The sequence below is a fragment of the Paenibacillus illinoisensis NBRC 15959 genome, assembly GCF_004000925.1.
GTDB lineage: Bacteria > Bacillota > Bacilli > Paenibacillales > Paenibacillaceae > Paenibacillus > Paenibacillus illinoisensis.
Genome location: NZ_BIME01000006.1, coordinates 115,343 through 173,013 on the forward strand (window position 1 = coordinate 115,343; position 57,671 = coordinate 173,013).

At 48.2% G+C, this 57,671-nt stretch carries 54 protein-coding genes and 1 riboswitch (2 of these 55 running past the window's edge); of the genes, 31 read left to right on the forward strand and 23 right to left on the reverse strand.

What is annotated here, in order from left to right; genetic code table 11:
- Positions 1 to 1,284, reverse strand: the 5' portion of a protein-coding gene (locus PIL01S_RS16165; RefSeq protein WP_127538385.1) for a transglutaminase domain-containing protein. Its footprint begins 1,182 nt before the window's first position; 1,284 of the gene's 2,466 nt are visible here — the first part of the coding sequence; it begins with the start codon at positions 1,282 to 1,284; the stop codon falls past the left edge of the window.
- A 289-nt stretch (positions 1,285 to 1,573) separates the two neighbouring features.
- On the opposite strand from PIL01S_RS16165, the gene PIL01S_RS16170 reads away from it, so the two are divergent.
- From PIL01S_RS16170 to PIL01S_RS16180, 3 genes are all read left to right on the forward strand, one after another.
- Positions 1,574 to 1,993 carry an ester cyclase gene (locus PIL01S_RS16170; protein WP_127538386.1) on the forward strand — a complete coding sequence of 140 codons (420 nt, stop codon included), beginning with the start codon at positions 1,574 to 1,576 and terminating at the stop codon, positions 1,991 to 1,993.
- Positions 1,994 to 2,217: 224 nt separating this feature from the next.
- Positions 2,218 to 4,599 (forward strand): GH36-type glycosyl hydrolase domain-containing protein, encoded by a 2,382-nt coding sequence (locus PIL01S_RS16175; RefSeq protein WP_127538387.1) that lies wholly within the window; start codon positions 2,218 to 2,220, stop codon positions 4,597 to 4,599.
- Between the two features lie 229 nt (positions 4,600 to 4,828).
- A complete protein-coding gene (locus tag PIL01S_RS16180; RefSeq protein ID WP_164764253.1) occupies positions 4,829 to 5,386 on the forward strand; it encodes a 2'-5' RNA ligase family protein in 558 nt (185 codons plus the stop codon).
- A gap of 94 nt (positions 5,387 to 5,480) precedes the next feature.
- Here the strand turns inward: PIL01S_RS16180 and PIL01S_RS16185 are convergent, their stop codons facing one another.
- Complete coding sequence (locus PIL01S_RS16185) at positions 5,481 to 6,248, reverse strand: GNAT family N-acetyltransferase (RefSeq protein WP_127538389.1); 768 nt, start codon at positions 6,246 to 6,248, stop codon at positions 5,481 to 5,483.
- 172 nt (positions 6,249 to 6,420) lie between these two features.
- Between PIL01S_RS16185 and PIL01S_RS16190 the strand changes: the two genes are divergently transcribed.
- The 4 genes from PIL01S_RS16190 (at position 6,421) to PIL01S_RS16205 (ending at position 9,864) form a co-directional block, all read left to right on the forward strand.
- Positions 6,421 to 7,083, forward strand: coding sequence for a M48 family metallopeptidase (locus PIL01S_RS16190; protein ID WP_127538390.1), 663 nt, complete (start codon positions 6,421 to 6,423; stop codon positions 7,081 to 7,083).
- A gap of 52 nt (positions 7,084 to 7,135) precedes the next feature.
- Complete coding sequence (locus tag PIL01S_RS16195; RefSeq protein ID WP_127538391.1) at positions 7,136 to 7,522, forward strand: iron chaperone; 387 nt, start codon at positions 7,136 to 7,138, stop codon at positions 7,520 to 7,522.
- A gap of 172 nt (positions 7,523 to 7,694) precedes the next feature.
- A complete protein-coding gene (locus PIL01S_RS16200) occupies positions 7,695 to 9,278 on the forward strand; it encodes a glycosyltransferase family 39 protein (protein WP_127538392.1) in 1,584 nt (527 codons plus the stop codon).
- Positions 9,279 to 9,282: 4 nt separating this feature from the next.
- Positions 9,283 to 9,864: a hypothetical protein gene (locus PIL01S_RS16205; protein WP_127538393.1), complete on the forward strand. Its 582-nt coding sequence runs from the start codon at positions 9,283 to 9,285 to the stop codon at positions 9,862 to 9,864.
- Between the two features lie 124 nt (positions 9,865 to 9,988).
- On the opposite strand, the gene PIL01S_RS16210 is transcribed toward PIL01S_RS16205, so the two are convergent.
- The gene (locus tag PIL01S_RS16210; RefSeq protein ID WP_127538394.1) at positions 9,989 to 10,591 is read right to left on the reverse strand and encodes a hypothetical protein; all 603 of its coding nucleotides are present in this window, start codon (positions 10,589 to 10,591) and stop codon (positions 9,989 to 9,991) included.
- 151 nt (positions 10,592 to 10,742) lie between these two features.
- Between PIL01S_RS16210 and PIL01S_RS16215 the strand changes: the two genes are divergently transcribed.
- Genes PIL01S_RS16215 through PIL01S_RS16225 form a run of 3 tightly spaced genes read left to right on the forward strand, consistent with a single transcriptional unit; the run spans position 10,743 to position 12,325 of the window.
- Positions 10,743 to 11,402 (forward strand): Imm41 family immunity protein, encoded by a 660-nt coding sequence (locus PIL01S_RS16215; RefSeq protein ID WP_127538395.1) that lies wholly within the window; start codon positions 10,743 to 10,745, stop codon positions 11,400 to 11,402.
- 30 nt (positions 11,403 to 11,432) lie between these two features.
- A complete protein-coding gene (locus PIL01S_RS16220) occupies positions 11,433 to 11,882 on the forward strand; it encodes an SMI1/KNR4 family protein (protein WP_127538396.1) in 450 nt (149 codons plus the stop codon).
- Positions 11,879 to 12,325, forward strand: coding sequence for a hypothetical protein (locus tag PIL01S_RS16225; protein WP_127538397.1), 447 nt, complete (start codon positions 11,879 to 11,881; stop codon positions 12,323 to 12,325). The genes PIL01S_RS16220 and PIL01S_RS16225 overlap by 4 nt, the downstream gene beginning before the upstream one ends.
- Before the next feature lie 126 nt (positions 12,326 to 12,451).
- On the opposite strand, the gene PIL01S_RS16230 is transcribed toward PIL01S_RS16225, so the two are convergent.
- The 5 genes from PIL01S_RS16230 to PIL01S_RS16250 all read right to left on the reverse strand — a co-directional run bounded on the left by PIL01S_RS16230 (position 12,452) and on the right by PIL01S_RS16250 (position 19,428).
- Positions 12,452 to 13,663 (reverse strand): alginate O-acetyltransferase AlgX-related protein, encoded by a 1,212-nt coding sequence (locus PIL01S_RS16230; protein ID WP_127538398.1) that lies wholly within the window; start codon positions 13,661 to 13,663, stop codon positions 12,452 to 12,454.
- A 16-nt stretch (positions 13,664 to 13,679) separates the two neighbouring features.
- Positions 13,680 to 15,101, reverse strand: coding sequence for an MBOAT family O-acyltransferase (locus tag PIL01S_RS16235; RefSeq protein WP_127538399.1), 1,422 nt, complete (start codon positions 15,099 to 15,101; stop codon positions 13,680 to 13,682).
- A gap of 106 nt (positions 15,102 to 15,207) precedes the next feature.
- The gene (locus PIL01S_RS16240; protein ID WP_127538400.1) at positions 15,208 to 16,365 is read right to left on the reverse strand and encodes a hypothetical protein; all 1,158 of its coding nucleotides are present in this window, start codon (positions 16,363 to 16,365) and stop codon (positions 15,208 to 15,210) included.
- An 18-nt stretch (positions 16,366 to 16,383) separates the two neighbouring features.
- Positions 16,384 to 18,660 carry a glycosyltransferase gene (locus PIL01S_RS16245; RefSeq protein WP_218029831.1) on the reverse strand — a complete coding sequence of 759 codons (2,277 nt, stop codon included), beginning with the start codon at positions 18,658 to 18,660 and terminating at the stop codon, positions 16,384 to 16,386.
- A 363-nt stretch (positions 18,661 to 19,023) separates the two neighbouring features.
- Positions 19,024 to 19,428: a CBS domain-containing protein gene (locus tag PIL01S_RS16250; protein WP_095288594.1), complete on the reverse strand. Its 405-nt coding sequence runs from the start codon at positions 19,426 to 19,428 to the stop codon at positions 19,024 to 19,026.
- Positions 19,429 to 19,576: 148 nt separating this feature from the next.
- On the opposite strand from PIL01S_RS16250, the gene pbp4 reads away from it, so the two are divergent.
- The 9 genes from pbp4 to PIL01S_RS16290 all read left to right on the forward strand — a co-directional run bounded on the left by pbp4 (position 19,577) and on the right by PIL01S_RS16290 (position 27,695).
- The gene (gene pbp4, locus PIL01S_RS16255) at positions 19,577 to 21,694 is read left to right on the forward strand and encodes a penicillin-binding protein PBP4(5) (RefSeq protein WP_127538401.1); all 2,118 of its coding nucleotides are present in this window, start codon (positions 19,577 to 19,579) and stop codon (positions 21,692 to 21,694) included.
- Between the two features lie 77 nt (positions 21,695 to 21,771).
- Complete coding sequence (locus PIL01S_RS16260; protein ID WP_127538594.1) at positions 21,772 to 22,191, forward strand: VOC family protein; 420 nt, start codon at positions 21,772 to 21,774, stop codon at positions 22,189 to 22,191.
- A gap of 152 nt (positions 22,192 to 22,343) precedes the next feature.
- Positions 22,344 to 22,520 carry a hypothetical protein gene (locus PIL01S_RS29525; RefSeq protein ID WP_164764254.1) on the forward strand — a complete coding sequence of 59 codons (177 nt, stop codon included), beginning with the start codon at positions 22,344 to 22,346 and terminating at the stop codon, positions 22,518 to 22,520.
- Between the two features lie 81 nt (positions 22,521 to 22,601).
- Positions 22,602 to 22,784 carry a hypothetical protein gene (locus PIL01S_RS16265; protein WP_095361005.1) on the forward strand — a complete coding sequence of 61 codons (183 nt, stop codon included), beginning with the start codon at positions 22,602 to 22,604 and terminating at the stop codon, positions 22,782 to 22,784.
- A 168-nt stretch (positions 22,785 to 22,952) separates the two neighbouring features.
- The gene (locus PIL01S_RS16270) at positions 22,953 to 24,197 is read left to right on the forward strand and encodes an FxLYD domain-containing protein (RefSeq protein ID WP_127538402.1); all 1,245 of its coding nucleotides are present in this window, start codon (positions 22,953 to 22,955) and stop codon (positions 24,195 to 24,197) included.
- A 14-nt stretch (positions 24,198 to 24,211) separates the two neighbouring features.
- Positions 24,212 to 25,360 (forward strand): S1C family serine protease, encoded by a 1,149-nt coding sequence (locus PIL01S_RS16275; RefSeq protein WP_127538403.1) that lies wholly within the window; start codon positions 24,212 to 24,214, stop codon positions 25,358 to 25,360.
- 113 nt (positions 25,361 to 25,473) lie between these two features.
- A complete protein-coding gene (locus tag PIL01S_RS16280; protein WP_095288599.1) occupies positions 25,474 to 26,073 on the forward strand; it encodes a TetR/AcrR family transcriptional regulator in 600 nt (199 codons plus the stop codon).
- A gap of 93 nt (positions 26,074 to 26,166) precedes the next feature.
- Positions 26,167 to 27,387 carry an MFS transporter gene (locus PIL01S_RS16285; protein ID WP_127538404.1) on the forward strand — a complete coding sequence of 407 codons (1,221 nt, stop codon included), beginning with the start codon at positions 26,167 to 26,169 and terminating at the stop codon, positions 27,385 to 27,387.
- A 140-nt stretch (positions 27,388 to 27,527) separates the two neighbouring features.
- Positions 27,528 to 27,695, forward strand: a complete 168-nt coding sequence (locus tag PIL01S_RS16290; protein WP_127538405.1) for a DUF3934 family protein — start codon at positions 27,528 to 27,530, stop codon at positions 27,693 to 27,695.
- Positions 27,696 to 27,778: 83 nt separating this feature from the next.
- On the opposite strand, the gene PIL01S_RS16295 is transcribed toward PIL01S_RS16290, so the two are convergent.
- Positions 27,779 to 29,518 (reverse strand): methyl-accepting chemotaxis protein, encoded by a 1,740-nt coding sequence (locus PIL01S_RS16295; RefSeq protein WP_127538595.1) that lies wholly within the window; start codon positions 29,516 to 29,518, stop codon positions 27,779 to 27,781.
- Positions 29,519 to 29,945: 427 nt separating this feature from the next.
- Between PIL01S_RS16295 and PIL01S_RS16300 the strand changes: the two genes are divergently transcribed.
- Together PIL01S_RS16300 and PIL01S_RS16305 are read left to right on the forward strand one after the other, a co-directional pair.
- A complete protein-coding gene (locus tag PIL01S_RS16300) occupies positions 29,946 to 30,569 on the forward strand; it encodes a deoxynucleoside kinase (RefSeq protein ID WP_127538406.1) in 624 nt (207 codons plus the stop codon).
- Complete coding sequence (locus PIL01S_RS16305; protein ID WP_127538407.1) at positions 30,566 to 31,222, forward strand: deoxynucleoside kinase; 657 nt, start codon at positions 30,566 to 30,568, stop codon at positions 31,220 to 31,222. Before PIL01S_RS16300 ends, PIL01S_RS16305 begins: the two co-directional genes overlap by 4 nt.
- Before the next feature lie 63 nt (positions 31,223 to 31,285).
- Here PIL01S_RS16305 and PIL01S_RS16310 read toward each other — a convergent pair whose 3' ends face one another.
- On the reverse strand, positions 31,286 to 31,741 hold the full coding sequence (locus tag PIL01S_RS16310; protein ID WP_127538408.1) for a ferritin-like domain-containing protein: 456 nt from the start codon (positions 31,739 to 31,741) through the stop codon (positions 31,286 to 31,288).
- Positions 31,742 to 31,932: 191 nt separating this feature from the next.
- On the opposite strand from PIL01S_RS16310, the gene PIL01S_RS16315 reads away from it, so the two are divergent.
- Positions 31,933 to 32,415 carry a hypothetical protein gene (locus tag PIL01S_RS16315; protein ID WP_246058354.1) on the forward strand — a complete coding sequence of 161 codons (483 nt, stop codon included), beginning with the start codon at positions 31,933 to 31,935 and terminating at the stop codon, positions 32,413 to 32,415.
- Between the two features lie 201 nt (positions 32,416 to 32,616).
- On the opposite strand, the gene PIL01S_RS16320 is transcribed toward PIL01S_RS16315, so the two are convergent.
- The 12 genes from PIL01S_RS16320 to PIL01S_RS16375 form a co-directional block, all read right to left on the reverse strand.
- Positions 32,617 to 33,360, reverse strand: coding sequence for a MerR family transcriptional regulator (locus PIL01S_RS16320; RefSeq protein WP_127538409.1), 744 nt, complete (start codon positions 33,358 to 33,360; stop codon positions 32,617 to 32,619).
- A gap of 199 nt (positions 33,361 to 33,559) precedes the next feature.
- Positions 33,560 to 34,225, reverse strand: a complete 666-nt coding sequence (thiE, locus tag PIL01S_RS16325; RefSeq protein ID WP_127538410.1) for a thiamine phosphate synthase — start codon at positions 34,223 to 34,225, stop codon at positions 33,560 to 33,562.
- Positions 34,225 to 35,037, reverse strand: a complete 813-nt coding sequence (gene thiD, locus PIL01S_RS16330) for a bifunctional hydroxymethylpyrimidine kinase/phosphomethylpyrimidine kinase (protein WP_127538411.1) — start codon at positions 35,035 to 35,037, stop codon at positions 34,225 to 34,227. Before thiD ends, thiE begins: the two co-directional genes overlap by 1 nt.
- Positions 35,034 to 35,846, reverse strand: coding sequence for a hydroxyethylthiazole kinase (gene thiM, locus PIL01S_RS16335; protein WP_127538412.1), 813 nt, complete (start codon positions 35,844 to 35,846; stop codon positions 35,034 to 35,036). The genes thiD and thiM overlap by 4 nt, the downstream gene beginning before the upstream one ends.
- 50 nt (positions 35,847 to 35,896) lie before the next feature.
- A complete protein-coding gene (locus tag PIL01S_RS16340; RefSeq protein ID WP_127538413.1) occupies positions 35,897 to 36,964 on the reverse strand; it encodes an ABC transporter substrate-binding protein in 1,068 nt (355 codons plus the stop codon).
- Between the two features lie 87 nt (positions 36,965 to 37,051).
- A complete protein-coding gene (locus PIL01S_RS16345; protein ID WP_127538414.1) occupies positions 37,052 to 37,870 on the reverse strand; it encodes an ABC transporter permease in 819 nt (272 codons plus the stop codon).
- A complete protein-coding gene (locus PIL01S_RS16350) occupies positions 37,857 to 38,618 on the reverse strand; it encodes an ABC transporter ATP-binding protein (RefSeq protein ID WP_127538415.1) in 762 nt (253 codons plus the stop codon). The genes PIL01S_RS16345 and PIL01S_RS16350 overlap by 14 nt, the downstream gene beginning before the upstream one ends.
- Before the next feature lie 170 nt (positions 38,619 to 38,788).
- Positions 38,789 to 38,891: riboswitch (TPP riboswitch) on the reverse strand.
- 105 nt (positions 38,892 to 38,996) lie between these two features.
- Positions 38,997 to 40,118: a histidinol-phosphate transaminase gene (gene hisC, locus PIL01S_RS16355; protein ID WP_127538416.1), complete on the reverse strand. Its 1,122-nt coding sequence runs from the start codon at positions 40,116 to 40,118 to the stop codon at positions 38,997 to 38,999.
- Positions 40,119 to 40,142: 24 nt separating this feature from the next.
- On the reverse strand, positions 40,143 to 40,919 hold the full coding sequence (locus PIL01S_RS16360) for an ATP-binding cassette domain-containing protein (RefSeq protein WP_127538417.1): 777 nt from the start codon (positions 40,917 to 40,919) through the stop codon (positions 40,143 to 40,145).
- A 24-nt stretch (positions 40,920 to 40,943) separates the two neighbouring features.
- On the reverse strand, positions 40,944 to 41,729 hold the full coding sequence (locus PIL01S_RS16365; protein WP_113056161.1) for an ABC transporter permease subunit: 786 nt from the start codon (positions 41,727 to 41,729) through the stop codon (positions 40,944 to 40,946).
- 27 nt (positions 41,730 to 41,756) lie between these two features.
- Positions 41,757 to 42,812, reverse strand: a complete 1,056-nt coding sequence (locus PIL01S_RS16370) for an ABC transporter substrate-binding protein (RefSeq protein ID WP_127538418.1) — start codon at positions 42,810 to 42,812, stop codon at positions 41,757 to 41,759.
- Positions 42,809 to 43,951, reverse strand: coding sequence for an iron-containing alcohol dehydrogenase family protein (locus PIL01S_RS16375; protein WP_127538419.1), 1,143 nt, complete (start codon positions 43,949 to 43,951; stop codon positions 42,809 to 42,811). Before PIL01S_RS16375 ends, PIL01S_RS16370 begins: the two co-directional genes overlap by 4 nt.
- A gap of 295 nt (positions 43,952 to 44,246) precedes the next feature.
- Between PIL01S_RS16375 and PIL01S_RS16380 the strand changes: the two genes are divergently transcribed.
- The 3 genes from PIL01S_RS16380 to PIL01S_RS16390 all read left to right on the forward strand — a co-directional run bounded on the left by PIL01S_RS16380 (position 44,247) and on the right by PIL01S_RS16390 (position 49,239).
- Entirely contained in the window at positions 44,247 to 45,122 is an 876-nt protein-coding gene (locus PIL01S_RS16380) for a radical SAM/SPASM domain-containing protein (RefSeq protein ID WP_095288619.1), read from the forward strand.
- 268 nt (positions 45,123 to 45,390) lie between these two features.
- On the forward strand, positions 45,391 to 48,213 hold the full coding sequence (locus tag PIL01S_RS16385; RefSeq protein ID WP_127538420.1) for an S-layer homology domain-containing protein: 2,823 nt from the start codon (positions 45,391 to 45,393) through the stop codon (positions 48,211 to 48,213).
- Between the two features lie 357 nt (positions 48,214 to 48,570).
- Entirely contained in the window at positions 48,571 to 49,239 is a 669-nt protein-coding gene (locus tag PIL01S_RS16390; protein ID WP_127538421.1) for a pectate lyase, read from the forward strand.
- Positions 49,240 to 49,405: 166 nt separating this feature from the next.
- Here PIL01S_RS16390 and PIL01S_RS16395 read toward each other — a convergent pair whose 3' ends face one another.
- Positions 49,406 to 50,359: a copper amine oxidase N-terminal domain-containing protein gene (locus PIL01S_RS16395; RefSeq protein WP_164764255.1), complete on the reverse strand. Its 954-nt coding sequence runs from the start codon at positions 50,357 to 50,359 to the stop codon at positions 49,406 to 49,408.
- A gap of 483 nt (positions 50,360 to 50,842) precedes the next feature.
- On the opposite strand from PIL01S_RS16395, the gene PIL01S_RS16400 reads away from it, so the two are divergent.
- The 6 genes from PIL01S_RS16400 to PIL01S_RS16425 form a co-directional block, all read left to right on the forward strand.
- Positions 50,843 to 51,436: an ECF transporter S component gene (locus tag PIL01S_RS16400; RefSeq protein ID WP_095288623.1), complete on the forward strand. Its 594-nt coding sequence runs from the start codon at positions 50,843 to 50,845 to the stop codon at positions 51,434 to 51,436.
- Positions 51,437 to 52,960, forward strand: coding sequence for an ABC transporter ATP-binding protein (locus PIL01S_RS16405; protein ID WP_127538423.1), 1,524 nt, complete (start codon positions 51,437 to 51,439; stop codon positions 52,958 to 52,960). It begins immediately after the preceding gene.
- Positions 52,935 to 53,729 (forward strand): energy-coupling factor transporter transmembrane component T family protein, encoded by a 795-nt coding sequence (locus tag PIL01S_RS16410; protein WP_127538424.1) that lies wholly within the window; start codon positions 52,935 to 52,937, stop codon positions 53,727 to 53,729. Before PIL01S_RS16405 ends, PIL01S_RS16410 begins: the two co-directional genes overlap by 26 nt.
- 98 nt (positions 53,730 to 53,827) lie before the next feature.
- The gene (locus PIL01S_RS16415) at positions 53,828 to 56,113 is read left to right on the forward strand and encodes an outer membrane protein assembly factor BamB family protein (protein WP_127538425.1); all 2,286 of its coding nucleotides are present in this window, start codon (positions 53,828 to 53,830) and stop codon (positions 56,111 to 56,113) included.
- 130 nt (positions 56,114 to 56,243) lie between these two features.
- Positions 56,244 to 57,032, forward strand: coding sequence for a methionine ABC transporter ATP-binding protein (locus tag PIL01S_RS16420; protein WP_127538426.1), 789 nt, complete (start codon positions 56,244 to 56,246; stop codon positions 57,030 to 57,032).
- A protein-coding gene (locus PIL01S_RS16425; protein WP_246058356.1) for a methionine ABC transporter permease crosses the window boundary here: on the forward strand, positions 57,005 to 57,671 show its 5' portion. Its footprint extends 26 nt past the window's final position; only the first 667 of its 693 coding nucleotides appear in the window; the start codon lies at positions 57,005 to 57,007; its stop codon lies beyond the right edge, outside the window. Before PIL01S_RS16420 ends, PIL01S_RS16425 begins: the two co-directional genes overlap by 28 nt.

The window sequence follows — 57,671 nt, forward strand, 5'->3', positions numbered from 1 at the left end:
TGTAGACTCTTCAGGCACAGTCTCTGTTGCAGTCTCCGATGCAGGCCCATCATTATTGTTAATGATGGTTGGCACATCAGGTGCAGGGACGTAAGGTGTGTCATTTTTTGGTTCAACCAGTCCGTTACTGGACTCAGCGACCGTTTGTTGATCCAATTTGGCCAAGTCTTCTTGGGTTACAGATTCTACCCGTACGTAGCTCTTAAGAGCGGTCCCTTTGATATGAAAAGGAATGTTCGTTTCGTTGAACTCCGAGATTTCTACATTCGCAATATCATAAACAATTGATCCTTGGGAGAAAGAACCGTCGATGTGCTCAATACTTGTTGTTTTCGGCAGTTCGTTTGTGTTCTTCAATTTCTTCATATAGAGCTGTTCTTTTAGAGCCATGGGCAGCTGGTTAGAGAGAGGAGCAGTGGCCACACCGTTACTGAAATTCGATTCCATGTCCCCACTGACAGCAGTGACGTAGTATTCACCCTTCATGCCATGGTTCTGATAGGATGTCGTTAGTTCATTCATGATACCAAGGCCGCCTTTGCCATCCTCATTGAAATCATTGAAGGATGTCTCGGTTGTCGTCGCTACGACCAGCGGATTGCTTCCATTGTATGCTTTCTCTGCCCCTTGCAGGGGAACATTGTTTGTTTCAAAAATAACGGTTCGATCAGCACGATTATAGATTTTGTACTCTGCCGCGCCCTCTACCTTGTCCCAGGTAAGCGTGAACCGTTTATCCTTGTCGATCTCATACTTCAGATTCGGAACAGGCAGCTCGGATTTTACTGTAAAAGGAATAATCATGGGTTGATCAAGTAGTGTCAGTTTCTCAGCATCTGGATTATAGTTCAGACGAATGTAATAGATGGGGGCACCACCCCATGTATTTTGTTTTTGAGCTTTCAGCTTCTCCGAGCTTAATACACCCCATCCGAGAGGTTTGATCGAAATGCTATTATCATTGATTTCCGGTATGGCATAGACTTTACTTGCTTCCAAGGCTTTAATATCGGTATGTACACTTATCATGTCACTTGCTTGAAGACGACTGGTTTTTAGGTCAGCCTTAAATGTAAACTTGAATTCTTCGTCTTGAGCTACGTTATACATGGGCATAATTGATGGGCTTGATTCGGAGCCGTATTTTTGCTTCAAACTCAATATGGTAGAGCCTTCTAACGTTTCTGTGGGATTATTGTCGCTCGGACTGCTCTCCTTGTCATTGCTCTGGCATCCGGCCAGCAACAGGGTGAGGGCAAACAACATTACGAATAGACGTTTCATGATACACCGCTTTCTGGTTTTTCTTGTTCATACACCTGACATTATCATTTATGGTAAAAATCAATCCGAAACCTCTTATCAGCAAAACCTCCTATTAATTACCTAAAGTCTTTTGCTAGTTTATGGTTATATAGTCTCATTGTCAAGGTATGCTAATAGGGATAATAGTCCCGTAGAACAGTAGAACAGATTGATCTCCCACCATGGAATGGATGTTAGAATAAGGGAAGATATAGAAGGCTGGGTTTCAGATGTAGTAGAAAATCCAATGTAAACGGAGTGGCGTGCAATGACCCCTGAACAGATTGTCAGAGCTTTTTTCAAGGAGGTACGGTCAGGTCGTAACCTTGATTATGCTGATACATTGATGGCCGAACAGGTACTGGCCCATCAGGTGATATCGGAAGAGGAAGTGACAGTAAAAAGGACACCATACGAATATGCGGATCATGTGAGAGAAATGATTCAGGCCTACGGTGAATTCTCACTTGAGATTCAGGAACTGATCGCCCAGGGCGATAAAGTGTATGTGCGCTGGAGACAAGAGGGTATACATATGGGAGAAGTGGACGGATACACACCAACCCATCGGCCGGTTATTGAAATTGCCAGTGCTGTATATCGCGTGGAAAATGAGCGGATTGCAGAATATTGGATTCAGATTGACAGGCTGGGCATCGAAAAACAATTGGAGCGCAATAAGAGCTGAGAATTCAGCTCTTTTTTTGTTAAATCGGAGCACCTAATCAGAAGTTTTATTTTTAATAGAATGTTTTGCGATGTTTATGAGCTGAGCAGGTTAATTCACATGAATTTTTTGAACATTTATCCGTGACTGTAAGCGTTCCCGTGTTATAATGAATGAAGTTGTATACAAGTTACTAAAACGTTTTCTGTCATTCCAATTTCATAACCCGAAAGAGAGGTTCAGTGATGATCAGAGCAACGAACGATAATGAATATTATGAGCTGACCAGTCCGACAAGTATGCCCAAGGCATCCGGATTCCTATGGAACGAAAAGATGATGATCCATATGAATTGCCGCGGATATGCTGTGGCGCAATTCATGCAGCCGGAGCCTGCCAAGTACTCGCATGCACCCAATCTGGAAGCGAAAACATTTATGCAGCCGGAGCAGCCGTATTATGCGCATCATCCGGGGAGATTTGTCTACATCAAGGATGAAGTAGGCGGAAACATTTTCTCGGCTCCATATGAGCCGGTGCGAAAACAGGCGGACAGCTATACATTCGCCGTGGGTAAACACGATATCCGCTGGAATGTTGTAAGCGATGACATTTCCATTGAGATGAGCCTGCGTCTGCCCAAAGCGGATGCCATGGAGCTGTGGCAAGTGAAGGTGAAGAACCTTTCCTCTCATAAACGCAAGCTGAGCATGTATCCGTATTTCACGGTTGGTTATATGTCATGGATGAATCAATCCGGTGAATATGTGGATGATTTGCAGGGAATCGTCTGCTCGTCCATTACGCCGTATCAGAAATATCAGGATTATGCCAAAATCAAAAATTACAGCGACAAGACCTACCTGCTTGCGGATCGCAAGCCTGCTTCATGGGAAGTGAATCACGAGCGTTTCGAGGGCGAGGGCGGCCTTCATGCTCCATCGGCATTGCAGCTGGACACCTTGGAGGGCGGGGATGCAAGGTATGAGACACCTGTTGCTGTCCTTCAGTACAGGTTGGAGCTCGAAGCTGGGGCTGAGCGGGAATACCGGTTTATCTTTGGCCCGGCTCATGATGAGGCAGAGATCGAACGCATCCGACAGCAGTATTTTATCAAGCGGGATCATGAAGGATTGGATGGCTTTGCCTTGGCCGAACAGGAATATGCGGCTTACGTTGCAGAAGGACAGGGAAATATCCAGATCCAGACCCCGGATGACGGATTGAATAATTTTGTAAACCACTGGCTGCCACGCCAAATGTATTACCACGGCAAAACGAACCGTCTGACGACTGATCCGCAGACCCGGAACTATCTGCAGGATAACATGGGCATGAGTTACATTCAGCCTGCGATCGCACGTGAAGCCTTCCTGACAGCCCTGGCTCAGCAGCATGCAAGCGGCGCGATGCCGGATGGAATCATTTTGCACCCGGATGCCGAGCTCAAATACATCAACCAAGTTCCTCATACGGACCACTGTATCTGGCTTCCGGTCTGTATGCGTACGTATCTGGACGAGACGAATGATTACAGCATTTTGGAGGAGCAGGTTGCATTTGCCGACAGTGAAGAGAAAGCTTCTGTGCTGGAGCATATGAATCTGGCCATGCGCTGGCTGATTCAGGATCGTGACCACCGCGGCCTCAACTTCATTAACCAGGGCGACTGGTGTGATCCGATGAACATGGTGGGTTATAAGGGCAAAGGGGTATCCGGCTGGCTCACCATTGCAACGGCATATGCGTTCAAGGTATGGGCGGATATTTCCGAGCAGGCCGGGCATACCGAGACAGCGAAGCAATTCCGTGAGGAAGCAGACCGGACCAATGCTGTAGCGAATGAGTATCTCTGGGATGGCGAATGGTATGCACGCGGAATAACGGATGATAATGTCGTTTTTGGCATCAGCAAGGATCAGGAAGGACGCATCTATATTAATCCTCAGGGTTGGGCGCTGATGAGCGGCGCGGCCGATGAGGAGAAGCGGAAGAAGCTGATCCGGGCAGTGGAGGAGCAATTGGAGACCCCGTATGGTGTGGAGAAACTGGCACCGTCTTTCACAGCTATGCGGGAAGATGTCGGCCGGGTTACGCAAAAACATCCGGGCAGCGCCGAGAATGGGGCGGTCTACAACCACGCGGCTGCGTTCTACATCTATGCTCTGTATTTGGTGAATGACAAGGAGAACGCGTATCGTCTCCTTCGCAAAATGATTCCTGGTCCCGATACCGAAGATATCCTCCAGCGGGGACAGTTACCTGTATTCATCCCCAATTATTATCGCGGGGCCTACAGACAATTTCCACGTACAGCTGGGCGCTCCAGCCATCTGTTCAACACAGGTACGGTACCTTGGGTGTATCGCTGCCTGATCGATGGACTGTTCGGATTGCAGGGTCACGCCGAAGGGCTGCTTGTCCGTCCACAATTACCTGCGGATTGGAATAAGGCTTCGGTGACCAGGTTGTTCCGTGGTGCCGAGCTGCAGGTGGAGATGAAACGGGATGCGGCTGTCCGAAAGACTGAAGTGTATGTTAACGGTCAATTGATCGAAGGAGACATGATTAAGGATATCCAGGCTGGCAAGTCATACGAGGTACTGGTTAAGCTTCCTATATCATAAGGAATAGATAAACTTGAAATGCCTTTCTTGTTTTTTTAAGAAAGGCATTTTTTATTAAAATATTTTATAGGCCAGGTTAAACCTTATGTCGATATTCGATAATTGTGAACCAATGTTTTATAACGAAGGTGGCGATTTCATTCGGAGATGATTTGCGGGCAGGATTGCTCAATGGCGCCGTTGAATACTCTCCATTGCAAGGGTTATAGTTATGGAGGGGGTTATGGAGTTGTACGGAGTAGTGGCTCATTTTGACCAGGATACAGAGCTCTATATAAAGCAGGTTTGGAAAGAATTGAGTGATAATGCAGTTTCCAGGTATGCAGAAGAAGTACAGGATAGACGACCTCATATTACCATAGCAGGTTATGACTCTGACGTAGATATCGACAAATTTATAAGCGATTTTGACTGCTTTTATGAATCTAAAAAACAACTTTCAATCACTATGAACTCAATAGGGACTTTTTTGAACACAGGAATTGTATTTCTTGCCCCTGTTCCTTCCCAAGAATTATTAACGTTTCATGCTAATCATCACCATTTCTTTGAAAAATACCGAATGAATGCTGAGTCTCAATATCTCCCCAATCATTGGATACCTCACTGTACAATAGCAAACCGATTAAACGATGAGAATTTAAAAGAAGCGATGGTTTACTGCACTAAAAGAATCGAAAGTCTACGTACTAATATCGTTGAAATATCAGTAATCAAAGCTATATATGAGAATGGGAAATGTATAAAATCACCCTCTATATATACGAAAGCTTTGCACTTTGTCTAAGATAACAATATAACCAAAGTATCGCCTCCCAAGACAGCCGCCTTACTCACCAAGGCGGTTGTCTTAGCTCGAAAATCAACATTAGAATTTAGGATCAAGATTCGTGGAAATCCTTAACTCTATACCAATACGAGTAGATTTTCGAATAACCCAGTTTGGCGTAAAGCTTTATGGCGGGAGCGTTACTGGCTACAACCTGCAGATAGCTCAATGTGGCGCCTTGTTTTCTCCCCCAATGCAAGAGATGTAATATCATCTGTTCAGCGAACCCGCGATTCCGATAAGCGGCATCCGTAATGATATCATACAAGCCGATATAGCCACGCTCGACAACGCCCAGCCCACAAGCAACAACTTGCCCATCGACCAAGAGGGAAATGAAACCCGTACTTGTACGGATGTTGGACAGCATCTGTGTCATTGTTTCCCGCTTCCCTTCGTGTACCTGATTCAATCGGCAAAAGTGATCCAGCCACTCCTGGGTCAACTGCTCATCGATTTGTACAAAAGGGTACTCCGGTTCCTTCAGCTCTTCCAGACTGCGCACCTGCATGTTGGTGTGATCCACAATGGAATACCCTCTGTCCTGCAGAAGCTGATCCAAGTGATCCGGCTGGATAAACGGTGTGATTTTGAAAATGGTACTCAGCTGATGGGAAGCGTAGATTTGCTCGCACTCATCGATCTTGGCAAACACATCCTGGGTAGAATCATAGATGGGTTGTATGGAGTTGGCACGCTTCGTGTATCCGTTGGCAAAACGTAAAATCCATCCATCATAGAACAAGGTGGAAAGGGACTGCCAGTGATTGAGGGATAATTCCTCAATGATTTTGTGGCCATTCTCAGTGATTTGCTTCATACGGTATCCTCCATTTATATGAGAATGAATTCAGTATGTTTTAAATAATAATACATAATAATGAATAATAATACAGCTTTATTTAACAAATATCGATCTATTGTTTGTGCAGATCACCTTGGGATGGTATACAATCGTAATGAATGGATAACAAAAAGAAGCGGAGCACAGCATGCTAACGATTAAACTAAACGAACACATCATTCAATGCTATGTGGTATATGGCAAAGGCAAGAAGGTTTCCATCACGATGGACCTGCCCTACATGGTAACGATTAAGGCACCCAATGGCACGAGCGATGAGATGATTCAGCAGCTTGTAGCGCAGCATGGTGAAATCATATTGAAGAAATCGGCGCTAATGCAGCAGGCCCTGGAAGGGCCTAAGGCCAAAGCGTATGAGGAAGAGGGCAACGGGAAGTTTCTGCTTCTGGGCAAGGAATATGCACTGCATGAGTTAATTAAGGTTGAAGGGTTGTCCGAGGATGAGCTGCGGGCGAATCTGAAGAAATTTTATTTTGCCGAGTGTAAGAGAGTCATTGGTGAACGTATTGGTCCATACCAACAGGAGCTGAAGGTCAAGCCAAAGTCCATAGACATTGTGGAATCCCCCACCAAGTGGGGCAGCTGCAGCTGGGACAAAAAGCTCACGTTTAACTATCGTCTGGCCATGGCACCACCGGAAGTCATTGATTATGTCATTATCCATGAGCTGTGCCATATTCATCATATGAACCATGATCGCTCCTTCTGGCGCCGCGTCGGCAGTATTATGCCGGACTATAAGACGAAGGAAGATTATCTGATGCGCAATGGCCGGGCCATGACGTTGTGAAAAAAATAAATCCATATCACGAGTTCATGAATCGTGGTGGAAGGAGTTCAGGATGGCTGAGGGTAACCATTATTCTGCACTGGTCGATGAATATATTTCGGGGTTCGCTCCGGATGTACAGGTCAGACTGCAGGCATTAAGACAGATTATTCGCGAAGCGGCTCCGAATGCGGAGGAGAAGATCAGCTACCAGATGCCAACGTATGCGCTGCACGGGAATCTGGTCCATTTTGCCGCATATAAGAACCATATCGGATTCTATCCTGCGCCCAGTGGAATCGAGGCATTCCGGGATGAACTCTCTGTCTATAAAGGCGCTAAAGGCTCGGTGCAGTTTCCCCTGAATCAACCCTTGCCCGAAGAGCTTATCCGCCGGATTGTGGGATTTCGGGTGAAGGAAAATGTGGAGAAGGCAGTGGAAAAGAAACGAAAGAAGTAGCATTGTATTAAAGGAATAGATAGACCGCTATCTTTGGCGAAGAGGGCGGTCTTTTTTGTGTTTAAAAATCATGTTCGTGGGGTCAGCGATAGCCGACTGGTTGAATTCAGCGATTTTTCAGTTAGAGCCATTATACTGTTTTCGAATCCTGTACTCGAAAAGGAGTTTTGGCATGTCTAAGGTGATCCATAAGACGCTTTATCTCATTCTTATTTTCTTTGTTGGTTTGTTTATTGTTTCGTCTTTATTCGTTCGGGCGCAGTATAATTATGGACTTTATGGAGACAATCCGATTCTGGGAACCCAGCAATGGAGTATTTTCCTTCCGGTCATCCTCCTGCTTCTGTTAGCGGGTATTGGGTTGTACCGTCTTTGCCTGAGATTGAACAAGTACAGTCCAAAGGTCGTTATTCCCGTGGTTTTGCTATGTTCCATGGCGATTCAGATCGCGATTATCTTTGTGTTTCCAAGAGTGCCGACGGATGATTCCCAGACAGTAGTTTCTCTTGCGATGAGCATGCTCTACGATCAGGATTATTCCTCGTTTGAAACGGGTGGATATCTTCACATGTTCCCGTTTAACTTTTCCATCGTGCTCTATTTAAAAACACTGCTGTACCTGTTCCCGGATAACTATCTGGTGATCAAGCTGTTTAATATTTTATTTTCAACGTTAACCACCTTTATGATTTATCTCATTTCTAAGCAGCTGAACCCCCAATCTAAGGAACGGGATTACGGCGTTTTGATTTTTGCAGCGACATACCTGCCTTCCTTATTCTTGAACAACCTGATTTATAACGATGTGATTGCGACGGCATTTCTGACATCCTGTTTATACTTTTTGCTTCGGTTTGTACGCGAAAGATCATGGAAGGCTATTCTCTGTGCTGCGATTCTTCTCGCCATTGGAAACTACTTCCGCAGTATCGGCGCCATTGTGCTGATTGCTGCTATCTTGTACATCCTGCTGAACATGCGGAGTATCGGGTTCAAGAAGGTGCTGGGCTCCATCGCCGTACTGGCTGTTCTGTTTAATGTCCCAGGTTGGACCCAGAATGCCGTGCTGCAGTCCACAGGTACGGTAAGCGAACCGGTCGGCGAGAATTCGGCCCCCGTCTATATGTGGCTGAACATGGGGATTAACCTCGAACGATTCGGATTCTGGGACAATATGGAGAGCTACCAAATTTATCAGAGACAGGCCAATTACAATAAGGCCGATAGCACAGCATTATTTAAGCAGAAGATTGAGTCGAAGCTGTCGGAAGCGAGTGCCAGCGAACTGATTCAGATGTATTACAAAAAGATCATATGGACCTGGACTGAAGGGACGTACCAGATGGATCGATACGGAATCGGCAATGAAAGTGCCTCTGGCATGGGAAGGGGAAGATCAGGCGGAATTGCGGGCTCCTATAGTTACACCAATGGGGTAACGGACCTGTTCCAGGGGGATTCAGTCTATCGAACGGGTGTGCTTTGGGTCGTATATGTAATGAACTTCATGATGTACTGTTTTATTTTCGTTCGGTTGGTCCGGGGGATTCGTCTTAAGCGATATGATGAGGTCTCCCTGATTCTGGTGGTTCTCGGATTTATCGGTTTTTATATCCTGTGGGAGATCAAATCGCGCTATATCTACCCTGTATATCCTTTGCTTGTTGTGTTGTCCTATATGGGATTCAAGGATACGTATGAATTGATGTTCCAAAGAAAACTCGGCTGGGGACGGCCATCCCTGGGAAAAAGGTGATCTTATGCGAAAAAATTATTATTTCACATCTGTTCTAATCCTACTGGCAGGCTGTGCTGTTCTGCTTGCCGCCTGTGATGTGATTACAGCCCAAAACATTACGAATACCGGTACTGCACAAGGCATGAATGGCGGGGGAATGATGAATGGTGGCCCAGGCATGAACGGAGGAATGCAGAGAGGCGGAGGCATGAATGACCGAACAGGTGGACCGGATGATATGCATGGTGCAATGAATGCTGATCTCACAGGCAGGATTATCTCCATAGACGGAGATACCGTTACTGTAGCATTACTTGAGTTTCAAGGCTTCTCTTCACAGAACTCGACTAACCAGGGTCAGCAGGACAGTGCTCCTGGCAGCGGAAGCAGGGAGATGAATGAAACTGGCGTGGAAATGAAATTAAAGCTGAATGTGGATGTTAGCATCACTGAAGGTATGGAGATGGGAGGACGGGGTAACACCAGTTCAGATGCCAACGGGGCAATTCAGGTATCTGATCTGAAAGAGGGAGATGTCGTCATGGTATGGTATAAGGAAAACACGGAGACAGTGGAACGAATGGCAGTTGTCCAGTCTGAATAAGTGATGAAGACAGCGGCAAAGAGATTTGGCGAGAAGATTTGAATTTGGTCCACCTTAAATGAGCACAGGCTATTCCCGGTAAAAGGGAGAGTCCTGTGCTCTTTCTCTTTATGTATTCTCAGATCTAGTCCAGACTTAGATCAAAATCAGGCTCACACATGTAATCGATCGGATAGAGATCATCTCTGGCTGAAATTAATGCACGAAGGTGAAGATAAACATGGTTGGGCTGTACGACCACGCCATCCATACGATAGGGAGCAAGTTCAGCAACGACGAACACGTCTTCCGCAGCGTTACATTTGAAAATGACGTTATTCGGGTTACATACTTCCTCCATGTAGCTGTAAGTCATCACGTGATAAGCTTGTCCACGCCAATTGGTTTTGATGACTTTATAGGATTGTGTTGCCACAAGATCAATATAGCGTTCCAAGGGAAACGTATGTTCAAATTGTGTGATGTACCCTTTTTCATCCACATCAATTGTAAATTCCACATCATAGCTCACGTGAAACTCTTCCTTATAGGTTCCCTTCATGATTTTCATAGCATCCAAATGCGATCCAAAGTTAGTGTCTTCTATGTAGGGAATTGCAATGCGTTCAGGATCAACATGATCGGTAATTTGGCTGGTGCTTGAGATCCCTTTCATAAACTTCGATGGCTGAAGATTAATAGAACCAATCATTTTCCCAGCATATGCAGGGCCGCAGGTTATTCGCATAGTCATCTCCTTTGTTGTTCATCAGTAATTAGACGAAAGGCAATAGAGAAAGTTTCACGAGATTAAGGAATGACCCACCCTCATATCCTTATTTCCAAACGTTCTTCAATTTTGATACATTGTTTATATACGTTTCGGAGGTATAAAACATATGGAACATTCGCTTCAGGAGCTCATGCGCAATGCGAGAGCGGAAGAGAATACCTTTTTGTACATGCTTCATGAGGAAGCGCGTTTTGATCAGTCGTTATTCTGGAAATATGTGAATAGTATTATGGAACTGACCCGTCTCACTGCGGACCAACCGCTGAATCGGGAAGTGGCAAGCGCTGTCAGCTTCACCTATTCCAAAATCATGGAGTACCTGCAGTGGCATCACTCGGACACCGATGTCTACGAAATTGAACATTTTCCTTACGTATATGCCCATCACATGGTGAGCCTTCTCGGCGAAGTGGTTAACGGTTTTTACAAGGGGATTGTTCCGGGTGAATCCCGTTTCGATGAGGACTTTCCGAACCCGGTCTTCGCCGGCTTGGTGGCGAACGAGCAACCAGCAATACTGCAGCTGGGCTATTATAAACAAGAAACGAATGTGCACGCCCTCGGCTTCCGCGAGGAGGATGGGACGTACCGAATTGAGCTCAACGAAGAAGAGGACAGAGACCTGGTTGATTCCAAACTTAGCCGTCGGGAAGTAGAGGGAACCTATCTCTTCCATGCACCGGATGCCAGCAGCGCTCACCAATTATTTCATGAATGGGTAATGAGTACTTATGCACCCTACCGTTCTGCACTGAATCGATCATAATTGCGCCATCAGTTAATTAGGAGGATGAATATGTTATCTAGTAAAGTTATTGAGTTTTGCCAAGGTAAGGGCTGGTGGCATGAAGATGTACCGAAGGAGTATGAGGAAGCACTGCAGAAGCTGAATATTGATCTTCAGTCGGATTTTGCGCAGTTTTATCTGCATGCAGATGATGGCCCGACCTTCTATAGCAGGCATCAGGAGATCTATCAGATCTGCTGGGTGATGGAGAATACCGTGTACTTGGAAGACATGACGGTGGCCCAGCTCACGCTGGGATTGCCTGAAGCTTACATACCGCTGGACAGCTTCGAAGGGGAAGGCGGATTCTTCTATAACCGGCAGACGGGTGAAGTGGTGCTGGTAGAGCTTGGGGAGTCGATCGAACGCTTTTTGAGCGGCGAGAGCAGCCCACAGTGGCCTGGTTTTAATACATTCCTGGAATGGTATTTTCAACTGGAGGAGGAGAAGGCGCTATGAAGGAATTGACACCGGAACATCCCGAACTGGAGAAACAGATTATTGAAACTGTTGAAGCAGGCAATGTGCTGGACGACACGCAGCAGCATGAACAGGCCCTGATCTATTATGATCAGGCATGGGGAATGTTACCCGAGCCGAAGACAGACTGGGAAATAGCCAGCTGGATTGCTTCCTGTCACGCGAATGCACATATGAACTTGGGGCAGTATGCGCTGGCGAAGCCCTGGGCGGAATTATCGCTGCAAACACGAGGGTCAGATATTAATACGGGTCCGCTCATTGAGCTGGGGACCGTCTGCATGAGACTGGAACAGCATGACGAGGCGTATTCTTATCTGCATCAGGCTTATGAGTACGGTAAAGAACGTGCTTTTCAGGGCAGCCCGCCTGATGTGCTGCACTATTACAAGGAACAGAAGCTGAAGCATGAACGAAACTGATTCTGCTGGATCACAAAAAGAAAAGGGTACCCTGTCAGCCAAATCATTATTGGCTTTGGGTTACCCTTCTTTTATTTTTCAAAATCATACTGGAATGGAGGGGGTAGAGTATGATCGTTCACTCACTTAATCTTTCGCCCCATAAGGGAAAAATTCTTCCACCAGATCCTGTGGCGAGATGGATACGAAGACATGATCCAGCTCGGTCTTGCTGGCAAAATCCATAATGTCCTCGGTGTAATACCTCGGATCAATGACGTAAATCTCGGACACGACCGTGGATAGGAAGGAGATCATCGGCACGGCGAGCGAGTCCTTGATGAACATGACTTTCAGTCCATTCGGGTTATCCTTGTTCACCACATGAACAATGCCCTGATTGCCGTACAGATACGTGAAGTACTTGTCCGCAGTCAGATCGTAAGTTGCTCCCTGCACGTTGAGCGGATACGTAGTGAGCAGCGCATCCTCGAAGCGTCCGTTAAGTGTGGCTTCGGTCTCGCCGGTCTTGAAGTAAAAGGAATAGTTCGTCTTAAACTTCGGATAGATCAGGTCGAAGTCATCTGCACCCGCGAAGTATTTACCAGCCTTGCGGCCCTGCGATCCGATAAAGATGTCTTCGTATGGAAGCACATTGTAGTTATGGATATCCGTGAAATAATGATACGGGTCCAGCGGCTTGGTGTACATGCCGTCCAGATGATTCACAAGCTGGCCGAAGGCCCAAAACGCCGTCTTGATTTTCCAGTGATGGTCGGTCGTAAAGAACAGATCCTTCGCCGGTATACCGCTCTCCAGCAAACCCTCCCGCAGATCGAGGGTATCAATGCCATCCTGCTTCAGATTGGCCAGAAAGCCATCGGCAGTTTCATTGTTATAGTTGTAGGGAATGCCTTCCGGGAACGTGGTATAGCCACGCACGTATTTGTCCGGAGTCATGACGTAAGTCAGCTTCGTTTGTGGATCCAACTGTTCTCCAAGCGCAGCAACCCGGTCGGACAGATCCTTTGTGTACGTTGGACCGGTGGCAAAGTAGGTATAGTGCAGCTTGCCCTCCATGTCTTTGACAACCTCGAAATTATTCTCCTCGTTTTTCCACATCAGGGATTGCAAGTATCCATAGGCTTCCACGAAGCCAAACTTTTCAAAAACATGTTCATTGATGTCCGCATCAAGCTGATGGATCAGTCCTTTGGTTTCAGAAATATCGTAGTCTCCGGATGCCAGCGTTTGTTTAATCGGACCGAAGGATTGAATGATATTCAGAACAGAGAGCGTCACCAGCACGAGAATGAAGAGGAAAGCGGTGATTCTCTTTTTGGCAAGAAAGTTATGCATGCTTGTGTGCCTTCTCTCAGAAATTAAAATAGATAAACGGATTATATGTACCCTTGACCAGATACGATACACAGACCAGGAACAAGAGAATGATTGTCAGCGGATAAACCAGCTCCAGCGGTTTGCGGAAACGGGCGCCATCGACCATCAATTTGTTCATCCGGGTGGCGATTGGCATGCAGAACAGAATGCCTGGAATGAAGAAGAATGCATATTCCTTGAGGAACATCCCTGTTGTATCGCTCCAGAACCCATTGCCGTACAGCCCAAACATATTGCCCAGATAGTGACCTGCCTGCAGGAGATCCGGTGACCGGAAGATGACCCAGCCAATCACAACAATAAACATGGCGTAGAGATGCCGCAGCGGGATGAAACGTGTTCCTTTGTCAAAGCTGAAGATTTTCTCCAGCGCGATGAACGCGAAGTTAATTAATCCCCACACGACGAATGTCCACTCCGCACCATGCCATACGCCGGTAAGTCCCCAGACGATCAGCAGGTTGCGAATCATTTTATCCTTGTTGGTGACACGGGAACCGCCCAGCGGGAAGTATACATATTCCTTGAACCAGGTACCGAGCGAGATATGCCAGCGGCGCCAGAATTCGGTGATGGATTTGGAGATGTACGGATATCGGAAGTTTTCCTCGAACTTGAAGCCGAACATCAATGCCAGACCAATGGCCATGTCGGAATATCCGGAGAAGTCAAAATAAATCTGCAGCGTATAGGCAATCGCCCCAAGCCACGCCAGACTGGAGGACACTTCCGATGTGCCTCCCATGCTGAAGATGTGATCAGCGACAATAGCCATGCTGTTCGATAACAGCACCTTTTTGCCCAAGCCCACAATGAACCTGCAGCAGCCTACCGCGAACTTGTCCCAGCTTTCTTTACGGTTCACCATCTGATCCGCAATCGTGTTGTACCGCAGAATCGGTCCGGCAACGAGCTGAGGGAAGAAGGAGATGTACAATGCCACGTAAAAGAGATTTTTCTGTACAGCGCCGTGTCCACGATAGACATCAATGACGTAAGAGATGCCGTGGAAAGTGAAGAAGGAGATACCCAGCGGCAGTGCGATGTTCGGAATGCTGAGTCCAAAGCTCGTATTTTCGTTCACAATACGCAGCGCAAAAGCTAGATATTTGAACACAAACAGCATGCCGAGGTTGACGATCAGCATCATCGTAATGATGGTATAGGCTGCATTGCGCCTTTCCCTGAACTTGTCCACGAGCAGAGCGAAGACATAGTTGAAACAGATGGAGGCCAGCATGATCAGGACGAACCAGGGTTCACCCCAAGCATAGAAGAATAAACTCGCGACAAGCAGCAGCATGTTTTTGAGCGTAACCGAGAATCTCAGTATGTAATAGAGCCCGAGTACAAGCGGCAGAAAGTAAAATAAAAAGACTACACTGGAAAAGAGCACTGCCTTTCCTCCTTGAGGATCATATAAGAATGCAGCATGCATTAACACTAAATTAAGGCAGGCTGTACTCACATCCTGGGATGTGGTCCAGCCTGCCGCAGTTCAGCTACATGCTGAATGGACGTCTTGCCCGGCGCTGCTCGCGGCGGGCACGCCTTTGTTGGGCACGAGGTGTGTTCCTGCCCTTCCGCCACAGCCAGTAGGCCACAAGCGTGAGGATTCCGGCTGCCGACAGGGCAATGCGGATAAGCCATACCATCCACGGCTTCATCAGCGGATCGGCGGGGTTTACCACCTTCGTTACCTGATCAGGAGACGGAATGGCGCGCTTCGTTCCATCCTTCTCCTGTACATTCATGGCCGTAGAACGGTCCAAGATAACGGGATAAGTCAGGTTCCATTTTCCGTTCACCAGTGCGCGTATGGTGAGACTTTCAGGTTGAACGGCAGTCTGGAGTGTAAGTAAGCCATCCGGTGTAATGGATGCCCCCTGCACAGGACTGTCCAGCTGAAAGGATGCATTCGAAATCCCTTTGCTGGAAGAAGAGTGAACTTCATATTGTGCAATCGATTCACCAGCCTCCGGCTTCACCATTCGTTCTTCTCCCGTGATCTGCAGCGTGGTTAGCTCATTCTCTGCTGAGGCTTGCTTCCGGGATACCGGCTTGATGTTTCCGACCCGTAAGTTTAGCTTGGCATTCTCGGTGGTAGTCGTCGTAATGCCCCAGCCGGTGATTTTGCCCAGCTTGACCTGGCCTGCTGTCTTAGCCTTGTCCTGAACCATCAGACTGGAGAAGGGAATGCGGATCTGTCCGACAAAGCCTGGCTCCAGTTCAATCAGACCTGCGGTAGGGTGAACCAACGTTGCTTCCTTGGTTGCCTTCGGAACGACGATGACATTTCGGTTATCCGCTACGGTAAGGGAGCTCTGATCAGCCCGGGTGATAACGACATTGAATGGTAATGTCATCTCCGATTCATTTCGAATGGAGAAGGTCAACGCACCGTAGCTTGACCAGTCCCTGTTCCGCAGTTCATAGATGTAAGCGGAATAATAGCCTTTTTTGAGTCCCTCGGTAGTGGTTTGGATCTGTATACTGCCGTTCTTATCGATATGGGTATCTACTTGGGTCCCGTTGTTCCATTCACGAAGCGTACTTTCGCTCAGCTTAAGCTGTTGTGCTTGAACAGCCTGAACTGGAAGCAGACTCCATAATGCAGCGAAACTGGCGGCAAGTATAAGTTGTTTCCACTTTTTGATCATGTGTACCTTGCCTCCGCTCTATAAATAAGCCATCTCGTTGAGTTCATCATTTGAGACGCTTTTGTCTTTGGATGTGACATTTGATCGGCCTGACTGCTGCTGCTCTCTATTCCACTGTGTAAGTAAAGACTCGAGAGCGGCCATCTGATGCTTGCGGGCGATGTCCTGGATGTTGGTCACCCGATACAGGTTACCTCGTTTGTTCCGCAGGGATTGTACCCATACACACTCCAGTGTCAGGTCGTCGCTAATGGGCAGATCGATCTCATAGCTCAATTCTTGGCGGGACGTCTCGAGCAAAACATACTCATAGTTGAAATCAAGCAGGGTAACCGTTCCATGTGTGGACGTATCCACCGTACGGTTCAATGCAATACGTGCCAGCTTCCGGTTAGACATGAATTCACTCTGACCCCGGCGCACGAAATTCAGACGAATATCCTCAAATGTGCTGATATCCTTGTCCAGCTTCTGCGGCAGCGTCGGCTCACGATCATAGATCAAGTGCAGCAGCTGCCGCTGCTGCTCTTCTGTCATTTCCTTGACGGTAAAAGCATACTTCCAGCGATTTCCGATGGATGCCACATGAGCGATCTTGCCTGTGAATTCACTTGCATATCGATCGTTAACCAGCCTGATGCCGACCTCCATATCACTCGGAATATATTTCGGCGTATCCAGCATCACGGATATTCCGCCTTCGGAGAGATCATGCGTCAAGCAGGAGATCGTCTCGCCTTCGGTCGTAATGGTGCAGTCCACAGAAGCGAGTGAACGCTCGTGGTTCCGGAACACTTTACGTCCCGCTAGGAAGAAGATGGACATCATGATGTTGTAGAAATTGATCAGCAGCCAGTACAGCACGACCAGGAAACCGATGGTGCCCTGACTGAACGTCCAGTGAATGCAGTTCACGATACCGATGATGGACAGCACGGCCAGGATGAGATGGGGAATCATTTGTTTTATTTTGTATTTACGGTCATCGTTTTGCGCACCATCCTTGCGGGTAACGACGAATTTGTTCATCGTCATGCCAAGCGTCTCCATAATAACGGCAGGCAGCAGGGACGGGAACAGGATCGTTTCATAGACGTTGGTCCATTTGGTTGTTCGAATATTGCCCGACAGCATGCGCAGACAGGTATTGGTCAGGAGATACATCGGCAGCCAAAAAATCAAAATTTCAAGTATTGTGCATTTCACAACAAGAATGCCGAAGACGGCAAACAGAATCGGCGACATGATATACAGCAATCTCTTCAGCCCGGAATACCAGTAGGTTATGGAAGAGATATAATTTAATTTTTGGGCAAAACTCAAACCTTTCTTGAACAGCAGATTCATCTTCTTACCTGTCTGGATACAACCGCGTGCCCAGCGCTGACGCTGCTTGATTAAGCTCTTCAAGTCGCCAGGGGCAAGGCCGGATGCCAGTACCTTGTTGGTTGCGAAGCAGCGATACCCTTTGCTCTGCATTTCTATGCCTGTTGCAAAATCCTCCGTAATGGAACCTGTGTAGAAGCCCCCTACGTCTTCCAATGCCTGTCTGGAGAGCACGGTATTGGTTCCGCCGTAGATTACGGAATTGGATTTGTTGCGTCCAACCTGCACGTCACGGTAGAAATAATCCTGCTCATTCGGAATCCGGTTCTCGGAGTACAGATTGTACTGGAATTGATCGGGATTGTAGAAGCTTTGCGGTGTCTGCACGAAACCGATCTTTTCTCCTGTCAGAAAATACGGAACACAGGACGTCAGAAAATCATGCTTCGGAATCATGTCGGCATCAAAGGTGACGATCAGGGGGGAAGAAGTATGTTTCATGGCGTTGTTGAGATTACCAGCCTTGGCGTGTTTGTGCTCAGTCCGGGTCAGGTAGTTAATGCCCAGATGGGCGGCAAGCTTCCGCATCTCGGGACGATTGGAATCGTCACACAAATGGATATGTACCTTGGAACGGTCCGGATAATCCATATTGAGACAGCCGTTAATCGTTTTGAAGAGAAGGGAAGTGGGTTCATTGTAAGTTGCAATAAAGACGTCCACATCCGGATATAACGACTCGTCTACGACGGGAAGCTCCGGGTATTCAAGCCGGGTCATATTGTAAAAGTGGACGGCCAGTTCGAACATGCCGATGAGTTCGACAATAAGGAGGGCAAGACCAGCGGTCACGGCGAGAGGGCCATGGCCGAAAGGAATGGTGAAGAACGTACGCCAAATGACGTAAATACAAGACATGATCACTGTAGCTGTGACCAGAATCTTGTTGCGTGTACTTAAATAATTCAATGGAATACCTCTCTCTGATGTTTCTGAAATGGAGCTGCGCTGGAACCAAAAAGAACGTGCTTATTGTACTAAAGCATTCTGAACAAATTCTGAAAAAAACAATAGGACCCCTGCGGCGTAAGGGTTAATAAACAAGATTTATCCACTTAAATGTGTCGTATTATGATAATTATTGTAGTTATTTGTCGAATAATGCGCAATATGTTTATTGTTCTCTTACACTAAAATAGCTTGAGAACGAGTTGACAGAAGAGAGTGTATGGAAGAAAAAGGGGAATATGGGCAGCAAAAAAGCGAGCAAGAAGTGCTCGCCTTTTTTTCATCCATCTGCAGGAAAAACTGCAGGTGGCTTTCGTTATTGAATTAATCAGAAATGTTGCGCGTGTAATACTCAATAATATCCTTGCGCCGGATAATGCCAAGAAAGACGCGGTCCACGTCCACGACAGGCACGAAATTCTGGTCCGCTGCCAGTGTCAGCATATCCTCCATTTCTGCCTTGATGAAGACGCATTCATTATATACCCTGTTGCTAATCTCATGCACCTGGACCTGATCCATGTTATCAAAAGTCAGTCCGGGGGTGCTCCGCATTTTCCATAACAAATCGCCTTCGGACAGAGTCGCAACATATTTTCCGTCCTGATCAATCACGGGAATGGCGGTATAATGCTGTGCTTCAAGCTGTTCGAGTGCTTCCTTCATGGAAGCGGAGGACTTGATATAAGCCACTTCGTCTTTGGGGAGTAAAAAATAGCTGATTTCCATCATCGGGCTCCTTTGCCTGTAGTTTCACTCTCCTTATTTAAACATATTATGTGAGCATTCGGCTATTTTTAATGATAAATTCGTCAGATTTGTTCCATTGTTTCAGGAGCTCTGGAAATCTATAGTATATAGTAGAGGTGATCTGACTATGAAAAAATCAAAACGAAAAATCATATATGGCTTGCTCCCCCTTCTGTTCGCTGGCGGAATTGGAGCATATTTATACATGCAAAGCAGCAAGGCAGAGGAAGCGAAACCGGAGACAACCGTAGATCAATACATACAGCATCTGCAGAAGCAGGAATTTGATCAGCTATATACTTTAATGACGCCCGCGTCGCTGGAAGAGTCCGGCATGAACCGGGAACAGTTTGTAGAGAAGTACAGTGCCATCTATTCGGGAATGGAGGTCTCAGCCGTCAAGGCGGAAGTGAAGCCCAAGGTAACGGACACAGCGGAAAGTGGCAGTACATCAGAGAATCAGGACAAAGGGGAGCAGAACACGGGCAAACCGGATCAGAATCCGGATGCCTATGAAGTGGACTATAACTTGCACCTAACAACCTTCCTTGGGGAAGTAAACGAGACACAAACACTCAAGCTTGTCCGGCAGGAAACCGAGGACGGCACGAAAGTGTGGCGGATTAACTGGCAGCCTTCCATGATCCTGAGTGACATGATTAAAGGAAGCAAAGTCAGGGTGAAGACACTCTTGCCGGAACGCGGTGATATCGTGGACCGGGACGGTTTACCTCTTGCTACCAAGGGAACGGTGAACGAGTGGGGCATCGTGCCGGAGAAGCTGGGTGACAACCCGGATGCAATGATTGCCCGAATTGCGAAACATTATAAGGTGTCAGAAGATGTGATTAACAACGCCCTGTCCCAAAAGTGGGTGAAGCCGGAGTATTTTGTCCCCATCGGTTCAACTGAGGATTACAATATCCCTGAACAATTAAGTGGGGTGAAGCTGCAGTCCAAGGAAATCCGCTATTATCCGCTTGGTGCATCGGCTGCGCATCTGATTGGTTATGTGCGCAAGGTTACTCAGGAAGATCTGGAGAAGGATACGGAAGGATATTACCGTGCCGAGGATTGGATCGGAAGAGCCGGACTGGAGCAGTCCATGGAGAAGCAGCTCCGCGGCGAGCGCGGGGGCGTAATTGAAATCACGGACGAAGGCGGCAAAGTCCTCTCGGAGCTCATTCGCAAGGACGCGGTAAACGGACAAAAAGTGCAGTTGACCATCAGCGCGGAAACGCAGTCGGAACTGTATAAGGCGTTATCGAGTGACGGAGATGCCGGAGCAGCCGCGCTTATGAATCCGGTCGATGGAGACCTGCTCGCTTTGGCTAGTGCACCTGCCTACAATCCGAACAAAATGGTTACAGGACTCACTCAGGCGGAGTGGGATGCGTATTCTGCGGATGAACGGCTTCCTTTTATCAACCGATTCACCAACCGATATGCACCAGGTTCAACCTTCAAAGCGATTACGGCAGCCGCGGGATTAATGGAGAAGGTCACAACAGCGGACAAAACCCATGATATCTCCGGTTTGCAGTGGCGCAAGGATGAGAGCTGGGGCGGATATTATGTCAAGCGGGTGAAAAGTGTCACTCCGGTGAATATGGTTGATGCACTGGTCTATTCGGATAATATTTACTTTGCCCAAGAGGCGCTGGAGATGGGCAGCCAACGGTTTATTGAAGGTATCCAGAAGTTTGGTTTTGGAGATAACTTTGGCCTGGATGAATTGTACTTGAAGCCAAGTCAGTATGCGAATGAAGCGAATCTGGATCTGGCTTCCGAAGTATTGCTTGCCGACACGTCCTATGGACAGGGCGAAATGCTGATGTCGCCGATTCATCTGGCATCGTCCTTCACTCCTTTTATTAATGAAGGAAAAATGGTGAAGCCTGTTCTGATCAAGGGAAAAGAAACCTCCGAACCCGAGGTGATTATTACTCCTGAGGCTGCGAACACGGTCAAGGATGCCCTGGTCCAGGTGGTGGCCCGTTCGGGAGGAACGGCTCACACGCTGAGCTCGCTTCAGGGGGAGCTGGCAGCCAAGACCGGAACAGCCGAGCTGAAGGCGAAAAAGGGCGAAAACGGATTGGAGAACGGATTCGTTGTCGTGTTTGACACGCATTCCCCCAGCTTCCTGATCTCGGCAGTCATTGAAGGCGTGAATGGCCGGGGCGGCAGTCACTATGTGGTGGATAAGCTCAAGCCTTTCCTGAAGCAGCTGGAGTCTACTCCGTAAAACCTTTGCATTGACAGGCCCTGTACGGAATGTTATTTTGTGGTAGAATCTACTCTATTGGATTGAGGTGGTCGATGGTGGCTGTTCGCGCCAAGCAGATTTTTGTCAATTTACCTGTTAAGGATTTGAAGAAGTCGATTGAGTTTTTTACCAAAGTAGGATTTGAGTTTAATGAAAATTTTACGGATGAATCTGCTACCTGCATGATCATTGGGGACAATATCTATGCCATGCTGTTGGTGGAGGAACGGTTTCAATCCTTTATTAACAAGGAAATCTCAAATGCGGCGAATACGGCGGAAGTGATTGTAGCCTTATCGGTGGATAGCCGCGAAGAGGTGGATACCATCGTCCAAGCTGCCCTGGATGCCGGCGCTAAGCCATATAATGATCCCCAGGATCATGGATTCATGTATGGATGGAGTTTTCAGGATCCGGATGATCACCTCTGGGAAGTTACCTATATGGACCTTAGCGCATTTCCAACACAAGAGTAGAGTAGAACATATTTGGATAGATCACGCCTTCCTACTATATAGTAGGGAGGTTTTTTGTCTATTTCTATAAAACTACACATTCACACATCCAGATCGATATGGACATGAATAGGATAACGCAGGTTTGAAAAACGATTGACAGGGAGATGGCCATGACTCGTTCAAACGTGAAAAGTTATCGTTACCGTGTGGGGAAAAGGCAATATATTGTCATTCAGATTCACCAAACCGCCAAAGGGTATGCCGAGACAGGCAATGTGCTCGCAAGTAACGCCGTAAATATACAGATCAAGAAGCAGAAGGGCCGGCGTTCATCGAGCAAAAGATAAACGGGTCGCTCGGGTAGTATTGATGAGCAGATCCGGAGCAACGTAACATTACGGGATATATCATCATAGGGGGATGGTACGATGAGCACACGAAAGAGACAGAAGCATGCGAAACAGGTTAACCGGGTAGAGGTGGACAAAAGCCGTTTGAAATTCCAGGCTCGTCAGTCAGCCAAAGCTTCTGTTGGACAGGGCGGAAATGCATTTGCCATCAATGCGAATGAACTGGGTAACATTCGGGTACGTGCAGGACAACAGGGGTGAATTACAAAGGGATACCGTGCGGGCGGCATCCCTTTTTTATATCCACCAGCAAGGCACCATTTACATCAGAATAACATATGGTGTATTTTACCTTTTTGCTATATGATAAGTGTCGATTCATGTAAAAACAGCAAACATACATACGTTCTTTTTGATGGAGGGATCAGGGTGTATTGTCACGTATGTGGGACCAAAAGCAGTCCGGGGGATAGCACGTGCAGAAAGTGTAGAACGAAATTATTAGATCCAAGCTCTACAGAGGAACAGATTTGGGCCGAAACCGCAGTGGGTCTGGAGACCGGAACGGGAGACACAGATCATTCGTTATCGAGACAACAGCAGCCTGCACCCCAGCAGAGCCATAAAGGTCCGGGGCGCGCATTCAGCTGGATCATCCCGCTGCTGCTGGCAGCGTTAATGGGAGCGCTGCTGACTTATTATTACAACCAGGAAAGCAGTGTGAATGCAGAGGTACAATTGCTGCATCAACAAGCGGAAAAGGCAGCGCTGAACGGGGAATATGCAGAAGCTCTGCAGCTGCTGGACATAGCCATCGCCAAACGCCCGAACTACAATGCGCTGATGCAGGATCGCCAGATTACGGCGAAAGCGTCCAATCTGATGAATCAGTTGGATGAAGCAGCGGTGAGTTTGAAGACAGGCAAACTGTCCGCAGGAGATAAAACCATTCAGGCGGTAGCCAAAGAACTGAAAGAGCGGGAGGAACCCGTTTTTGGCAAGGTACGAGCAGCATTGAACAATAGAAAGGTCACACTTTCCGTATTGAAGGTGAAGAAGGAAATCGATGGTTTGACCACTGTAGAGGCTCTCGCGGAGAAGCTGGATACGGTGTCGAAGCTGAAAGGCAATGAAGCCCAGGCTGTTCAGAAACAAATTATCGACAAGCTGGCGGGGATTAGCTATAAGCAGGCAGAACAGCAAGTGAAGAAAAAGGATTTTACGGCTGCCCTGCAGACCGTGGATCAAGGACTGTCCTATGCACCGGAGGATGACAAACTTACCGCATACCGGGAGCGGGTGCTGAGTGAGAAAAAGGCGTTTGAGAAAGCGGAAGCGGAACGGATTCAATTGGCTGAGCAGCAGGCTGCCGAAGAGGATTTGAAAAATCGGACGGCGGCCGTAAGCGTCGTTAACGTGGATGCGGCACTGGATAACTATGGAGACCTGTACATTAGCGGTTCAATCGTAAACAATGCGACGAGACCGATCTCCTCCGTTACGATTATGGTTGATATCTATGGAACGGATGGCACCTATCTGGGTCAGACCTATGTCGATGTGTATCCAAGCTGGCTGGAAGTGGGCGAAGAAGGTTTCTTCGAAACCTACTATTATGGGGTGTACGAGGAAGCACAAGTCTCTGTTGTGAATGCAACGTGGTATCTGGAATAGGAGGACAGGTTGGAATGGCCAAACGAACATGGAGTACGATCATATCCTGTGCCATCATTATTGGTGCGGGAGCAGGAGGCGTGTTCTGGATACATCAGCATTCGGAGAAGCAGTTGCAGGGTGGCCCCAGACTGGCTGTCGTCGCAGCGCAGGAAGCAGAAACGAAGACAGCGAAGACGGCTTCCGATTCCAATGTGAAGAAGACACGCAAACAGATCATTGAAGATAGCCAGAAGAAGGTAGTAACGATTGAGAGCGGCATCGGGCTGGGTTCGGGCTTTCTCTACAACGACAAAGGCGATGTGATAACCAACGCGCATGTGGTGGAAGGCTCCAAAGAGGTAACGGTCCGCACACTTAACCATGAGGAATATCAAGGAACAGTGATTGGAATCGGGGAAGAGACAGATGTGGCTGTTGTCCGAGTGCCGGGTTTACAAAAGCTTACACCGCTAACCATTGCCAAATCCAAAGCCGAGACCGGAGACGAGGTATTGGCATTGGGAAGTCCTCTGGGGCTTGAAAATACAGTGACCACAGGCATTATTAGCGGTGTGGGCCGGAGCTTCGAAATTCCGCCATACATTTACAGTAACCTGTATCAGATCTCGGCTCCTATTACGCATGGCAACAGCGGGGGACCGTTGATCCACGCGGAGACAGGTGAAGTACTCGGCATTAATTCCGCTGTTGTGGAGCAGGAGGGCGGCATTGGTTTCAGCATTCCGATCACCAGTGTATTGAAGCAGGTTCAGGCCTGGTCCGAGAAGCCCAACGCGACAACGGTAGTACAGACGAATGGTGGAGGTAACAAGGCAGCATCAGGAACCTCTGCCGAAGCAGAGGGATTGGTGACCAGCTTCTATCTGAGTCTGAACGAGAGTGATTACGTTACCGCTTATGCACTGCTGGGCAGTGAATGGCAGAGCGGTACGAGTTATGCCAAGTTCCGCGAAGGATACCTGAATACAAGCTATGTAACGATTAGCGGAATTTCTTCCTCCAATAATGGGAATGATGAGATGGAAGTTACGGCTACCATTACGGCGGATGAACGCAGGGACGGCGAATATGTGACCTCGAAGTATAAGGTTACGTATCAGCTCGGTTACGAGAATGGCCAGTTGAAAATATTGCATGGACAGGGGAAAAAGATTAAATAATTCAATCAAAGGAGAATCGGCACCCGGGCCATTCTCCTTTTGTATTGCCAAACTTCCAGCGATCTGTTAAAATACAGAACGAATGTTCAGTATGTAAGAGAGAGAGTGATGGTATGAACAAAAAGCAACTTCAAACCGAGCAGACCAAGAAAAAACTTGCGGATGCCTCAAGAGCTCTTTTTGTACAAAAAGGCTATAAAGCGACGTCCATTGAAGATATTGTGGCTGCGACTGGCAGCAGCAAAGGAAATATTTATTACCATTTTAAAAGCAAAGAAGGCCTCTTTCTCTATCTGATTGATGAGTGGGATCGGGAGTGGGAAGAGAACTGGGCTTCCAAGGAACATCTCTACAAGACATCCACGGAGAAGATCCATGGACTGATGGAGCAGCTTGTTCTGGATGACATGAACCACCCGCTGACGAAGGCAGCCGATGAGTTTTTCACGGGGGAAAAGAAGGAGAACGATATTGAGGAGCGCATTGCCTTGATGTTCGAGCGGCATATCCAGTTCAACAGACAACTGGTTCAGCAGGGCATTGAGAACGGTGAGTTTAAGGAAGACAATGTCGATCATCTGGCGCTGATTCTGGAAAGTGCCATTATTGGACTTAGCCAATTGTCTCGCGGGATGAAGTCAGAAGAGGCGGTGGCTTTATATCGCCAAGCAGCAAATGTATTCTTACATGGAATCTCCATAAGCAAGGATTAAGATGGATTGAACACATCCATGACACCCATGAAACAATTCGTTTGCTCATCTATATAAACAGCAACATTTTGACAATTTACGGAGGATACAATCATGGCATTACTAACAAGAAACAGGGGCGCACTCCTACTGTTGATGTTTAATATTTTTCTCGTATTTACAGGTATTGGCTTGGTCGTACCAATCATGCCTGCGTACATGGATCTGCTGCATATCACTGGTTTCACGGTTGGTTTGCTGGTCGCGGCATTTTCCTTTACCCAGTTTCTATTTTCTCCAGTAGCGGGCAGGTGGTCCGATTCATTCGGCCGTAAAAAGATCATTGTCGGCGGTATGCTGATTTTTGCCGTATCGGAATTCATGTTTGGTGCGGTCAATGCCCCCGTGCTGCTCTTCGCAGCCCGGATGCTCGGCGGGGTCGGTGCAGCGATGATTTTCCCTTCCATTATGGCCTACACCGCAGATATTACGACGGAAGAAGAGCGCGGCAAGGGGATGGGATTGATTAATGCAGCCATTACGACCGGATTCATTATTGGGCCGGGAATCGGTGGATATATTGCGGATTTTGGGATTCGGATTCCATTTTATGCGGCAGGGGTTGCCGGATTGCTGGCAGCTATTATTACCCTGATTATCCTGCCGGAATCGACAAGGAGCACTGGAGAAGCAAGTAAACCCGCCACTGGTGCAGCAAAAGCCAAAGCGCCGGGAATGGTATCCCAGCTGCTGAATTCCTACCGGGAACCTTACTTTTTCAGTCTGATTATCGTATTTGTCATGGCGTTTGGCCTGGCTAACTATGAGACCGTATTCTCTCTGTTTGTGGATCACAAATTCGGCTTCACGACCAAGGATATTGCATTTATCATTACATTCGGCTCGATCGCGGGTGCGGTCGTGCAGGTATCCCTGATCGGGTGGCTGCTGAACAAGTTTGGGGAGAAGAAAGTAATTTCGGTATGTCTGTTCTTCGTGGCGGTGTTTGTACTGCTGACCCTGTTTGTGCACACGTACTGGCTCATTCTGGTGGTCACCTTTATTGTATTCCTGGGTATGGATATTTTGCGTCCAGCCATCAGCACGCAGATGTCCAAACTGGCAGAGGAACAGCAAGGTTTCGTGGCTGGATTGAACTCCGCTTACACAAGCTTGGGTAATATCGCAGGTCCGATTGTGGCTGGTGCCTTGTTCGATGTAAATATCAACTATCCGTATGTTTCAGCTGCTGCTGTTCTGGCAATCTGTTTCCTGTTATCACTCCGGGTTCTCAGAGGGGTTAGACCAGCAGGGCAAGCGAAGACGGAAATGTAGTCCGGCGAGGAAATGAACGTAAAGACGTCTATTTTTGTTATAATAAGAAATGCTGGAAGTGAATACGATGGGCTGGGTTACGATAAAAGGTACCGAGGACGGTCATTTTTAAGCATATACAGGATTATTGGAGTGATAACATGAGCAAAGCAAAGGGTAAAGGCGGCACGGGCCGTGGTACCGGCAAAAAAGGCTGGAATCGCTGGCAAGCCAGTGCCAATCGGGCGAAAAGTGCCCCGAAGCCTTATAAAAGCAAAGGTACGAAGAAGAAAGACGATGCCGAAACTTCAAGTGACAAGTCCCTGTAAATGGGCACAAGATAAGATAGAAAAAGAGATCTCCCATGAAAAAGGGAAGATCTCTTTTTTTGTGAATGGCATCGTATATTCGATTAATTTGCTTGCTTAACTTTGAAGAATGAAATCAGCTCCTGCAGCTGCTTGGAAACCGCAGAGAGTTCATCCGAAGCACTTACAATGGACGCCATGGAAGCTTCCTGCTCAGCAATTGATTGTTCAATCTGCTTGCTGCTGTTAGCTGCCTTGCTAACACTTGCGGACAGCTCATCTGCTGTTGCAGACATCTCTTGTGTACTGGCGGAGATTTCCTCCGTAGAACTGGAGATATCCTGGATCTGATTCGCGACTTTGTTCGTGGCTGTCAGGATATCGCCGAAGAATTCACCTGTCTCCCGGGTAACCTGAGAACCTTTCTCTACTTCACGCGAACCAAGCTGCATAGCTTCGGCAGACTGCGAGATGTCCCGCTGAATCTCGTCGATTAACGAGCGGATCTGATCAGCCGATTGCTGCGATTGTTCTGCCAATTTGCGTACTTCTCCTGCCACGACGGCAAATCCTTTTCCTTCTTCACCCACGCGTGCAGCTTCGATGGAAGCATTCAGGGCGAGCAAATTGGTTTGTCCTGCAATGTCCGTAATGAGATTGACAATACCGCTAATCTCATTGGAACGGTTTTCCAAAGACTGGATGGACTCGGATGTGTGTTGTACGGCTCCCGAGATCAGATCCATTTGCTCAATGACTTGCTGCATAATCTCATGGCCCGTATGGGACCGCTGCTCCATGCTCTGCGCTTCATCGGCAACCTCTGAAGAACTGCTCGCGATGGTTTGAACAACCGTAGACATTTCCGTCATGGCCCGCGCGTTTTCAACGGACGCTTGGTCCTGCGAGCGAAGGCCGAGGGAGATGTCCCGAATATTCGTACTGATCATTTGAATATTGCCATTGTTATTTTCCGAGATCTCCAGCAATTTCTTGGAGGAGTTGGACAGGTGATGTGAAGTCAGTTGGACTTTGGACATCGTATCGTTGAAGCGTTCAATCATCGTATTGAATTTCTGATTAATGATCCCCAGATCATCTCGGCCTGTCTGGATGGATACATCCAGATTCCCCGAGCTGGCCACATCGATGCCCTTCATCAGGTTACGGATCGGAGTTAACGTTTTCTTCAACAGGACATATTGCAGAATCATGAACAGAAGCAGGAAACCTATAAGGAACATGCTGCTGTATGTAATCAGCTTATGAAGACCACTCGGGATTGCGTTGGCATCGACATCGAAGTAAATGGCGGCGTACATTTCACCCGCAGAATTCTTGATCGGATACATAATGGTTGTCCAGGTTCCATATTCGTCTGTATAAAAGCTGCTTAGCGCAGGTTGCCCGTCCTTCTTCATGCCTTCCAGGGCTTTCGCGTTTTCCTGTGGGAGTGGGTACATGGAGCCTACAGCCAGATTCAATTCTTCGAAAGGCTGTACCAGGTTGGTCGGAACGGCGATGATGGACGTTTGGTTGCCTTCCGCCAGTTCGGTTCCAAAAATATAGGTCTGGGCAATGTTGGGATACAGTTCATGGATGGAATCCAGATAGTCTCGCAGTTCTTTTTGCACTGGACCGTCATAGCTTTTTTCATTAATGGCTTCAAGCACTTTGGCTGTGTCCAGATCGTCCGACCACTTCTGGGTGGTCACTTTGGCCTGATCATAGAGCTGCTGGCTGAGTACGTTTTTCTGCAGCTGATATCCAGCTGTAATCAGGATGATTCCAATCAACATAATACTACCGAATGATATAACGAGGTTTTTGGCAAAGAAAGGCATGGTACTCCATCGAATCTTAGCTAACAACTTGTTTCTCTCCTTTTTTCTGGTTAAATTGATCTATTCGTATATGTGAATCGTTCCAGACTCTTCTAGGACCTCCAGACATATCGTATTCATGGAATATATCGTAATAAAGTCATATGAATGTTAGTAATGAAAATAAAATGATGCTTTAGTACTAAAACTTTCAGCGTTTTTTCGCGTTTTTCAGAAAGTTTGGAGAAGAATCGGAGCAAGAAAATGGTTCATTATGCAAGCAGTCCTCTTCATCGTATGGTGTAATCAGGCCATTTGCGGGAGGGGTATTTAACAGAGACTGACTTTACATAAAATACTGGCCTTCGATTCTACGGGCTGTGATACAATAGGTGAGGTCTGTACAGAAACGGAAACACGCATGAGGTCGAGGAGGAGCAGAAACACGATGAATTCAGCCCCGTTTATTGCGGTGGAGGGTGCGATTGGAGCAGGGAAAACCACCCTGGCAACGATGCTTTCCAAGGAATTAAACCTTCCGCTGGTGAAGGAAATAGTAGAAGAGAATCCCTTTCTGGCTTCCTTCTATCAAAATATTGATGAGTGGAGCTTCCAGCTTGAAATGTTTTTTCTATGCAACCGGTTCAAGCAATTGGAAGACACCGGTCTGCACTACATTGAACAAAATACGCCCGTCATATCGGATTATCATATCTACAAAAATATGATCTTTGCCGAACGTACCCTGAAAGGGACCAAACGGGACAAGTACCGTCAAATCTATCACTTGTTAACCGACGATCTGCCTAAACCCAATCTGGTGTTATACATCGAAGCCGAGCTGGACACATTGATGTATCGCATTAACAAACGTGGACGTTCCTTTGAACAGGATATGGACCCGGCATATATGGAACAATTGATCGCGGATTACAAAACAGGCATGGCCTACCTGGCGGAAAGTACGAACCCGCCAACCATTATTAAAGTCAATGCGGAGCAGCTGGATTTTGTGGAGCATCCTGAACATTTCAGGCAGATTGTTAATCAGGTAAAGGAGTATATCAGATGAATAACTATGGCATTCCGGCGAATGCATTAATTACGGTAGCAGGTACGGTTGGCGTGGGCAAATCCACGTTAACGGCAGCACTTGCGCAGCGTTTGAATTTCAAGACATCCCTGGAGCAGGTCGATCATAATCCGTATCTGGAGAAGTTCTATCATGATTTTGAGCGTTGGAGCTTCCACTTGCAAATCTACTTCCTGGCGGAGCGTTTCAAGGAACAGAAGAAGATCTTCGAGCTTGGCGGGGGATTTGTGCAGGATCGCTCCATCTATGAAGATACGGGAATCTTTGCGCAAATGCATGCGGATCAGGGTACGATGTCAGCCACGGATTTCGAAACGTACAGCAGTTTGTTTGAAGCGATGGTCATGACACCGTATTTCCCTCATCCCGATGTGTTGATCTATCTGGAAGGCAGTCTGCCGTCCATTCTGAACCGAATTACGGAACGCGGACGTGAAATGGAAATTCAGACCGACCGCTCGTATTGGGAACATATGCATGAACGTTATTCGGTATGGATTGATCAGTTCACCGCTTGTCCGGTACTGCGTCTGAACATTGATCAGTATGATGTACATGATCCGGCTTCAGTAGATGCCATTCTGGCACAGATTGCTGCAGTCATTCAGCCTTCCAAAGAAGCGAAACTATAACAATAGCTTCATTATGCACCCCCTCTTAGCTGTGTACGGCAAAGAGGGGGTGTTTATTTATTTTCAGAAAGAGTCGTTCTTTATTGGCAGGGATGACCTATGCTGCGTCAGATAGTACAGGAACCAGACGGCATGTCTCTGTTCATCCGTGGCTGCCCGCTTAAACGCTGCTTGGATATAGGGGTCTGTCGCCTGATCAGATACATCAGCGTAAAATTCTACGGTTTCCTGTTCGTCTTTGAAAGCGTAGTTTAGACCGGCAATATATTCAGATGGACAGTCCTGAGCAATCTGAACGGTGGGCTGCATGCCTGTTAAGGATACATAGATAGCCATAAAAACTTGAAGATGTTTCATCTCATCTTGACGTATTTCTAAAATACGTGCTTTTTCTTCCTCCGTAGGTGCAAGTTCAGCCAGTTTGGCATAACAGGCAATAGCTGACGATTCTCCATTAATAGCCTTTGCAATCTGAGCAGTGAGCATGCTGTCATTTCGATAATATGGAACATAATACATGGGCGAGGGCTCCTTTCCATGGCTTTTGAATTAGATTATGCCGATGTTGGGCGGGTGTGCCTGTTTCAAGGTTAATGAACTCCATGCGCTTAGATTGTAGAAATATGTTGAAAGAGAGTACATTTTGTGGTTTCATAAGAAAGGTGAATTCTGGAAAATAAGCATAAGCATGACTCAGGAGGGAAAAGCACGTGGAAGAGAAACAAGGAATCCGAATTGGCTTACCGATCATCGGTGGGTTAATTGCAGCGATTGTAGGGGGAGCCGTGTGGGCAGCAATTGCAGCATCGACCGAATATGAGGTAGGGCTGATCGCCATCTTGATTGGGGCACTTACGGGGTATGCGGTTGTGTTGTTCTCCAACAAACGTATTGCAACGGTACATAAAATCATTGCGGTTATTTTCGCACTTCTCGGTATTTTGCTGGGTAAGTATCTTACCGTGATCTATTTTACATCCCAGTTGTTCGGAGATATCGGAATGATGGAACTGGCGTTTGATGTTGAGATCATCCGCGAGTTCTTCGCAACCATTACAGATTACTTCAGTGAGCCGATTGATCTGTTGTTCATCGTGCTGGCTATTGTATCCGCATGGCAGATTCCGGGACGCATGGCGAAGACAAGCCTGGCATCGACAGCTTCGTCATCCGATCATGCGCCAAGAGCATAATAGGGGAACACTGCCTCGGTAATCAGTACGGTGCAATGTAATCACTGGTTATACCATTTAAAAAGTACTCAGAGTGAAGGGCCGGAAGGGGTCAATCACATTGCGGCTGAGATACAGGGAAAGGGACGTAACGCCTATGGCGTACGTCCCTTTTTTTTTATACTTGGAGTAGATCGGATTTAATGAGAAAAGCATATAGTATTAGCTCTTACGGTCAGCAAAGACTGCCATCGCATCCTTCATAAACATGGCCAATCCTTCGCCAAATTGATCGATATTACGAGTGAAGCGTTCATCATCCACATACATTTGTCCCAATCCTCTGAAAGCCTCCGGGGAATAGTTTCCCATGTTGTTCAGATAGGCATACCATTCGGCGATTCCTGCTTGAGCCTCGTTCGAGGCAGGGTCCGTGTGACGAAGTGCTGCCAGCCGTGTATAAATTTCATTCATTTGATCGGACAGGGCTTTCTGTTCTTGGGCAGATTTGCCCTGAAGATTCTGGTTTGCTTTTTCTACAGCTTCGTCTCCCCAACGTTCTCTGGCTTCCTTTTCATACGGATTTTTGCTGAAGTCGAATCCTTCGAACTGTTCTTTCGTTGTCATGTGTATCTCTCCTCTCATATGCAAAACGCTTCGATCAATGGTAGCGATCATTTGATCAAGTCGCTGACGCTTTTCCAGCAAAATACGGCGGTGCATCTGAAGTGCTTCCTCCCGGTTAAAGGAAGGGTTGGTGATAATGCTTTTGATCTCTTTCAGGGAGAAATCAAGCTCTCTGAAAAATAAAATCTGCTGCAGCGTTTCCAGATTGGCATCCGAGTACAGCCGATATCCGGCTGAAGTGACTTCGTCCGGGGTTAATAAACCGATCTCATCATAATGATGCAGTGTGCGCACACTGATCGAGGCAAGTTCGGCAACTTCTTTGACTTTCATGGCCATGATCAAACCTCCTTACACCACCGATTGTATAGCGTCACGTAACGTGAGAGTCAACAGGTAAAAAAAGATGCGAGCCAGGAGGCCGCATCCAAAAAGTATGAACAATGATGAATGTTGGGAGTAAGCGGTGAGGCAGTCAGTCTGAAGGAGCAGCCTGCCCCCAGCGTGTGGGGAGGGGAGGCGGTGCAGGTAGGCGCGGCTATGCCTGCATCCCACGCACCGCCGCAGCGAACTGCGCAGCGGCTGCGCGCACATCGGCCGCGCCCGCGATGGCGGAGATGACGGCTACGCCGTCGGCTCCTGCCGCCATCACGGCGGCCGTGGTATCGGGCGTAATGCCGCCGATACCCACCACCGGAACTGCGATGCCTGCGGCGCGCAGTTCCGCCACCCCGGCGGGGCCCAGCACAGCGTGGGCATCCGCCTTGGAGCGCGTCGGGTACATGGGCCCGACGCCAAGGTAGTCGGCGCCCGCCTGCACGGCACGGCGCGCCTCAGCCACGGAGTGGGCGGATACACCAAGCATCCGCCCGGCTCCGATGCGGGCGCGTACCAGCGCCGCGTCCGCATCGTCCTGGCCGACATGCATGCCGTCGGCCTCCACGGCAACAGCCAGCTCCACATCATCGTTCACGATGAACGGAATCCCGTGCTGGCTGCACACCTCGCGAAGCTGCATCGCCAGCGAGATGCGGGCTTCGCCAGCAAGTGCGCCAGTTCCCTTCTCGCGGAACTGGAACAGCGTGATGCCGCCGGCGATGGCTTGGCGCAGCACATTCACGGGGTCCAGCGTTGTATTCACGCTGCCCATCACCAGGTACACCTGCATGGCCTGGCGTACCGCTTCTGCACCCCATCTGCGCATCACTGCTCACCCCGCTGTCTGCGCTGATACGCAAAATGATTCGTTGGCCCGTGTCCGCTCCCAATCCCCAGTTCATCCTCAATGGCTGCCTGAATGAACGCTCGCGCGGTTGTTACGGCAGCCAGGACAGACGAGCCCTTGGCCAGTTCGGCCGTAATGGCGGCAGAGTACGTACATCCGGTCCCATGGGTGTGGCGTGTCACAATGCGTACGTTCTCCAAATAGTGAAAGGACGTGCCGTCATAGAGCACATCAACAATCATCCCATTACCTTCAGCATGTCCGCCTTTGACCAGAGCATACGCAGAGCCCATGTGCACGATTCGTCTGGCGGCTTCTTCACGATCCGTCAGATTGCGGATGGTCATTCCGGTGATCAGTTCGGCTTCCGGAATATTCGGCGTTGTGATTAATGCATGTGGAAGCAGATCCGTGATCAGGGCGTGCACCGCCTCCTGCTGAAGCAAAGGGGCACCACCTTTCGCTACCATGACCGGATCAATCACGAGATTGGTCCAGCCGAATTGCCGCCATTTCTCGGAAACCAAGCGAATGGTTTCTGCACTGAAGAGCATGCCTGTTTTTACCGCTCCGGGCTGGAAATCTTCACCTGTGGAGTCGAGCTGCTGGGCAATACCTTCCAAAGGAACCGGATAGACTCCCTGAACGCCTAGTGTATTCTGTGCGGTAACCGCAGTAATAACAGACAAGCCGTAAGCGCCCAGCTCCTGAAAGGTTTTCAAATCCGCTTGAATGCCGGCCCCGCCGCCATTATCCGACCCGGCAATCGTGAGTGCCTGCGCCATACTCATTGGGTATCACCGCCAAGCTGTCGCACCTGAGCCTGCTGTGCAAGCACGTCCGGAGTTACCAGCGCAAGCTGGTTTAAAAGCTCGATCTGAAAACTGCCTGGCCCGAGGTTGGCTGTGCGGGCTGCCGCGATCTCGGCTGCAACGCCATAGAAGGCAAGTGCTTCAACAACACTGCTTAGCAATTCTTCCCCAGACGGTGCAACCGCAGCAAAGGCACCTATAATGGAGCTGAGCAAACAACCTGCGCCAGTGACCTGGGTGAGCAGGGCATGGCCATTTTGCGTTAGGAACGTGGTCCGCCCATCCGTAATGACATCCTCGCGTCCAGTGATAACGACAACACAGCCAAGCTTCTGTGCTGCCCGCTCGGCGATCCCGGTACGGTCACCTTCGCCTTGGCCTGCATCGACACCCTTGATGCTCCAGTTCTCGCCTATGACATTGGCGACTTCCGCCACGTTACCACGCAGTACGGTAAGTCGAAGCTCACGTACGAGCATCTGAACCGTATCCGTGGGATAGGCCGTAGCGCCAGCTCCCACTGGGTCGAGTACAACAGGTACATGATGGGCATTGGCCGATTGTCCGGCGAGGCGTATGGCCTGGACAACCTGGTCATCGAGTGTGCCAATGTTGAGCACGACCGCTCCGGCCATTTTAGCGACATCGGCTACCTCTTCATGTGCGTAGGCCATGAAGGGAGAGGCGCCCAGTGCGAGCAGACCGTTGGCCGTAAAGGGAGCAACCACGAGGTTGGTGATATTGTGAACAAGTGGATTTTGAGTACGAACGCGTGCCAGATATGACATTTGAAATTCCCTCCTGATAAGCCATTATTTTTTAGCAGCAACTGTACTTTTTACTTCTCCTGCAAGTTGATAAACGCATCCTCGGACTGTACCGAATCCGGAACCAATTCACGTTGTACCAGCCACTTCCGCACGTTTTCCCAGGATGAAGGTTCCTGCCAGCCGAACAGGATACCTTCTTCAGTCATGAGCGGCAGCAGAATGTCCAGACTTTTTGTTTCAATTTCCCGATCCAGCGGGGACGTCTCATTTTCGTGTGCGAGCAGGATGTTCAATGCTTCTTCCGGATGCTCGGTCACATAGTTCTGACCTTCCTGGATCGCTTTGACGAAGCGGGTGAGCTGATCCTTCTTCGCCTCAATTCCCTCGTCGCTTGCTGTAAGAACGAGTTCGTAGTAATCCGGCACGCCGTAATCGACGGGGTTAATTGACTTAACGGGATGACCTTCTTTCTCAAGAATCAACTGTTCATGATTGATAAAACCACCCATGATCGCATCGGCCTGACCGGAGGCCAGCGAAGGGATCAGATCAAATCCGACATCCACCAAATTCATGCGGTCTGGATCGCCGCCATCCTGACTAATCATCGTACGCACCATGGCTTCATATAGGGGAACGGAGGAATATCCTACCGTCAGTCCTTCAAGATCTTTGGGCGAGTTCACGTTGCCGTCCGTTTCCGTCAGCAGATGAACGAGTGGATGCCGAACGACAGCGGCAATGGATCGTACGGGAATGCCTTCTCCACGGGCTAGCAAAATTTGCGGCTGATAGCTCAGCGCCAGGTCCACTTTGCCAGCGGCTACAAGTTTGAGTGCATCATTTGTATCGGCAGGCATCTGAATGTCCACATCGAGACCTTGGTCTGCGAAATATCCATTCTCCTGTGCTGCGTATATAAAGGAATGGACTGCATTCGGATACCAGTCGAGCATGATGGACAATGAATCATGGTCACCAGACGACGATCCGGTTGTTGTTGAATCTGTGCCCTGTACCTGGGGATCGGAATCGGACGATGATGGGTTCGCACCCGTATTGCCACAACCGCTGACGATCAGTAATAAACAGATGAGGGCAGGAAGCAGGATGTGAATGAGTTTCTTCTTTCTCATGGATAAATGGGCCTCGTTTCTTTCATTTTTGTTTGGTTCCAATCGCTGATATGTTTTAAAGAGATCGACAGGAAGGAGCAGCACTTGTTATCTCATTGCCGATTGCCTTTTAATCGACTTTCCTCTGCGTGCATGCTCTGCATTCCGCTTCAATCCGAGGACTCGCTCCAGCCAGGCAATAAGCACGAACAGACCGATGCCCAGCAGGGATAACAGCAGAATGGATGCAAACATTGCATCGGTATTCATGCTGCTGGACATTCTGCGGCTGAAATAACCAAGTCCTTTGCTGCCTCCGAGCCATTCGCCAATGGTTGCGCCGACCACGCAGTACACCACCGACATCTTCAATCCGGAAAAGAAAGAGGGCAGCGCAAGAGGTACCTGAAGCTTGCGGAACAGATCCCACGTGCTTGCTCCCATGGTCATCAGCAGTTCGCGCTGTTCCGGGTCGCCTTGACGGAGACCATCATAGGTGCTGACCACAATCGGGAAGAATGCGATCAGAAACACCACAGCGACCTTACTCCAGAGTGTGTAGCCAAACCACAGAATGAATACAGGAGACAGGGCAATCAGTGGAATTGTCTGGCTGATTACGATGAAGGGATACAGCGCCTTTTCAATCGAACGGCTGAGGTGCATGCCTGCTGCCAGAGCGCTTCCGGCAACGATGGACAAGCCGAAGCCAACCGCAACCTCCACCAATGTGGCAGGCAGATGGGTTCCCAGGAGCAGATGCCGATGCTCAACTAGAGAACTCGCTATTGATGTAGGTGCAGGGATGATGAAAGAAGGGACCCAGCCCAATCGCACGATGCATTCCCAGCTGACCAGCATCAGGAGAAGAAGCGCAGCGAACAGGCCGTAGCGGGCAAGCCATCTGCTGACGTTAAAGCTTCGCATGTAGTTGTTCCTCCAACCGTTGTCGCATCTGTATAAGATCGGGATCGTAGACCATGTCCGAGTGTCTCGGACGGGGTAGAGGCACCGTCATGTCCAGCAGCTGCCGACCCCCAGGAGTGAGAAGGACAATCCGGTCACTTAATAACAGGGCTTCTTCAATATCATGCGTGATGAACAGCACCGTTTTGCCGAGGCTTTCCCACAATTCAAGCAGCCAGCGATGCATCTCCCGCTTGGTCATGGCGTCAAGCGCGCCAAAGGGTTCGTCCAGCAGCATCAGCTGTCCTCCTGTCAACAACGTGCGCAGCAGGGCGACCCGCTGCTTCATGCCGCCGGACAGTTCGTCCGGGTAGGCATGCTCATAGCCGGATAAGCCGAATCTGTCGAGTCCGGCCATAATGTCAGCGCGCAGCTTCACCTTGTCCTGCTTCCTCGGGGCAAGCTCCGAGGGAAGCAGGCAGTTCTCCATAACCGTCCGCCAGGATAACAGCAAATCCTTCTGCGGCATGTAGGCGACTCGCCCAAGTCGCTGTCCAGGCGGCACCCCAGCAATTTCGATCGTGCCGTCTGTCGGTTCAAGCAAGCCTGCCAGCAGCTTGAAGAGTGTGCTCTTGCCCGACCCGCTGGAGCCGATCAGCGAGACGAACTCTCCCTTTTTTACACACATCGACACATTGGAGAGGACGGGGGAATGTCTCTGATCCGGAAAAGTAAAGGTCATGTTGTCAATCTGTACATCTTTGCTCATTTGGTTCCTTGACCCCCTTGGAATAAAAACTGCCTGAACGGAAATGCACGTTGTTTGCGATCTGTATGTAAGTGAACGCGAAAAAGCCCGCCCATTTCCGGAGAAATGAGTGGGCCTGTTAAGTTCAACCGACATTCATGTTCATATGAATATGAAAAAAATCCGTTAACTGAAAGTCCGCTCCACTTCCCTCCGCTGGTATGATCCAGATCAGGTTCAAAGGGTCCGAATACATTTATTCGTCTCAGCCGCAAGGCTCCCCTAGTGCAATCGTTCAAGATATGCAGTTGTGTACACAGCATATATCACGTGCCCGCGAGATGTAAAGAGGGCGGCTTAAAAGAAGTGTGCGTAAAGAAGTTAGGAAAGTGACCTATACTAATTGTTTGAATGTAACAGTGAATCAAGCTCACCGATCAGACGGGCAATCTGTTCAGGTGTGCCAATCGTAATCCGAAGCCAGGTAGGCATGCCGAATTCGGCACCGCCGCGGACAGAGATGCCTCTGTTTAACAATTCTTTGGTAATCGGGCCACTATCCTGCAACAGATCCACCATCATGAAATTCGTTTCGGAAGGGATGTAGGGTAACTTCCAATGATCAAAGGACTGCATTAACGTTTCCCGTCCCTGACGATTGTAGTGCAGGCAATGAGAAACAAATTCATGATCATCCAGGCTGGCTGAAGCAGCGGCTTGGGAGATGGCTGTCAAACTGATGGGCAGCTTGACCCGGTTAATGCCTTCAATGATGCTTTCATTCCCGATGCCATATCCAATTCGCAGGCCGGCAAGTCCATATATTTTGGAGAAGGTTCGCAAAATAATCAGATTATTATACTGCTCCAGCAGCTTAACCGTATCAGGATAATCTTCACTTTCCGCAAATTCATAATACGCTTCGTCCAGGACAACCACGACATGGGAGGGCACATGTTCGAGTAAACCAAGCAGGGCATCTGCCGTGAAAATGGTTCCGGTTGGATTATTCGGATTGCACAGCCAGATGATTCGGGTAGAAGCATTAATCCGCTGCCGGAATTGCTCTAGGTCCAGTGAATGGTTGACCAAAGGCACTTCATGAATAACCCCGCCTGCCAGCAGCGTAGCGCCCTTATACCAGTTAAAGGAGGGGACCGGAATGAGTGATTCCTCGCCGGGATTAAGATAGGCTTGGGCGGTAAGGGTTAGGAGCTCGAATGATCCACTGCCAAATACCAGTTGGGAGGTACGCACACCCAGACGTTCCGCAAGTTTGTCACGCAGCAGTTGGCTGGAACCGTCGGGGTATTGAGCCAGAAGATCGGAGCTCAGCGATCTGACTGCTACCGCTGCCAGGGGAGAAGAGCCAAACGGATTCTCGTTCGCTGCAAGTCGATCTACACTTTCCAGTCCCAATTCCCGCCGGATCTGTTCCATGGATTTGGCAGGTGTATAAGCCGGAATTTGATTTAACAGATCTTTAACAGGAGGAGAGGGAACGGTTGAGAGGGATTGCATAATCATACCTTCTTTCCAGTGGAATTAGATCGAGAATGATATCTGTTTCTGGGCTATCTGCTGTGGTGTCTCTTGTGGAGGAGTCAACAAGCGATTTAGAATAAGATTTTCAAAATGAGCAAACCCGCTGTCCCGAACACGTGGACGCTCCAGCGTAATTCGGGTATCCATCGTTATATGACCATCCTCGATTAACAGCACCCTGTCAGCCAGCGCAACCGCCTCACTGACATCATGAGTGACCAGAATGACAGTCAGATCTTCTTCTACCCACAAGCGTTCGATTAATTGCTGCATCTCAATTCGGGTCAATGCATCCAATGCACCCAGCGGTTCATCCAGCAGCAGTAAACGCGGATGACTTGCGAGTGCCCGTGCCAAGGCAACACGTTGTTTTTGTCCGCCAGATAATACCCCCGGCCAGTCACCTTCACGCTCTCCAAGTCCTACATTGCGAAGCGACTGGCGTGCATCTTCCTTGTTCTTGTCGGGGATTCCCAGCCGTACATTGTCGAGCACGGATTTCCAAGGCAGCAGTCGGGCTTCCTGAAACAGAAACCGTGTCTCTGGTGCTGTACTGCCAAGCTTTCTGTTGCCCAGCATAACGCTTCCGGAAGAGGGGGATTCCAGCCCGGCGATCAGACGCAGCAAAGTGCTTTTGCCACAACCACTTCGTCCAACGATGGCTACAAATTCCCCTTGTCTTACATTGACATTGATGTCGGATAGAATTGTCCGCTGATCATACGATTTCTGAACCCTATCTACTTGAAGAAAAGGACTGATCTGACTTGTGCTCATGGATCAATTCACGCTCCTTTGGCTTTACTTGCGGGATAGAGCCGGGTTCCAGCGCAGCCAGCGCCGTTCCAGCCATTTGGCGATGGTATCGGACAGCTTGCCCAGCAGGGCATATAGCAGAATGCTTAAGACGATTACATCCATCTGCATGAATTCCCGCGCATTCATCGCCATGTAGCCAATCCCCGCATCCGCCGCAACCGTCTCGGCTACGATAAGGGTCAGCCACATAATGCCAAGTGCATAACGAATACCCACGAGAATGGAAGGCAGTGCACCAGGTAGGATAATGTCTTTATAAAGGGACCAACGGCTGAGGCCATATACTTTGCCCATTTCAATCAGACCGGGATCGACCGATCGTATGCCGTGGAACGTATTCAGATATACCGGAAAGAATACACCCAGGGAAACGAGAAATAATTTTGCTTCTTCACCGATCCCGAACCACACAATAACGAGGGGGATCAAGGACAGATGCGGAATGTTACGGATCATCTGTACCGAGGAGTCGGCGATCTTTTCCGCAAGGGAGGAGATGCCGTTCAGCACTCCCAGCAGAAAACCCAGACCCCCACCAATGAGGAATCCTCCCAAAGCTCGTCTGGCGCTAATACTGATATTGTTCAGTAGTTCACCGTTACCAAGCAGACGAATGAAGGCCTCCAGTACTTGAGCGGGACGGGGCAAAATATTGGCTGCAACAACTCCGGATGCAGTCAGCCATTGCCACAGAGCCAGAATGAGTAGGGGTACAACAAAAGGAATGAACTGGTTAAACCATGCCCGGTTAAAGGTTTTGGACCGCACGTTATGCCTACCTCCTTGCTTCCTTCGTTATTGACTACCTGGAGCTGGAAGTTGATCTTGAAGTGCATCACTCCAGAATGTGCTCACATCGACTGCCTGCCCAAAAATTCCCGCTTGCTGAAACGTATCTGCTACGTCCTGTTCGGACTTGATGGCCTCATCAGAAATGGCAACAATACGTGATGGGCGTTGTGCTTCTCCATCCGTGTAGGTTTTAAGGGCTTGTTCCACCGGCTGGTGGGTATTGTCTGCTGTAATTTGAGCCCACGCATCCTTATTGGCACGAGCCCAATCATTGAATTTGTTGATTCGCTCCAGATAATCGGCTAGGGCCTCTTTCTGTTCCGCATTTGCAATAGCCTGATGGGACGCGGCTACAAGGAAGCTGCCTGACAGGATATCTTTGGCGCTGGCGAGCGTTGTTGCTTCATTCTGATGTGCGGAGATGATGGCATTGCCGTAACTGGCAAGGGCATCCACTTTCCCGCTAATCAGGGCGCTGAGTCCGTCGGCTGTTGAAAGTTCGACCGGACTGATGTCACTCCAGGTTAGTCCGGCTTCCTCCAGCATTTTGAGCAGGAAATAGTGGGCTGTTGTATTTTTTACGAAAGCAACTTTCTTGCCTTTCAGGTCAGCAACTGATTTGATAGAAGAACCTTTGGGAACAACGACCTCCTGATTTAAGGTGCTGCCTTGTTGTACCGCAATAATTTTGAAGTTTCCACCATTGGCAGCCTGAGATGCAAAAATGGGCGGAATTTCACTGGTCACACCAAAGTCCAATTGATTTGCAGCCATCGCTTCGAGGATCAGGTTACCTCCCTGAAATACGTTATAAGTGACTTTATAGGGGGTGTCATCGAGTCCGGCGGCTTTTAGTCCCAATTCGAGATTGCCCCATCCGGTCTGACCAACCCGAATAGTAACGTCTTTATTCGAAGCAGCTGATGCTACTGTCGGTGTTGTACCTGTACCGGCGGCCTGATTATCAGTTCCGGCAGAGCAGCCGGAAATCAGCAACAACAGAAGCGCGCTCAGAAAGGCAGTTAAGGGAAGAGTGTACTGGCGGTTTGGACGAATCATAGGGAGGAAACCTCCTTGGTGTATGTACTGCTTTCACTAGACTGACTGGATTCTATGAATGTTTGGCCGATGCGGTCTGCCTGAAGGATGGCTTCGGTTACCTGCGCCGTGCTAACTCCGAAGGAGAGATGTGCCGCACTGCCTTCCCGCAGCTGTAGTCCTGCTGCAATGTGCGCAGCAGCTTCCTGAGGCTGTTGTTGTATGCCGAGTTGGGCAAGAGTGATAGGCAGATTCAGCTTATGTAACAGAGTGGTCAGCTCCTGAAGCTCATCCCCTGCTTTGCCTTCAAGGATCCACTGGGTGAAAAGTCCAAAGGCTACCTTTTCTCCATGCAGTGAAGCGTGTGTTTCGGGTAATTTGGTGAGGCTATCATGTAGCCCATGAGCAATTGCGGCATGAAGTGATCCATCGCTAATGCTGCCTACAAGGCCTGCGAGCACAATAATGGCGTCGGCAACATCACGGAATTGAGGTGTACTACCGGTTGTATCCGTGGATTCATAGACATCGATGGCGTGCGCTTCGAGAATATCGAGTGCAAGCTTGGCAGTGCTGACACTGTTTCGGAGAGTGAGGCTGGTGGCGTTGCCACTTAGATTAACGGCGAACTCATGCCATTTTACGAGTGTGTCACCGATCCCAGCGGCCAAATACCGCCTTGGTGCACTCGCCAGAATATGAGGATCAGCCAGAACAAGATTAGGCGAACGGCGCAGCGGACGATATCCTGCAGATTGGCCCTGTTCATCATAGAGCACGGTTAAGGCAGACCAGGCAGCGCAGGTTGCAGCAATCGTTGGGACCGTTACAATGGGCAATTGGGCTTGCTCGGCCACCGCTTTGGACAGATCGAGCACTTTACCACCACCGACGCCGATAATCAGATCAACATCCAGATCGAAAGCTTGCTGCGTAAAAGTATCAATCTGGCCTATCGTAACCTCACCGTAAAACAATTGCACATGGAACTTGATCTTATGCTCCTCCAGTGAAGGAAGAAGGTAAGGCTTTACGGCTTTTAATGCAGACTCACCGGCGATGATCAGAACATGCTGCCCAAGCTGTGCAATCCGTGGACCACTTTGCTCAAGAATGTTAGCTTCGTGTACATATACTGCAGGTGCCTTAACAGTAATCATGAATACACTCTCCTCATAGCTTATTATTCTTACGTTTTAACTTGGTTTTAAATTGTTTAGATTCTAGCATTGCGTTTCGGCAACCACAATAACCCGGACAATCAATACATCCTATACTTCGATTGAAAGAATCTATAGGTGAACGTAATTAATGGATTCGAGGAGAAAAGGAAATTATCAGGCTGGTCGATTTACCTTGGCTTCCTAACCCGATATAATGGGGATGGCACATATGGGCCGGATTACAAATGAGGGTGGGACTGTTCTCCCTCCTAAGCAGAATGGGGACCCCGAGTTGAAAACGTTCAAGAAAGTATATATTGAAATTACAAGCATATGTAACCTGGCATGCAGCTTCTGTCCGCAGACCAAGCGTGCCAAAGGATTCATTGACCCTGAAGTCTTCAACAATATATTGGATCAGATTAAGCCACATACCAAACACATTTATCTGCATGTCAAAGGGGAACCGTTACTTCACCCCAAAATTGATTTGTTACTGGATTCCGCACACGAGAAGGGATTCAAGGTAAACATAACAACGAACGGAACATTGCTGCCCAAGACCCAGCATAAGTTGCTTGGCAAACCGGCGTTGCGGCAAATGAACTTCTCTCTGCACAGTTTCGACGGGCACGAGGGATCGACGGACCGTGAGGGATACCTCAGCAATATTTTGTCCTTTGCCCGGGAAGCTGTGAAACATAATGTGATCATCTCGTTCCGGCTCTGGAATCTGACGCAGGATAACTTCACGAATGCCCAGATGAATCGGAACCGGGAAACACTGGAGGTACTGGAGCGCGAGTTCAACCTGGATTTCCGCATTGAGGAAAAGGTGGTTCCAGGCAGCGGCGTCAAAATTGCGCCGAATGTCTATCTCAATCAGGACCACGAGTTCCAGTGGCCAAGTCTGGATGCACCAGAGGATGATGGCAAAGGCTTCTGTCATGCGCTGCGCAGTCAGGCGGCGGTCCTTGTGGATGGCACGGTTGTTCCGTGCTGCCTCGATGGCGAAGGTGTCATTAATCTCGGTAACGTCCATGAGAAGTCTTTCTCGGAGATTGTCGAAGGCGAGCGGGCGAACAATCTGGTTTATGGTTTTTCCAAGCGGGAAGCTGTGGAGGAACTATGCCGAAAGTGCGGATATCGTCAGCGGTTCGGAGCCTAGTCAAATAAAATATAATTAAAAGCGTGCCCTTCGAATTTTATTTCGATATGGCACGCTTTTTGCTTTTTTTATTGCAGAATAGTTTAGATAATAAAAATTGAAATCAATTCAGGATAACAACTTTTTTGTAAAATCATAGTTTAATTATCTTGTTTTTATGATTTTACATGGTATTATTATCCTATTGATCAGGAGGTGATATAGTTCCATAGATTCATATGTTGTTGTTTTTACCTACTAGAAGCCTACTGAGGAGTGTGTTTGAGTTTTGAATTCGAAATGGAAAAAGTTTAATCGCAAACTATCGTTAATGCTTTCTACGTCGCTGGTTGTCTCCATGTTATCTCTTAGTTTATCTGTATCGGCAGAAGTAGCTACTTCTAAGAATTCTTTTACTGATATTGATCATTCGTATGCCAAAACGGAAATAACCAAATTGGTGGAACAAGGAATACTTACAGGTTTTTCTGATGGGACCTTTAAGCCTTCTGATTCCGTAACACGAGCTCAATTGGCAAAAATTATGGTCGGTGCACTTAAGTTGCAGCCTGATACATCTGAAGCAAGCCAATTCAAGGATGTAAAGGAAGATCAATGGTATGCCGGCTATGTAGGTGCACTGGTCAAATCCGGGATTGCTCAAGGCACTTCCAAAGATAGCTTTTCACCTAATAAGAACGTGACAAGAGAAGAATTAGCTGTATTTTTCGTTAGAGCTTTTGGTTGGAACCAACAAGACGTAACGAGCCAAACATCCAAACCTCAACTTTTTGATTTGGATCAAGTATCGAACTGGGCAAAAGATTCTGTAGCATTGGCCTACCAATCTGGTTTCATCAAAGGATTAGTTCAAAAAGATGGAACAGTAAAATTTAATCCTTCAGGAATAGCAGATCGCCAAGCGTTAGCGAGACTTGCCTATGAATTTGTAATGAATAAGTCTACATATGATAGTTACATGACTCCGGCCAAGACAGAGGACGGAACTGAAGAATCTAACGAAGCAAAACCGGAAACGACAAAACCTTCTGAAGGTAGTAGTAAAGGAAGTAGTGGTAGCAGTTCCGGAGATAAAGGGAACGGTAGTAACAATGGTGGAAATAATGGAGGCGGGGAACAAGCTCCTAGTAAAAATCTTACCGCTCCAGGTGAATATACGCTTGGGGATGTAACTGGAAATGTAACTATTAGCTCTCAAGATGTCACTCTAAAAAACACTAAAATAAATGGTAATCTGAGAATACTTGAGTCCGTAGAAAACGGTGACGTGACTCTTGATAATGTTAATGTTACGGGAACCACTGAGATTTATGGCGGAGGACCTAACAGTATTCATGCGGTGAACTCCGTTCTAGCAACAGTGATCGTTGACAAAGCAGATGGCAGTATCCGTCTGGTCCTTGAAGGTGGAAGTGATGTTCAGCAGATTGAAATTAGATCTGGTGCGATCGTACAGAATGTTTCCACAGGTCAGGTCGGATCAATCGATATTGCAGAGTCGGTTCCGCATAATGCTTCGGTAGCTCTGAGCGGAAACTTCGACTCCGTAATGGTTCATGCGGAGCAAATTTCAGTGGAATTTGGAGATAACTCCACCATTGGCAATCTCGAAGTATTCGAACAAGCATTGAACACTGTGTTTAAAATTAATCAAGGTGCTGTAGTGAATCGGGCGATATTGAATGCAATCGTACAATTTTCTGGAGAGGGAGCATTAACTTCGGCTCTGGTTAATGTAGATGGCATTGATTTCAGTCAACTGAATCAGTCTCCAACCATTGAAGCAGATCCTACGGTGACGAGTGTCGTTTATTCACCGGAAGCAGCAGAGTTTTCAGCAATTGACTCGACACGTCAGATCGTATTAACGGGGGTTACTGGATCAGCGTCCAAGGATCTTACTTCGTTTGCAAAATGGAAAGTTGAAGATAGCTCCATCGCCGTCGTTAACTCAGGCAAGATTCAGGCCAAAGGTAACGGTACAACAGTTGTGCAAGCCCAATATGGAGATTTTGAGATCAATGTCCCAGTAACTGTTGCAGTTTATAACGAAGGAGCAGCTTATCCGACGCTCGAAGGCATTCAAGTCACAAATGGAAGTGCAAAATTGGAGTTTACCGAAGGTTTGGATACTTCTGAATTGACAGTAGATGACTTTGTAGTTCATGCTTATTTAAATGGTACAGAACAACAATTGAATAATTTGCAGTACGATAATGGCGAGTTTACTTTTGACGCTGTTAACAGTTACGGGTCCACTTTATACATCACAGTAGAGTCAGATGTTAATAAAACACATTTTGCAGGAAGCCAAAGTGGTGCAATTAAGCTGACCGGATTCGGCGGTCACATCAAAGATGTTGCTGGAGAAGCAGTTGCTAATTTGCAAATTGCATTTAGAAAAGGTCTGGATAACAAAACAGGTGAAGTTGTGGGTACTGTAACAACGGATACTTATGGTAACTATCAAATTTATCTTCCACCAGGCATCTACACAGGTGAACTGGGAGGAGGAGACACGAAATATATTAAAACGTATCTGATTGGTGTTTCCGCAGTAAATGTGGAAAATAGAAATGAAAATCAAACAGCTATTGAAATACCTACGCAAGATGAAACACGTATTGTTCTGACATGGGGGAAAGACCCAGCCGATTTGGACTCACACCTTGTAGGTCCTGCAGGTGATGAGGGTGTATTCCACACGTACTTCGCGGGTAAACAACACTATTACAACAACGAACTTATGGTGGATCTGGACTTAGATGATGTCACGTCTTACGGACCTGAAACGACTACAATTCGTCACTTGCTTCCTGGAACGTATACGTTCTATGTACATCATTTTTCAGGTGCGAGTACAATCAAGGGTTCTGGAGCCAAAATTGAAGTGTTCCATGGAGCTGTTGCTACACCGAGTGCCTCGTTTACGGTAGAGGAAGGAAGCGGTAACGAAATATACTGGGTCGTTTTCAAAATGATCGTAGCTGATAACGGTACAGTAACATTTGAGAATGTAAATGAATTTACAGATAATAACCCTCTCTATTCACTTCAACCATCCATTGAAAATAGTGAGGAAGAACTGTAGATATATCATGTTTATAAAGGAATTATGTTAATCCATAAGGATGAATTGCATCTGAGAAACCCTGTCTTTCATAGACCAAGGGTTTCTTTTTTTGTTCTGCAGATTTTTTTTACAGACTGTAAATGAAGCATACCGAAAGTTAAGATCAGCACATTCCACGGGGAATGGATCGACAAAGATTGCTAAGAATGCAGGTATCATGCCGACAATTGTATACCTAATCTAATGATTATTATCATTACACTCCTGTTTTGGTAGGATCAGGGTAGGGTCCAGGAAAGAGGTGCACCTCTTAAGGGATCCGGGAAGACAAGCTGGCTTGAACACCAATATATCCGTATAAGGGAGGATTTACGCATGAGAAAAATGTTATCGCTGCTGCTCTCCGCAGGTCTGGTCGCTTCTGTATTTGGTGCATTACCCGTGTCTGCTGCTCCCGAGATTGTGAAGACGACGATTATTGTCAAAGCAGGTGAGACTTATGATGGCAAAGGAAAAAGCGTAGCCGCTGATCCAAACACATTGGGAGATGGCAGTCAGGCCGAGAATCAAAAACCCATCTTTCGTCTTGAGGCAGGAGCTACACTAAAAAATGTAGTGATCGAGGCCCCGGCAGCTGATGGCGTCCATTGTTATGGCAACTGCAATATTCAGAACGTGACCTGGAATGATGTCGGTGAAGATGCACTCACGCTTAAATCCGCAGGTACCGTTAATATTACGGGCGGTGCAGCATACAAGGCATATGATAAGGTGTTCCAGATGAACGCTTCGGGGACAATTAACATCAAAAACTTCAGAGCAGATGATATCGGCAAACTGGTACGACAAAATGGGGGAACTTCTTACGCGGTTACCATGAACGTGGACAGCTCCAACATTTCCAATGTGAAGGATTCCATTCTGCGCACAGACAGCAGCTCGACGGTCGGCAAAATAACAAATACCCGCTATTCCAAAGTACCTACCCTGTTCAAGGGATTCGCGTCGGGTAAAACAAGTCAATCGGGGAATACGCAATATTAAGGATAGCATGTCAACGAAAAGATAGAGCGGGGACAATTGCATTGTTTAGACCCTTTTATATATCATTATGCAAAAAGGCACCCTCAAGGATGCCTTTTTGCGTTTGCCATAAAACTAGATGAAAAGAGTTTAGAAAATATTATATGTCTCTGAGATTTCTCAGTAGTCATTCGTTTTCTTCTGGAACGGCAACGATGATGTTGTCTTTTTGCGGGGCAATGGAACCCGAATCAATGGAGCCGGACTTGTTCATGACCTCATAAGAAGTCTCTTCGAGCATGCGAGAGTATTGGAACGATACGAGAGTTTGACCTGCTACGGATGGTCGCTTCCCTGCTTCTGCTACAGCTTTGGTTTTGATAAAGAACAGATCTCCGATTGTTCCGGCTGCACTGCTCACGTTGGCCTGCCATTTCAGCAGGGCAGTTCCATTTTTAATTTCGTAGTAACTGATGAGATCATTATCTTCGTTGACGAAAAAGCAGTCCTTCTGTCCTTTTTCAAAAATGTAAGTCATCGATGAGTCGACAGGACCCAGTGGATTACGGATGTCCAGGCGTGCCTGTTTTAAATCCGAAAAACGTGGAAGACGAAGCGCAGCCTCACGTGCAATGGTCAGGTCAGAACTGTTGTACTCCTCAATAATCGATGCATCTGGCGTATATATATAAGCTTCCTTGGCAGCCTGATTCCATCGAACCTGTGCACCGAAGGCTTCACCGATTGCACGAAGCGGAAGCATGGCTTTGCCATTCACCAGAATCGGAGCGGATGACAGCGCTGCAGCCTGTCCGTTTTTCTTCATGTTTTTACTGTTAGGGGTGAGTACATACTTGTCGCTTCCTGTACTAATGCTAATTTGTTTCGTTTTGTTGTTGTATCCGAAAGTATAGTCACCCAGAAATTTCAATTCAGTGAGCGCCACATACGTAACTCCCTGGCGAATAACCACATCATATTCGGCAGGAACATTGTTAATATAGGCTGCAGGCTGGTGTATCGCTGCCGCTTCCACTACATTGGATGACATCAGTGCAGGTGCCGTTCCTGCGGTAACGATCGAAGCGGCAAGGATCCATTTCCACTTTTTTTGCTGCCAGGTTGTGTTGGTTGTATTCATATCATCAATCCCCTTTCCCGTATATAGACGGCCAATTTCTCCTAAATGTTTCATATTAATGGAATTGGCATCCTTTCTTTAATCGGGATTCTCCAGTGTGAAACCTTGTCCGGGTTATATGTTATTGCCACAAATACCCATGTGGTGTACATTAGTAGCAATGAAATAAAGTGAACCGGGAGCTCAATGAAGTTGGGCTGAGATTGGGGCCTTATGCCGCTGACCGTATATCTGATCTGGGTAATGCCAGCGTAGAGAACATGAATTCATGATAAGTAACTTGGGGAATGGAAATGGGAACGGTTGATCTCGGAATGCGAGCGAAAGCAGGCTTGCCTCGTGAATTGAACCGGATTTCATTTTATTCTGAGTTACTTCAATCATGATATGTGACACTGTGCGTAAGGCTTTCCCGGAACCGGGGAGGCTTTTTTTATTTTCATTTCATAACCTTATGGGGAGCAGAGAAAGGAAGTAGAGAACATGTCAACAACAGTGCGCAGCAACAAATTGAAGTTAACCGATATTTTGGTGACGATCGTGATTGCGGTTGTATTCGGGGTCATCTACAAGATATGGGGACCGACGTATGATCTGATGAAGCCTTTCGGCGTGCATGCGGAGCAAATGATCTATGGCATGTGGTTTATGGCGGGCACGTTCGCCTATGTCATCATTCGCAAGCCGGGGGTGGCCATTCTTGCTGAAGTAGCAGCCTCAACCGTCAGTGCTTTTCTCGGAAGTGAATGGGGGATGTCCACCTTGGTATACGGTCTGTTACAGGGGCTGGGCGCAGAGATCTTCTTCGCCGCATTTCTGTACCGCAAAACGAATCTGTTCGTCACCTGTCTCGCAGCCATTGGGGCAGCAGCGGCTTCGCTTTTGCTCGATTACCAGTATGGATACATTGACTCGTTATCGGCGTGGAACTACACATTGTTTATCGGTTTCCGCTTCATTGGAAGCATTCTGATTGCAGGTGTATTTGCGTATTATCTTGCGAAAGCACTTGAACTCACAGGCGTTACACGGTCATTGAGACCTGTCTCCAAGCAGGATTATGAGGCACTGGACTAGATGAACGGAGAAGGGAATTCGCAGGCGGTAGGCGTTACCAATCTAAGATGCAAGTTCCCGGGAGAGCAGGACCTGGTATTCCAGGGCTTGTCTCTCTCCGTGCGTAAAGGGGAAAAAGTGCTGCTGCTCGGTCCAAGTGGTTCAGGCAAGTCCACGCTGCTGCAAATATTGAGCGGTCTTATTCCGCGGTCCGTGGAGATTCCGATGAAATGCGATGAGATTCAGGTGCCGATTCAGCCAGGCATTGTATTCCAGGACCCGGATACCCAATTTTGCATGTCCTATACGGATGAAGAGATTGCGTTTGTGCTTGAAAATCGGAATATCCCAAGGGACCGGATGCCTGCGCTGATTCAACATTATATGGAGCTTGTTGGGCTTTCTTTTGAACATAATCGTGCATTCATTCAATCGATGTCCCAGGGGATGAAGCAGCGCCTTGCGATTGCCTCCATTCTTGCCATGGAGCCGGATGTCCTGTTTCTGGATGAACCAACCGCACTGCTCGATGATGAGGGAACCATACAGGTGTGGGATACGGTGAAGCAGGTCGCACAAGATAAGACGCTCATTATCGTGGAACACAAAATTAATGAGGTTGTGGACGTGGTTGACCGAATCATCGTGCTATCACCCGAAGGGAAGATTGTGGCCGACGGACAGGCGGATCAGGTATTTGCGAAGGAGCGGAGTATGCTCAAGGAGTATGGCATCTGGTATCCGGGAGTATGGGAGGAACGTGGAGCCCGGAAGGTGGGAGCGAAGCAGCAGGATTCTCAAGATGCCTTTAAGCATGTGACGTCCGGATCCGGCAATCGCGCAGAAGTCGAAGATGATGATTCCAGGGAATCAAGTGTATACCATCCAGCACTCGAATTGAGGCAATTCACAGGGTTGCGAGGGAAGAATCCGGTTGTACAGATCGATCACGCTGACGTATTTCACGGGGATTGGGTAGGAATCGTTGGAGCTAATGGCGCTGGAAAAAGTTCATTATTGCTTTCCCTGATGAATATCCTGAAAACGACGGGTCATTATCGTGTTGAAGGACAACGGCCCGGCAGGACCAGAGAGCTGGCTGAACGCATTGCATTCGTGTTTCAGAATCCGGAATTTCAATTCGTTACGAATTCGGTTCTGGATGAGGTGGAATTTTCCTTACTCGGTGGAGAACTTACTGCGGAAGAACGACGGGCCAGAAGCATCGATATGCTGGAGCAATTTGGACTCAGGGAGCTGTCTGGGAGGCACCCGTATCAATTGTCGATGGGACAGAAACGCCGTCTGAGTGTAGCTTCTGCTATGGTTCGCAGACAGCGGATATTGCTGCTGGATGAGCCCACATTCGGACAGGATGCACGTAATACGTTTGCCATGCTGGGACAACTGGAGCGCCTGCGTCGCGCGGGGACGGCCGTTGTCATGGTGACACATGATCAGGAGATTGTGAACAGATATTGTACTAAAGTGTGGACTGTAGAAGAGGGGAGGGTTACGCATGCAGCTGTCGTTTCCTCATCGTGAAACCTGGCTGCACGCCGTGAATCCGGGCCTTAAAGTTATTTTCCTGACCCTGATGTTTATCTTGGTTATTCTTATTCATAATCTGAACGTCATGATCAATGTAGCGGTTGTCATGCTTCTGTTACTATGCTGGACGGGTCATCCTTGGCATCGGCTGCTGCTCTATGCGTCGCCTTTTATATTGATCTTTATCTCCACCTCCACAGGCATGATGATGTTTGGTAAAGGCGAGACGACGTGGTACAAATATGGATTGATACATATCACGGAAGAGAGCTTCTATCGTGGGCTGCACCTGGGGTTTCGTTCCCTGAGCATGGCGGCTGCGGGATTGTTGTTTGGCCTGACCACCCGTCCGGTTCGTCTATTCTACTCGCTGATGCAGCAATGGCGTCTGCCGCCCAAGTATGCCTATAGCTTTTTGGCCGCCATGCGCATGATTCCCATTCTGCTGGACGAATTCCAGACGCTGCGTTATGCCATCCGCATTCGCGGTACGCAGCAGCGTGTCTCGCACTGGAATGTGTATGGAACCTTGAAGCGGTATGCCATTCCCCTGCTCGCGCAGAGCATCCGCCGGGCAGAGCGCATGGCCATCGCCATGGAGGCAAAAGGGTTCGCAGATGGCGCGAGCCGGACGTATTACATCCAGATCGGGTATTCCCGTGCAGATCTGTATTTTGTGTTTTATTTTTTCGCATCCCTTACGATGGCTTATACCCTAGGCTGGGAATTCCCTTATTATCCGGCGATGCTGGATGTCAGATGAAGAGAAGGCACAGACATTTTATTTTGATAGTACAGTAACTTTTTCTTGTTCAAAACGTCTTTAATGGAAATAACTTCAAATGGATGGAGTGAACAGGCGTGAAGACAGGCGGGAACTGGCGCAAAAGGAGTTACAGCTGGATCACCATTACCGGAGTAGCTGCTGCGATGGTTACAGGATACATGCTGCTGGATCTGAATGTGGCTGCCCGTGAAGGCCAAGCCCCAGAATCAGTTACACAAGCCCTATCGGCATCAATAACCTATAAAGCCGGAGAAACCGTTACTTTGGGAAAAGGCCTGCCTATGTATGCCCAAACGGTTGATCACAAGGTTCCCGTTGATCTGATGAGAATATCTACATATACCTCCGGCGGGGAAAAGATGAAAGTACAGATTGTTCGCGGAGAATGGATCCGATTGAATCATAGCGAGTTCGGGAGTTTCTGGGTACCGGGATGGTACGCATCAAAGGAAAGCCAGACGATGAAAAGGTCCACTCCGCAGAACTTTACACTCCGGGCGGGAAGTAAACTGTATCTGTACCCTGGAAGCCAGACAAGCTGGCCTTCTGCCAGTTCGCTAACGGATCATGCGCTAATCGTTGCAGCGACGAAGGATTGGTATGGTGTTTCCGTTGCCCCGCGAACCTGGAACAAAGAGTCGAACGTATACCGTCCAGCAATAATCTGGGTTAGGGCGAAGGACGTACAGCAGCGGGTGAACGTAACGGACGGCTGGTTCGGGAATCAGGCTTCCATGTCTACAACGGATGTGCGTCATCTGACGGATATTTTATTAGATAAAAGCACCACCTCAAAACAAGCTGCTCAGTGGCTCGGCGAGCCGGATTGGAAAGAGCATTCCCAGAATCTGAATGAAACCAATGTTTCCATGAGCATTGGACAGACCTGGCGATATGAGCGGGAAGACGCACAGTTTCTGGTAACGTTCAGCAAGACGGGAAAGCTGAAGCAGACACGCTGGAACATCCCGGTGGATGATCGTAATAATGTGGTCCCTTCGGATTGGAGTTTCAGTCGTTCGGACGACTATCGGTTCACAACCCAAATTCTTGGCAAAACCCTGCCTGCAACGTTACCGTGGAAATCCACATGGACCAATCAGGGCAAGCTGAATTATCCCTTTCTGCAAGCAGCAACAGAGGATGTGCTTCTGATGAAAGGAGACGACGGTGGATTTAGCGGCATGCATTATGACAAATCCGTGTACGCTCTTGATCGGCATACCGGGAAGAATTTGTGGGAGATCCATGCAGGCTTCGGTGCACTCCAAGCGCAATTGGATGCGAAACGCGAGGGCGTGACGATCTTTACGTCCTATGCTCCGGGAGATAAGGAATACAAGGATCGCATACGTCACATCAAACTATCGGATGGAAAAGTGCAGTGGGAGTACAAAACCGGCTCCAAACTTTCAGTTCGTGGTATTACAGCTGCGGAGAATGTTGTGGTGGTGGATAGCCCGGTAGCGGAAGGCTCCAGTCAGGGACGAATCTCCGTGCTGAACAGTACTAATGGCAAAACCCTCTGGACTAAGAAGCTAAGTGCCGGATATCAATTGTTCAACCAGACGGCAGATGACCCGTATGTGATGTATTGGGAGAAAAATCAACTGGTTGCAGCTGACCCGCTATCAGGTCGTACGGTATGGAGTATCAAAACCGTTAAGCCTACTGTGGATCATATCGAGAATGATCCGTACTTCGACGGAATAACCCGTCTTGATCCATTCGCGGAGGCAAAGCCTGAACGCTGGATGCTGCTAGGGGAGCAGTGGGTGTTAATCGATCTGAATTCAGGCAAGAAGCTTGCTCGCTTTCAGGCCCGGAACGGACAGCGCTTCGAAGTGCTGAATGATGGCATGCTGTTGATCCGCGAAAATAAGCAAGGTGAGCATTACGGGGATTATTCCGATTTTACAACGACGCTGTATGATGCCAGGAACGATAAAAAACGATGGACGTTAAACGACAAGGTTGAGCGAGGACTTGTGGCAGACGATCAAATATTTGTGATCAAGAACGGTTACCCAGCTGCACTGGATTATACTACAGGAAAAACGCGCTGGGACGCACAATATACGATCTCTTCCTTGAGATACCCTACCAACCAGGGAAGTTACCTGGTTATCGATGAACAACTTCTGTTACCCATGGGTGAGGATCTTCTGATCATGAACAAAGAGGATGGTACACTGCTCGGTCGCGTACATGACGTGGTTATGGGGTCGCCGGAACACCGGGATCGGGATGCCAAGAATGGCACAATAAATCGGGTAGGGGATGAAATCTACATCGGTTCTTCGAACGGCAGATTCAGCTTGTATCATGTGAACGATTTAAAAACAGATATCTCTCGTTAAGGCTTGTTTCACACAGAATGTTGCTTTATTATAAATGAACAGGATTGCTCGCGCTCCGGTTATCGGCTGTGCGGGCTTTCTTCATGTGTTCTCGAAGGACCATGCATGATTAATCGCAGGAGGAATCTCCATGATTTCATTATACGGCGTAAGCAAGCGTTATAACGAACGCGGGTCCCGGGCTGATCAGGGATTCGAGGCGTTAAGCTCTGTCTCGCTTGAAGTGGGACAGGGAGAGATTCACGGTATCATTGGTTCCAGCGGTGCGGGCAAATCAACGCTTCTCCGCATGCTGAACGGGCTTGAAAAGCCGGACTCCGGTGAAGTAACCGTAGGCGGACAGCAGCTGACCCGGATGAGCGAAAGAGCCCTTCGTCAGGCGCGTCGTTCCATCGGCATGATTTTTCAGCACTTTAATCTGGTGAGCAACCGAACGGTGATTGGCAATGTATGCATGCCTCTTGAACTGGCGGGTGTTTCCCGGAGAGAACGGGAAGAACGTGGACTTGAGGTGTTGAGATTCGTGGGCCTCGAGGATAAGGCGAAACAATATCCCGCCCAGTTAAGCGGAGGACAGAAGCAGCGCGTGGCTATTGCGAGGGCTCTTGCGAGCCGGCCTGATGTATTGCTCTGCGATGAACCAACGTCCTCGCTCGATCCTCAGACAACGAATGGTATTCTGGATGTGCTGCGCCATGTGAATGAAACACTGGGTGTGACCATCGTGCTGGTTACGCATGAGATGGAGGTTGCGCGCAGACTCTGCCACCAAATTTCGGTGATGAGGGAAGGGCGCATTGTCCGAACGCTAACGGAAGCGGAAGTACGCAGTATTCCCGCACCACAGCCGGATTTGCTAACGTCCTTGCTTACAGGTGAAGAGGCGGAGCCATGGGAAGCGGAGGACGAGGAACGATGATACCTGAATCCATATTGAAGTACCAGGATGAGATATGGAAGGCGATCGGAGAGACCTTTGTCATGGTTGGCATCTCGATTGGAGCAGCTGTCCTGATTGGGCTTCCACTCGGCACGCTGCTGTATCTGTTCCGAAGAGGACAACGATATGAGAACAGGCCGCTGTTCACGATTCTGGGCAGCCTGGTCAATATCATTCGTTCGTTCCCGTTTCTGCTGCTGGTCGTATTCATGATTCCGTTCACGCGGATGATTGTGGGAACGGCGATGGGGACCTTGGCAGCGGCGGTGCCGCTTTCCGTTATTGCGATTGCCTACTATGCCCGCCTAGTAGAACAGGCACTGCTCGATGTGCCCAAAGGTGTGGTTGAGGCGGCATCCTCGATGGGTGCATCAACCATGCAGCTTGTGCTGAAATTTTTGTATGTGGAAGCACGTTCAGGTCTCGTACTCGGACTGACCACGGCAACGATCAGTTTTATCTCCTATTCCACAGTGATGGGCATTGTCGGCGGTGGAGGCGTAGGTGATTTTGCCATTCGTTACGGATATCAGCGGTTCGAGACGGAGATCATGGTATTTACGATCATCATTATGATCATTCTGGTGCAGATGATCCAGTTTACCGGAAGCAGATTAT

Bases quoted from the DNA above. Each gene is read 5' to 3' on its own strand.
- PIL01S_RS16285 (WP_127538404.1), top strand. From the start codon at position 26,167: ATGGCATTACTAACAAGAAACAGGGGCGCACTCCTACTGTTGATGTTT.
- PIL01S_RS16175 (WP_127538387.1), top strand. From the start codon at position 2,218: ATGATCAGAGCAACGAACGATAATGAATATTATGAGCTGACCAGTCCG.
- thiD (WP_127538411.1), bottom strand. From the start codon at position 35,037: ATGAGTATGGCGCAGGCACTCACGATTGCCGGGTCGGATAATGGCGGC.
- PIL01S_RS16200 (WP_127538392.1), top strand. From the start codon at position 7,695: ATGTCTAAGGTGATCCATAAGACGCTTTATCTCATTCTTATTTTCTTT.
- PIL01S_RS16310 (WP_127538408.1), bottom strand. From the start codon at position 31,741: ATGTATTATGTTCCATATTATCGAAATGACAGCATGCTCACTGCTCAG.
- PIL01S_RS16250 (WP_095288594.1), bottom strand. From the start codon at position 19,428: ATGGAAATCAGCTATTTTTTACTCCCCAAAGACGAAGTGGCTTATATC.
- PIL01S_RS16195 (WP_127538391.1), top strand. From the start codon at position 7,136: ATGGCTGAGGGTAACCATTATTCTGCACTGGTCGATGAATATATTTCG.
- PIL01S_RS16420 (WP_127538426.1), top strand. From the start codon at position 56,244: ATGATTTCATTATACGGCGTAAGCAAGCGTTATAACGAACGCGGGTCC.
- PIL01S_RS16305 (WP_127538407.1), top strand. From the start codon at position 30,566: ATGAATAACTATGGCATTCCGGCGAATGCATTAATTACGGTAGCAGGT.
- thiM (WP_127538412.1), bottom strand. From the start codon at position 35,846: ATGTCATATCTGGCACGCGTTCGTACTCAAAATCCACTTGTTCACAAT.
- PIL01S_RS16405 (WP_127538423.1), top strand. From the start codon at position 51,437: ATGAACGGAGAAGGGAATTCGCAGGCGGTAGGCGTTACCAATCTAAGA.
- PIL01S_RS16340 (WP_127538413.1), bottom strand. From the start codon at position 36,964: ATGAGAAAGAAGAAACTCATTCACATCCTGCTTCCTGCCCTCATCTGT.
- PIL01S_RS16230 (WP_127538398.1), bottom strand. From the start codon at position 13,663: ATGCATAACTTTCTTGCCAAAAAGAGAATCACCGCTTTCCTCTTCATT.
- PIL01S_RS16375 (WP_127538419.1), bottom strand. From the start codon at position 43,951: ATGATTACTGTTAAGGCACCTGCAGTATATGTACACGAAGCTAACATT.
- PIL01S_RS16300 (WP_127538406.1), top strand. From the start codon at position 29,946: ATGAATTCAGCCCCGTTTATTGCGGTGGAGGGTGCGATTGGAGCAGGG.
- PIL01S_RS16220 (WP_127538396.1), top strand. From the start codon at position 11,433: ATGTTATCTAGTAAAGTTATTGAGTTTTGCCAAGGTAAGGGCTGGTGG.
- PIL01S_RS16170 (WP_127538386.1), top strand. From the start codon at position 1,574: ATGACCCCTGAACAGATTGTCAGAGCTTTTTTCAAGGAGGTACGGTCA.
- hisC (WP_127538416.1), bottom strand. From the start codon at position 40,118: ATGCAATCCCTCTCAACCGTTCCCTCTCCTCCTGTTAAAGATCTGTTA.
- PIL01S_RS16400 (WP_095288623.1), top strand. From the start codon at position 50,843: ATGTCAACAACAGTGCGCAGCAACAAATTGAAGTTAACCGATATTTTG.
- PIL01S_RS29525 (WP_164764254.1), top strand. From the start codon at position 22,344: ATGACTCGTTCAAACGTGAAAAGTTATCGTTACCGTGTGGGGAAAAGG.
- PIL01S_RS16265 (WP_095361005.1), top strand. From the start codon at position 22,602: ATGAGCACACGAAAGAGACAGAAGCATGCGAAACAGGTTAACCGGGTA.
- PIL01S_RS16360 (WP_127538417.1), bottom strand. From the start codon at position 40,919: ATGAGCACAAGTCAGATCAGTCCTTTTCTTCAAGTAGATAGGGTTCAG.
- pbp4 (WP_127538401.1), top strand. From the start codon at position 19,577: ATGAAAAAATCAAAACGAAAAATCATATATGGCTTGCTCCCCCTTCTG.
- PIL01S_RS16205 (WP_127538393.1), top strand. From the start codon at position 9,283: ATGCGAAAAAATTATTATTTCACATCTGTTCTAATCCTACTGGCAGGC.
- PIL01S_RS16240 (WP_127538400.1), bottom strand. From the start codon at position 16,365: ATGATCAAAAAGTGGAAACAACTTATACTTGCCGCCAGTTTCGCTGCA.
- PIL01S_RS16410 (WP_127538424.1), top strand. From the start codon at position 52,935: ATGCAGCTGTCGTTTCCTCATCGTGAAACCTGGCTGCACGCCGTGAAT.
- PIL01S_RS16295 (WP_127538595.1), bottom strand. From the start codon at position 29,518: ATGCCTTTCTTTGCCAAAAACCTCGTTATATCATTCGGTAGTATTATG.
- thiE (WP_127538410.1), bottom strand. From the start codon at position 34,225: ATGCGCAGATGGGGTGCAGAAGCGGTACGCCAGGCCATGCAGGTGTAC.
- PIL01S_RS16290 (WP_127538405.1), top strand. From the start codon at position 27,528: ATGAGCAAAGCAAAGGGTAAAGGCGGCACGGGCCGTGGTACCGGCAAA.
- PIL01S_RS16190 (WP_127538390.1), top strand. From the start codon at position 6,421: ATGCTAACGATTAAACTAAACGAACACATCATTCAATGCTATGTGGTA.
- PIL01S_RS16370 (WP_127538418.1), bottom strand. From the start codon at position 42,812: ATGATTCGTCCAAACCGCCAGTACACTCTTCCCTTAACTGCCTTTCTG.
- PIL01S_RS16185 (WP_127538389.1), bottom strand. From the start codon at position 6,248: ATGAAGCAAATCACTGAGAATGGCCACAAAATCATTGAGGAATTATCC.
- PIL01S_RS16350 (WP_127538415.1), bottom strand. From the start codon at position 38,618: ATGAGCAAAGATGTACAGATTGACAACATGACCTTTACTTTTCCGGAT.
- PIL01S_RS16275 (WP_127538403.1), top strand. From the start codon at position 24,212: ATGGCCAAACGAACATGGAGTACGATCATATCCTGTGCCATCATTATT.
- PIL01S_RS16210 (WP_127538394.1), bottom strand. From the start codon at position 10,591: ATGCGAATAACCTGCGGCCCTGCATATGCTGGGAAAATGATTGGTTCT.
- PIL01S_RS16320 (WP_127538409.1), bottom strand. From the start codon at position 33,360: ATGGCCATGAAAGTCAAAGAAGTTGCCGAACTTGCCTCGATCAGTGTG.
- PIL01S_RS16390 (WP_127538421.1), top strand. From the start codon at position 48,571: ATGAGAAAAATGTTATCGCTGCTGCTCTCCGCAGGTCTGGTCGCTTCT.
- PIL01S_RS16215 (WP_127538395.1), top strand. From the start codon at position 10,743: ATGGAACATTCGCTTCAGGAGCTCATGCGCAATGCGAGAGCGGAAGAG.
- PIL01S_RS16225 (WP_127538397.1), top strand. From the start codon at position 11,879: ATGAAGGAATTGACACCGGAACATCCCGAACTGGAGAAACAGATTATT.
- PIL01S_RS16280 (WP_095288599.1), top strand. From the start codon at position 25,474: ATGAACAAAAAGCAACTTCAAACCGAGCAGACCAAGAAAAAACTTGCG.
- PIL01S_RS16345 (WP_127538414.1), bottom strand. From the start codon at position 37,870: ATGCGAAGCTTTAACGTCAGCAGATGGCTTGCCCGCTACGGCCTGTTC.
- PIL01S_RS16395 (WP_164764255.1), bottom strand. From the start codon at position 50,359: ATGAATACAACCAACACAACCTGGCAGCAAAAAAAGTGGAAATGGATC.